This window comes from Paenalcaligenes sp. DL 309, assembly GCF_057475285.1.
Map to the genome: position 1 here is coordinate 1 of NZ_JBYBKW010000008.1, position 57671 is coordinate 57671.

Here is a 57671-nt window from a genome sequence, read left to right on the forward strand (position 1 = left end):
CATCGTGGGTATCGATATGGGAATTGCCCGTTTTGCCACCCTGAGCGATGGCTCGTATGTCGCTCCGCTCAATCGCTTTAGACGCCAAGAGAAAGCCTTGGCAAAGGCGCAGCGAGCGCTGAGCCGAAAACAGAAATTCAGTAACAACTGGAAAAAGGCGAAGGCCTCCGTCCAGAAAATCCATGCCCGTATCGGCAATGCCCGACGCGACTACCTGCACAAAGCCACGGCCACCATCAGCCAAAACCACGCGATCGTGTGTATCGAGGATTTGTCGGTTCGGAATATGTCCAAGTCAGCTTCAGGCACCACCGTAACACCGGGAAAAAACGTAAAGGCCAAATCCGGCCTGAATAAAGCCATCCTTGATCAAGGATGGTTCGAGTTTCGGCGTCAGCTAGACTACAAACTGGCGTGGTTGGGCGGGGAACTCCTTGCCGTTCCCCCCAGAAACACCAGCCGGACTTGCCCCTGCTGTGGCCATGTCGCCAAAGAAAATCGGCGCAGCCAAGCGCGGTTCCAGTGTGTGGGCTGTGGCTTCGAGGAAAACGCCGATTTAGTCGGCGCAATCAATGTGTTAAGGGCGGGACACGCCCAGTTAGCTTGTGCAGACACTTCGCCCGCAGTTAGGGGCGTCGGGCCAAGAACCCACCGAAGCGAGTCAGGCGATGGTCGCTTGAACGCCGTAGGAATCCTTGTCCTTTAGGGCGAGGAGGATGTCAATGTTTGTTTTTACTGTTATTTTTCATTTTTGTTCATTTGTTTGAGTACTAGTTTTATTATCTAGCGGGAATAATAATTGGGATATCAGCGCATCGGTAATGGGTTCCCCAGTAACTAAGCGTGCTAGAATTTCTGCCCCTAATGATTGCAAAGATAAAATCACATCCGGATTCACCTGTTTGATTTTGTTTAAGTGTATAGGCGCATTCACTAAAGCTACGGTACGCGTTTGTGCACCACCGGCCTCACGTGCAGCTAACACAATAAAGGCATTTTCTGCATCATCACTTCGTAAAGCTAAGACATAATTGGCATGTGTCGCATTGGCTTGAGCGAGTACATCAGAATCGGTGGCATCTCCTATGATTGTATCCGTATCGGCGGGGTAATCATGGGAGGCATCAGGTGGCACTATTACCACTACATCACGACCAGCTTTACGTAACACGGCGTATACACTGTGTGCTAAGGGGGTTACGCCTACGATAATAATATGATTTTTTTTCATGATTTTTTTATGTTTACTTTGCATAATATGTTGAATACGGCCTTGTAAAATAGGCCCTACTACAGCGCTCATAGACGTCGCAAAAAGGGTAATACCTAAAATAATAATAGACGTGGTGAAAAGCTGGCTGTTGGCCGAGCGCGGTACAATGTCGCCAAAGCCTACGGTAGACATAGCTACTATAGAAAAATAAAACGCCTCGGTAATATTCGTGATGGGAGGTGAAAAATCTTTCCCAAAATACAGTGCGCCAAACATAGAGTATGTGAGTAGCAAAGACACCCCAAGGGCGGCAAATAAGGAGCCAGAAATAACACTGGCTTGATTAAAGCGTCTGCCATACAGTACTAACAAGAAAATTAGGAGAAGTAGATAGCTATTGATGCTTTTTTCACTGGCTAAGCCGGCTCCATAAAGCAAATCATAAGCTAGGTTGCTGAGTAATAGAAATAAACTCATAAACCAAGCCGTACGCGCCCGTAGTGCTAAACCGATGGCGGTGACCACTAATCCAGCACCTATCATGAGAGCAAAAAGCACCTCAAGAAAAATGGAATCTAATAAATCATGTATGTCTTTGACGTCCAGCCAGCTAGTAGAAGGCGTTTTCAATAAGCTATAGACTGCGGGTAAGGCTGCTTTAAGTAAAATAATGCCATGTATAGCAACCAATACAGCTAAGAGCCAGTGCAAAGGAAGTTTGCTGTACCAATGCTGGATTTTGTTGATGCTTTGTCTGGTGTGCATCTTTGGCTTATCTTGGTTTTTTGAGTTGGGCATAGGTTTTTTTTTGTTATGCTTACTGTATAAGCATGAGTTTTTGCTGAATTAAAAGGAATAATATTGTGAAAATATCTGCTCCGCGTGTTTGGGCTATATCGGTGTCTGCAGTGCTTTTAAGCGCTTGTGTGGCACCGCCTCCACAGCCTGAAAACATGGATGTTGGCATCCCAGACCAGCTACCTGCAGTATCAACTACTATGTCTACGACTGCAAAAAGTGCTCCTTTGCTTGATGCATCTGAGACATGGCAGCAGTTTTTTACGGATCCAGCTTTACAAACATTAATTCAAAGCGCCTTGGTTTTCAATAGCGATCTTAAAGCCGCTACAGCCAGAGTGGCTGAGGCGCGTGCAGTATATGGCATACGTGAATCGGAGCGCTTACCGCAATTAGGAGCGCAGGCCGAAGGTGAGCGGGGCCGCGTGCCGGGTGATTTATCTGTGACTCAAGAGGCTACTACTAGGGGGCAATACCAAGCCGGCTTAGGAGTGAGTGCTTTTGAACTGGATTTTTGGGGGCGAGTGAGTAGTTTAAGTGCTGCTGCACTTGCGCAGTACTTAGCTACTGAGCAAGCTCGCCAATCTTTTGAGATCAGCTTAATTGCGATGACGGCCAATGCTTACTTAGAGGGTATTGCTTTAGCAGAACGTATTGAGCTAGCCCGTAAAACCGTAGCTACGCGCACGGAGTCGCAACGTATTATGCAAGCGCGGGTAGATGTAGGCAGTGCGTCAGATTTAGATTTACGTTCAGTACAAAGTTTATTGTTGGCAGCGCGTAGTGAGTTAGCAAGCTTAGAACGTGAAAAGGCACAAAATACTGCATTGATTCAACAGTTAACTGGTCAAAGCGAGCCTGTAGAGGCTAACGAAAGCACGCGTCTTGCTGAGCAGCGTTTAGATCGAGTTATACCGGCACAGCTGCCTTCTAGCGTGTTGTTGCAGCGTCCAGACATACGGGCGGCTGAGCAAGCGTTGGTGGCAGCACGCGCTAATGTAGATGCTGCCCGCGCCGCTTTTTTCCCGAGAATTACACTCACCGGTTTTGCCGGCACCGCTAGTGCGGATTTAGATGGACTTTTTAGAGGCGGTAGTGGAGCTTGGAGCTTTATGCCGCAAATTTCTTTGCCTATATTTGATGGGGGCGCACGCGAGTCCAACCTAGCTTTAGCCGAAGCGCGTAAGCATATCGCGGTGGCAGATTATGAGTCGGCTATACGCGGTGCCTTCAAAGAAGTGGCTGATGCTTTGGCGGCGCATCATTGGTTGGCCGAACAAGAAAAGCAGCAGGCTGATTTAGTGGCATCAGAAAAAGACCGAGCGCGCTTAGCTAATTTACGTTATGAGCAAGGCTCCTCCGAATACTTAGATGTATTAGACGCCCAGCGATCTTTATTTAGTGCTGAACAAATGCTGCTTCAGCTCCAACAAGCTCGCCTCAGTAATATGGTGGGTTTGTACCGTGCTTTAGGGGGCGGTGCTAGCGCAGCTGAAGGCATGAATGTGACTAATGATAATGAAGTTAATAAAGGAATGACATTGTGAGTGGATCAACCAAAAGAAATACCCTCATTGCCGTTGTGGTAGTGGTAATTGCCGTCATTGGCTATGTGGTATGGCAGCAAATGCAGCCTGAACTCAACGAAGACTTTGCATATAGCAATGGCCGTATTGAAGCCACTGAAGTGGATGTGTCTGCAAAAATAGCAGGGCGCATTAAAGATATTTTGGTTAATGAAGGGGATTTTGTTGAGGCCGGCCAAGTGGTAGCCCACATGGATGTGGAGTCTTTGCAGGCAAATTTAGCGCAAAGTGAGGCTGAATTGGCACGTGCACGTAGCGCCAAAGACTCTGCCATTGCCTTGGTAGCGCAGCGTGAAGCAGACCAAGCCATGGCTGAAGCCACTTTAGGTCAACGTAAAACAGAGCTAGATTTAGCTCGCAAAACTCAAGAGCGCTCACAGGCTTTATTAAAGCAGCGCGCTATGTCAGCGCAGCAAGCGGATAACGATATGGCGCAATACCGCAATGCCAGAGCGATGGTAGCGGTAGCCGAAGCGCAGCAAGCGGCGGTACAGGCTGGTATACAAGCCGCTAAATCGCAAGTGGCTCAAGCCGAAGCTAGCATCCTAGCGGCAGAAGCGGCGGTAGCGAATATTCAAAGTGAGCTTAACGACAGTGATTTACGGGCACCGCGTGCTGGCAGAGTGCAATACCGTGTAGCTCAGCCCGGAGAGGTGGTGGGCAATGGCGGTAAGGTATTGAGCCTGGTTGATGTGGGCGATGTGTACATGACGATTTTCCTGCCTGAAACGGTAGTGGGGCGCGTGGCTATTGGTGAAGAGGCTCGCGTTATTATTGATGCCGTCCCGCAATACGTGATTCCTGCCGAGGTGTCTTATGTGTCTAGCGTGGCGCAGTTCACTCCCAAAATGGTAGAGACCCAAGATGAAAGGCAAAAACTTACCTTTAGAGTGAAGGTACGTATTGACCCTGAACTTTTAGAGAAGCACATGGAACAAGTGAAAACCGGCGTGCCGGGTGTTGCGTATATTAAACTGTCAGCCGATAGTGAATGGCCCGAAAACTTACAAGTTAAATTGCCATGAATGCAAAGCTAGATCAGACAATGGTGGTGCAGTTTGAAGGCGTAACGCATCGCTACGGAGAGATTTTAGCGGCAGATAATGTCACACTTGCCATACCGGCGGGTAAGACCGTTGGTTTTATTGGACCAGATGGCGTGGGTAAATCCACGTGGTTAGGCTTAGTGTCGGGCGCGCGGGCACTCCAGGAAGGCCAACTCACCGTCTTAGATGGAGATATGAGTAGCGCTAAACACCGTAATGCCGCCTGTGTGCAAATTGCCTATATGCCGCAAGGTTTAGGTAAAAATCTATATCCCACTTTATCGGTATTTGAAAACATTGATTTTTTTGGTCGTTTATTTGGCCAAGGTAAAGCCGAGCGTCAAGCCCGCATTAACGATCTGTTAGCCAGTACCGGCATGACCGATTTTGCGGACAGGCCGGCACAAAAGCTCTCAGGCGGCATGAAGCAAAAGCTGGGGCTTTGTTGTGCGCTCATTCATGATCCCGACTTATTAATCCTTGATGAGCCCACTACGGGCGTTGATCCGTTGGCCCGTAGGCAGTTTTGGGAGTTGATTGAGCGTATTCGTGAGCGCAGACCACATATGTCCGTGCTAGTGGCTACGGCGTATATGGATGAGGCCCAAGGCTTCGATTGGCTGGTGGCGGTAGATGAGGGCAAGGTATTAGCCACGGGTACGCCCGATGAGCTCTTAGAGCGCACTGGTAAAAACAATTTAGAAAGTGCCTTCTTATCGTTGTTGCCTGAATCTAAGCGTCAAGGGCATGAAGAGTTAATTATTCCACCCTTACCCGAAAGTGATGAAGTGGTGATTGAATCACACGGTCTTACCAAAAAGTTCGGTGATTTTGTGGCCGTTAGTGATGTGAATCTCAGAGTGAAGCGGGGGGAGATTTTTGGTTTTTTAGGCTCCAACGGTTGTGGTAAGTCCACTACAATGAAAATGTTGACGGGATTGCTACCCCCATCAGAAGGCACAGCCACTTTACTAGGCCAGCCTATAGATGCCAATGATTTAGCCACGCGTCGCCGTGTAGGTTATATGTCACAAAATTTTTCGCTGTATGCTGAATTGACGGTACGTCAAAACCTCATGCTGCATGCAGAGTTATTTTATTTGCCTTTGGCGAAGCGTGAGCCACGAGTAGTGGAACTTGCCAAACGCTTTGAGTTAGAAAGTGTACTGGATACGTTGCCTGACAGCTTACCTTTAGGCATACGTCAGCGCTTACAACTGGCGGTAGCTGTACTCCATAAGCCAGATGTATTGATTTTAGATGAACCCACCTCTGGCGTAGACCCAGTAGCACGCGATACCTTTTGGCAGTTAATGGTAGATCTATCGCGTAATGATGGCGTCACGCTTTTTATCTCCACCCATTTCATGAACGAAGCTGAGCGTTGTGATCGTATGTCTATGATGCACGCTGGCATCGTTTTAGACACCGGCACACCAGCAGAATTAGTAGAAAAGCGCGGTGCTGATAGCTTAGAAGATGCCTTTATTGGCTATTTAGAAGAAGCCATTGGCGATGAGGGTGCGCCTACCGATACGGAATTCATCCCACCTGCTGCACAAAATCAAGCCAAAGGTGTGAAACACCGTTGGTTTAGTTGGCAGCGCCTATGGAGCTATAGCAGCCGTGAGGCTGTAGAGTTGCGCCGTGACCCCATACGTTTATTTATGGCCATGGTTGGTAGTGTGGTGCTCATGCTAGTGATGGGCTATGGCATTAATATGGATGTAGAAAATCTCACCTATGCTGTTTTGGATTATGACCAAACCACCGCTAGCCAACGCTATGCTTTAGAAATCGAAGGTTCGCGTTATTTTGAACAGCAAGCGCCTTTAACTAGCAGTGCTGATATAGACGAGCGTATGCGAGCGGGTACGCTATCTTTAGCCATAGAAATCCCGCCGGGGTTTGGCCGTGATTTAGACAAAGGCAAGCAGCCTGAAATAGGTATGTGGATTGATGGTGCTATGCCACAGCGGGCGGAAACCATTAAGAGCTACACCCAAGCTCTGCACAATGCCACTATGTCAAACTGGGTGCTAGAAAAGACTGGAGCCAGGCCACAGATGCCCAGCGTAGGAGAAGTGCGTTTCCGCTATAATCCAGAGCTGCGTAGTTTGGTATCTATGGTGCCAGCGGTCATTCCCATGATGTTGGTGTTTATTCCTTCTATGCTGATGGCGTTAGGGGTGGTGCGGGAAAAAGAACTTGGCTCCATTATGAATCTTTACACCACACCGGTGACTAAGTTGGAGTTTTTGTTAGGTAAACAATTACCTTATATAGGGCTGGCATTGGTGGGCTTTGTGCTGCAGTTTATTTTGGCACTCACCTTATTTAAAGTGCCATTTACTGGTAGTTTATTGACCTTGGTGGCGGCCACTGTTTTATATGTAACAGCCACTACTGGTATTGGACTTTTAGCTTCCACCTTAACTAGCAGTCAAGTAGCTGCCTTAGCGGGTACGGCTATTGCTACCTTAATTCCTGCCATTCAGTTTTCTGGCATGGTAGATCCCGTGTCTTCTCTGCAAGGCTTTGGGGCTTTTATGGGAGAGATTTATCCCACCTCGCATTATTTAACTATTAGTAGAGGGACTTTTTCCAAAGCTTTAGGTTTTAGTGATCTGCGTTATTCGTTTTACCCCCTAATTATTGCCATTCCAGTGCTTACTACCTTGTCGGTATTGTTGCTGAAAAAGCAGGAGAAATAGGCATGGGCATGCAACGACTAAAACAGCATTTGGCCACTATTTATCATTTAGGCATTAAAGAGTTTTATAGCTTAGGGCGTGATATAGCCTTAGTGATACTCATCATTTTTATGTTTAGTGGGGCTATTTACTCAAACTCTAAGGCTAAGCCTGACTCTTTAAATAAAGCCGCCATTGCTGTAGTGGATGAAGATCAATCCACTTTATCGGCTCGCTTAATTGATGCTTTGCACGAACCGTATTTTTTGCCGCCACGTATTATTAGCCGTGCGGACATAGATACGGGCATGGATATGGGCACTGATACTTTTGTGTTAAATATTCCGCCTAATTTTGAGCGCGATGTACAAGCGGGCAAAAACCCTGCCTTACAGTTAAATGTGGATGCGACTCGTCAAAGTCAAGCCTTGGTGGGCTCGGCGTATATACAAAATATTTTGGGCTCAGAGGTTTTATTATTTATAGATAGACCCAGTGGAGGAAAAGTCACATCGCCCGTAGAACTCGTGCAAAGGGTGTTGTTTAATCCCAATCTTTACGCCTCTTGGTTTGGTGGCATCACGGGGATGATTAATAATATTACGTTATTGTCCATTATTTTAACGGGAGCGGCCTTAATACGTGAGCGTGAGCACGGCACGATTGAACACTTACTGGTCATGCCAGTTACTCCTTTAGAAATTATGCTGTCAAAAGTCTGGTCAATGGGTATAGTAGTATTGTGCGCTGCACTATTTGCCTTATACGTTATGATTAAAGGGGTTATAGGTGTTAATGTGGTGGGATCTGCGTGGTTATTTGCGCTGGGCACCATTGTGTATTTATTTGCCACCACATCTATTGGGATTTATCTAGGCACCTTAGCAAAAACCATGCCGCAATTTGGTTTAATGGCGATTATTTTGTTATTGCCTTTACAAATATTATCTGGAGCGGTGACCCCACGTGAAAGCATGCCAGATGTGGTGCAGTGGATTATGTCGGGTACACCAACTCTGCATTTTGTTTCCTACGCGCAAGCGGTTCTATTGCGCGGGGCAAATATGACTATGGTTTGGCCACAGTTTTTAATGATGTCAATAATTGGTGTGGTGTTTTTTGTATTAGCACACCGTAGACTGCGTCAAACTATGGGCTCTATGGGTTAAGCAATCTGCAACTACAGGAGCGAAAAATTGATGTTTAATGATATTGGCCAGCAGGCCATGGAATACATACGCGATGCACAGCAGCGTGGCATACTTTATTTAGATGTGATGCGTCAAAGTGGCGATCAATACGTAGAACACGCCAATGAAGGCAAGCCGCCTGTATTAGTGTTTGATCATGAAATGATTGTGGATGGGCGTGAATTGCCTAATCCCGTTAATTACGGGCTGTTGCGTATTGTGCCGCCCGCGCATATGCCTACTGATCCTAATGCGCGTCCCTTTGTGATTATTGACCCGCGTGCCGGGCATGGGCCAGGCGTAGCTGGCTCTAAGGTGCACTCTGAAATTGGCGTAGCTTTAGCCGCTGGGCATCCTTGTTACTTTGTTACCTTTGGTCCTGAGCCCGAGCCTGATCAAAGTATTTATTGTATTTTAATGGCGGAAAAGCACTTCTTAGAAGTGATCATAGAGCGCCATGATTACACCAAGGTAGGCAGGCCTTTTCTTATAGGTAACTGTCAGGGTGGTTGGGCGTTGATGATGTTAGCCAGCGTAGCACCTAAACTAGTAGGGCCTATTATGCTAGCGGGAGCCCCTTTATCGTATTGGTCAGGCGAGTCAGGTCAAAACCCCATGCGCTATACAGGAGGTATGCTGGGTGGCTCTTGGACTAGCTCATTGGCTGCAGACTTAGGTCACGGTATTTTTGATGGCGTGCATCTCGTTGAGAACTTTGAGAAGCTGGATCCCGCTAATACCTGGTGGAAAAAACCCTACCGACTTTATTCTCAGATTGATACCGAGGTAGAGCGTTACTTAGGCTTTGAGAAATGGTGGGCGGGTCATTTTTCAATGACGCGCAAAGAGATTGATTGGATCACACAAAACCTTTTCATTGGTAATAAACTCGCACGCGCTGAACTGCCTGATCCCACATCCAATGGCAACATCAATATGCGAAATATTCGCAGCCCCATTATTGTATTTGCCTCCAAGGCCGACAACATAACACCGCCTTCGCAAGCTTTAAACTGGATACCTGATATGTACGCCAGTGATGAAGACCTACAGGCTCATGAGCAAGTGATTGTTTATAGTTTGCATGAGAGCACGGGGCATTTAGGGATTTTTGTGTCTTCGGGTATTGCTAGCCGTGAGCACGAGGCATTAACAGGAGCCTTAGATTTAGTAGAGCTACTACCACCGGGTTTATACGAGGCACGCATTGAGGATTTGCATCCCAATACTCCGCACCAAGAGTGGATTAAAGGCCGTCACGTAGTGACTTTTGAACCACGTAAACTAAAAGACTTAGAAGCCTTAGACGATGGTCGTGAGGAAGAGGCGGATTTTGAAGTGGTAGATCGCATTTCAAAAATTAATCAGCATGCCTATGATCTGACTTTATCGCCTATTATTCGCAGTCTTAGCAACTCGTGGACTGGTAAAGCCTCGCGCGATTTTCACCCTAGACGTTTAGCGCACTATATCTGGTCTAGCATGAATCCTATGGCTTTGGCTATGCAGCCTTTAGCAGAACAGGTGAAAGAAGAGCGTCAGCCAGTATCGGAAGATAATATTTTTTTGGCTGCTGAGCAAGCCATGAATGAAGTGATCGTCACTGGGCTCGATACGTGGCGAGATATGCGAGATCGTAGTGTAGAAACTCTATTTCACAGCATTTACGGTAATACGTGGTTACGTGCCATGGTGGGTTTAGATAAGCCTAAATGTGATAATAGGCGTGGTTTGTTACACAGCGATAGCGCCTTGCATGAGGAATTACACCAACTACGCTTAGAGCTCACCAAGGCTCAGGTTGATCAAGGGGGCACCGCTGAAGCCTTTGCTCGTATTTTAATCTATATGGCGGGTGAAGAAACGTTTGTAGACGAACGCGCCTTTAACCTCATCAAAAACTTAGCAAGAAGTCATAGTGATGAAGGCTATACCATTCCGGATTTGGCTACGGTGAAACGTCTGTTACGTCAGCAATGGCGTATTGTGACTATGCACCCCGAAGAGGCCATTAACGCATTGCCTAAACTGGTGCCGAATCAAGAGCAGCGTGCCGGTATTTGGCGCACGGTAGAAGCCATTGCGGGTTTAAAAGATATTTTGCACACTGATGAGCAAACGCATAAACGTTATGCAGAGATTGCTTGCGCCTTACAACTTTGCAGTCAGTGGAATCCACCAGCAGAGATAGCTGCTAAAATTCAAACTGAGCGTGAGCAACAAATACAGAAAAAAATAGCTCTAGAAGCAGACAGAGAAGCTGCCTTAGCAGAAGCCCAGCAAGCCTTACTCATTCAAACAGAGAAGGTTCAAACAGCTGAAGCTAAAGCGGCAGCCGCTGAAAGTAAAGCAGCTCAAGCCGAAGCCAAAGTGGTAGAGCAAACTAAGAAAGCTACAGAGGCCGAAGCCAAAGCGGCAGAGCAAACCAAGAAAGCTACAGAAGCTGAAACGAAGGCGGCTGAGCATGCTAAGAAAGTCACTGCTGCTGAAGCGGCGCTACAAGAGCTAAAAGTCAAAACAGCAGCCGCAGCTGAAACCCAAGCCAAATCTGTAGCCGAGGCTAGCACCAGTGTGCCTGTAGCCAACACTGTCGCTAAAAAAGCCACCAAAGCTACCAAGAAGTCAGTGAAAAAGGCGGCAAAAAAGGCCGCTAAAAAAGCGGCCAAGAAAGCCTCTAAAGCGAAGAAGTCATAGCGCCCATATCGGCCTCAGTCACCCAGTCTTTTAAAGGCAAAGGTGGCTGTTGCTGGTAAACCCGTTTTAATATGGGTTTGAGTAATTTCATACTCACCCTTTCTGGCCAACGATACGGTACCACTGTATCCCACTGGCCATAAGGGGTTTTTTCTGCCACCACAAATCTAAAGTGATGCAGCCCTATCCCAGCACCCAGACGTATATCTGTCATAATGAGCAGATCATCTTTTTCATCAAACCTGACCCAATCACCGGTAAACCAGCGCAAACGGTCTATTTGCTCAGACTTGGGTACCGCTTGCAATAAATAGTGATTATGCTCTAAGCAAAGGTATTCATTAGGCTGACTGCTGGAGTCCAGGAGGCTCACAATCATTTCACATTGTTGATTCTCATCGCGTGTCATCACCCGCCACAGCAAACTATTAAAGGGCATGGTGGTGCTATAAACCTCCGTAGTGGGTGCGCCATGCGCGCCCAACTGCACCAAGGCTTTATGCTCCGCCCACTGCTTAGCCCCAAAAGTAGCGGCTAAATAAATGGTACTAAGGATTAAGCCCCAGTTCAGCAGTTTTTGCGTGCGCGGACCCACACCAGCAAATAACGCTGCAAATGCCCCCACACTCAAGGGGATAGTGTAAATAGGGTCAATAATAAAAATACTAGCCCAAGAGGCCGGTATAGGAGTAAATGGCCACCACAGCTGCGTACCAAAGGCAGTAAAGGCATCTAAAATAGGATGCGTGACCAAGGCCAGCCAAATCGCTAAAAATAACCATCCTATGCCATAGCGCTTATCAGGTTTGATGGCGCGCCAAACAGCCGTCACAAATAAAGAGAAAGCAGACAGCACAATTACCGAGTGGCTAAAACCTCGGTGATAGGTCATGGAGCTAATTGGATCGGCGTATTGAATAAATACATCTAAGTCGGGCAAGGTAGCTAATACGGCGCCCGCTATGACAGCTTTACGGCCATGATAACGGCCTAGCATAGCGCCTGTAATACTAGCGCCTAGTACAGCTTGAGTTAAGGAGTCCATAAAATATTACATACAATGATTGATGATTTTTAGATATTAAGCATAGGCTTTTTTAGGACTGTTTGCGCGAGCGCAACCTAAGAAGCGTCCAAAACAGGTATTATTAATAATTACCTACGTTTGAATTGATATAAAGAGACCATGGCTAAATATTTAGTAGCAGCACTCTACCACTTTGTAGAGTTAGAAGATTATGAAAGCTTACAGCAACCGCTAATTGATTTCTGTGAGCAGCGCGACATTATAGGTACCTTGCTTTTAGCCCGTGAGGGCATTAATGGCACTGTTGCCGGCCCAGAGCAAGGGGTGCGTGAGTTATTGGATTACTTACGTGCTGACCCACGTATGGCAAGCCTAGAGCACAAAGAGGCCTGGGCAGATGTAAGGCCTTTTTATCGATTAAAAATTAAACTTAAAAAAGAAATCGTTACCTTGGGTGTACCAGATCTTAAAACCGCTGAAATGGTAGGTAAATACGTGCCGCCAGCTGAGTGGAATGATCTTATTAATGCGCCTGATGTGGTACTGATAGATACGCGTAATGATTACGAGGTAGGTATAGGCACCTTTAAAAATGCCATTAATCCTAAAACCGATAGCTTCTCTCAATTTCCGGAGTGGGTGGCTGAGCAGCGCAAGCCGGGTGGTGTATTAGCGGGTAATCCACGCGTGGCAATGTTTTGCACGGGTGGGATTCGTTGTGAGAAATCCACGGCTTTTATGCGTTCTCAAGGCTTTGAGGAGGTTTATCATTTGCAGGGCGGTATTCTCAAATACCTAGAAGAAATCCCGGAAAATCAAAGCACTTGGGTAGGCGAGTGTTTTGTATTTGATGAGCGCGTTTCTGTAGGTCATGGGTTAGCGCGGGGTGATTATAGCTTTTGTAGGGCGTGTCGTATGCCTGTGAGTGAAGCGGAAAGAGCCTTGCCACAGTTTGAAGAAGGCGTCAGCTGTCCGTATTGCCATGGATCCTTAGATGATGAAAAATTAGCTCGTTTACGTGAACGTCAAAAGCAAATGTTACTTGCCAAAGAGCGCCAAGAACGCCATGTGGGTGCACCCATGGAAGTGCTTAAAGAGCAAAAACGTCAGCGCCAAGCCGAGCTGGCCGAGCGCTCGCGTCAAGCGCAGTTACAAGCTGAAAACTAAAACAGTGCTTAGTGTAGAATGTGTGGTATGACTACTGCACATTCTTTACCCCTACTTTATTCGTTCAGACGCTGCCCCTACGCCATGCGGGCGCGATTGGCCTTAGCTTCTTCAGGCTTAAGCGTAGCGCTCAGAGAAGTGGTATTGCGCGATAAGCCTGCTCATATGTTGGAAATCTCCCCTAAAGGCACGGTACCTGTGTTGCTTTTACCCAGTGGTGAGCTGATAGACGAAAGCCTAGATATTATGTTTTGGGCCTTAGCCCAAGCAGATCCAGAGCAGTTGTTACCTACTGAGGAAGCTCAGCTACAAATTGCTAAAAGTCTTATTGCTCTAAATGATGGTGCTTTTAAACACGGCTTAGATCGTTATAAATACCCACCACGTTATACCGAAGAGCACGCTGAGCTCAGCCCTGAAGCCTTTGCTGCACAGCACCGCGATGCCGCTGCCAATGCCCTATTAGTAGAGCTAAATCAACGTTTAAGCCAGCATGAATACTTATTAGGTAGCCGCCTTAGTGTGGCAGACATTGCTATTGCGCCTTTTGTACGTCAGTACGCGCATACGGATATTAATTGGTTTAAAGCCCAAGACTGGCCACATTTATTAAGTTGGCTACAGCGCTTTTTAGACTCTGCGCGCTTTAAGCAAATTATGCTGAAATATAAACAATGGCAAGAAGGGGAAGAGGTGGTGATTTTCCCAGAGGCTAATGATCATTAACTATTAGTTATATTAATAGAGTTAGTAGCAAGTTGGTTTGCTTAGGAAAGAGTATTAAGGTTATATCTATCTCAGGAGGAGAGAAAGATGAATCTTATAAATACTTTAAAGCCTTGGCTACCAGAGGCTACAAGCCTTCGACATAAAATACATCAACATCCAGAGCTAGGATTTGAGGAGACGCATACCCAAGCTTTGGTATTAGCAGAATTAAAAAAATACGGTGTGGATGAAATTTCCACTGATTTTGCTAAAACTGCTGTGGTAGGCGTTATTTACGGAAAGTTAGGTGAAGGTAAAACCATAGGCCTGCGCGCTGATATGGATGCCTTACCTATACATGAAGAAAATACGTTTGCTTATCGTTCCACCCATGAAGGGGTAATGCATGCCTGTGGTCATGATGGCCACACTACCATGCTGTTACTAGCAGCGCGTTATTTGGCACAATCACGTCAGTTTTCTGGAAAAGTCGTGTTGATATTTCAACCGGCTGAAGAAGGACGTGGCGGAGCTGAAACAATGGTTGCAGAAGGATTTTTGCAGAAATTCCCTTTAGATGCTTGTTACGCATTGCATAATATGCCCGGCATACCCGCTGGGCATTTTGCTTTTAAAACGGGGCCTATTATGGCCAGCTCAGATCGTTTATTTATTACGATTGAAGGCAAAAGTGGTCATGCAGGTTTACCTCATACCACGCAAGATCCTCTTTTGGTTGCCACCCATATTTACCAAGGGATTCAAGGTATAGTGAGTCGCACTTACAGTCCTTTTGAGCCTTTAGTTGTTTCGGTTACGCAATTGCATTGTGGTGAAACCACAAACGCTATTGCTGCACAAGCCCATATGAGTGGCACCTTTCGCACATTACATCAAAATACACGCAATAGCCTAATTGAAAAACTAAGGCAATTAGTGGATCACAGCGCTCAAGCTCATGGAATGAGTGCTGAGATTAGGCTTGGACCTATCTCTCATCCTCCCACTATAAATACAGTAGCGGAGACAGAAAAAGCAATCAAAGCGGCTAAAAAAACAGTAGGGCAAGCAAAGGTTAACCCAGACTGTGAAGCGAAAATGACCAGTGAGGATTTTTCTTATTTTCTTCGGGAAGTACCAGGTTGCTATGGCTTTATTGGTAATGGTGTAGCTGATGAAGCAGGCTGTGAAATAGGTCTGCATAATAATACTTACGATTTTAATGACGAGGTTTTGCCTATAGGCGCTGCTTATTTCATTAATTTAGTACTAGAGCAGTAATAAAAAACAATATCAAGGTGTAACCCTTTCTTACCAAAGGAGTACGTGAATCATGACAGCCTCTGTTTCACAAAGTACGCGACCTCGCGCGTCTATGATTGATAGAATTGAAAAGTTTGGGGACAAAATGCCTCATCCTTTTTATTTGTTTATTTTTCTTTGTATAGGAGTCATGTTTTTTTCCTGGTTGTTATCTCTAAGCGGGGGCGAAGTAGCGAATCCGTCTACTGGTGAGATGATCCAAGTGAAAAATTTATTAAGCGGTGAAGGCTTAGTTTATATATTACAGTCTACCGTGGATAACTTCATTTCATTTAAGCCTTTAGGTTTGGTGTTATGTATGATGTTAGCGGTAGGCTTGTTGCAAGAAGTAGGGTTGGCAGATAGTGCGATTAAGCACTCGTTACTGAATGCACCGCCTCAGTTTGTGACGGCAAGTATTTTTATAACGGGTATCATTGGTAACTTGGCTTCTGATGCCGCTTTTATTTTAGTACCGCCTTTAGCTGGGATTATCTTTAGTGCCACGAATCGTAATCCTATTGTTGGTATAGCAGCAGGTTTTGTAGCGGTAGCCGCTGGCTTTACCGCAAATGTATTCATTGCGGGTACGGACGTATTACTTTCGGGTATTTCTACAGAAGCTTCAGCCATTGTAGAGTACGTAGAAGTTAGCCCTGCAGCCAACTGGTATTTTATGCTGATTTCGGTTCCCATTTTGGTCATTATGGGTACCTTACTTACAGATAAATATATAGAGCCTCGTTTTACAAGTAAAATGCAAGCCATTGAGGTTGAAGAAGAACAATCATTTACATTAACCCCCCAGCAAATAAAAGCACTTAAGTGGTCTGGGATTGCATCTTTAGTTTTCATTGCTCTGCTATTGGCTCTGTTATGGCCTAATGATTCACCATTGCGTAATGCAGAAGGTGGTTTAGTGCCTTCTCCTTTTCTTAAAGGAATTATTCCCGTCATTATGGCATTTTTCATTATGAATGCCGTTATTTATGGTTGGAAGGCTGGCACTATAAAACAAGCTAAAGATATACCTGATTTAATGGCAAGCTCTCTTAAAGGAGTGGGGGGTTATATTGTTTTGGTGTTCGTTATTGCCCAGTTTATTGCTTGGTTTCAATGGTCAAACTTAGCGATTTATATCGCTGTGAATGGAGCCGATTGGATTTCAACCATAGAAATGCCCAAACTGCTTATGATGGCTGCATTTATGGTGTTAACGGCTTTAATGAATATGATTGTATTTAGTGGTTCTGCTCAGTGGGCAATTATGGCTCCTGTTTTTATCCCTTTGTTTATGCTGTTAGGCGTGACGCCTGAGGTGACACAAATGGGGTATCGTATTGCGGATTCTACGACCAATATTATTTCTCCTACAAATCCATATATCCCCATGGTTTTAGCCTTAATAGCTAAATACAATTCCCATGTGAAATTTGGCACATTTTTAGCAATGATGGTGCCTTACTCATTGGTGCTATTTGTAGGGTGGGGTGGTATATTCTTGTTTTATATACTTATGGGCTTGCCAGTGGGCCCTATGTAAAAAAGTCTGAGTCAGCCACTAGTTTTTTCAGTATAAGAGTAAACTCATCGCTTAATGGGCGATGAGTTTCTTTACGAGTAATCAACCCAATTGAGCGATACTGTAGAGGTTGAGTGATAGGAATAAAGCGAATTTGATTATTTTGATTCAAATCGCCAATGGTAGAAGAGAGAATGGTGGAGCCTAAACCACTGGCAATCATGCCAAGTAAAGTGGAGGTATGTGAAGCGCTAAACTCAGGCTCATAAGTGAGGCCTATGCGTTGGAAAGCCTCATCTGCCAGGGTGCGTAAACTGTTTCCTGGGCTAACGCCAATGCTGCCGTATTGATGAGCTTGCTCCCAGCTAATGGTTTCGTGATTTGCTAGAGGGTGGTCAGACTTACAAGCAAAACAAAGATAATCTCTAAACAGCAAATCAAAGTCTAATTCGTTGTGGTGCGGATTTGTGCTGATACCAATATCAGCTCGCCCTTCTAGTACAGAAGAAGTAATATCGTTGACCCTTTCTTCTATTAGCCTAAAGGTAAAATCTGGATAGCGTTTTCTGAGTACGTTTAGAGTTTGTGGCGCGAGTGTGGCGCATAAGGTATAGAGTGAAGATACCACTAATGATCGGTTATAGCCGTGTTGGCGTGCGTGGTTTTCTTCTACTAGATTGTCTAGACGGTTCACAATATAACGCGCTTCTTGATACAGCTTGTGGCCAGCATCGGTGAAGACTATTTTACGTCCTTTGAGCTCATACAGCTCGCACGATAATTGTGAGGCGAGCTTTTTTAGCATTTGGCTAAGTGCAGATTGAGTAATGTGCACTCTCTCTGCTGCATAAGTAAAGTTTTTCTCCTCAACTAATGCAATAAAACCTTTGAGTTGTCTATAACTAATCTGCATGAGATTGGGATGGTGGTTTTTTTTTGAAGTTAGGCGATCTGCGCCATAAACCACTGCTTAAACTCAGTTAACTCAGCAGCAGCGGCCTGAGGTAGCTCTTCGCAGAGCTGATCTATACAAGCTTCAATAGCTTTAGGCTTATAAGGTAAGCCGTGCAGCTTGGCGGCTAGCCGTTCCATGGGATGAGGGTCCAGCATATCACCGAAAATGGTGGCTTGTTGAATCACGCCTTTTTCTACTTCCAGATATACATCTACGCCACCCCACGCAAAGCGCTCATCCATATTATGAGTAAAGGCCGGCGACTGGCCAAAATTCCAGTCCCAACTGCTTTGCAGGGCAAATTTTTCTTCAAAGCCCGGTAAGTCTAAATAGGCTTGTGGTGAGATGACTTCAGGCTCTACCGTTTGTTGATAATACTCACAATAGGCTTGCATGATGGCTTCACAGATCTGCGCGTGATTAATATCCGGTTTAATTTCATCTAAGTTAATAACCCGTGATTTCACCGAAGTGATGCCTTTGGCTTGGAGCTTTTTAGGGTCTGGATTTAAATAGTCAGCCAAACGACTAAGATCCGCACTTAGCAGTAGCGTGCCATGATGAAAACCCCTGTCTAACGTTTCTCGGTAGGCTGAGCCAGAAAATTTACGAACCCCTTTTTCATCTTCTAATATCAGATCATTACGGCCTTTTTCCCTGCCGTTAATACCGAGTTTATGTAGACCGGCTAAGACAATGGCGGTGGACACGTCTTTATTGTATTCGGGCTTGCCTGCCATAAAAGTGAAGTTGGTATTGCCTAAATCATGGAATACCGCACCGCCACCGGTTTGGCGACGGGCTAATTTCACTTTATCAGCGGCCATACGCTCTGTTTTGCATTCGCGCCACGGATTTTGCGCACGGCCAATCACGACAGTATCGGCATTACGCCACAAAAATAGCACTCGCTGCTCTGCAGACATAGAGCGAAAAATCGTGTCTTCTACCGCTAGGTTAAACCAAGGGTCAGTGGACTCAGAGAGCAAGATACGGGTTTTCATGGTTTTACTCGTTCATGCCAGGGATAACGGCGTTAAAGCCAGCGTCTACGTGCGTGATTTCACCAGTAATACCGGCAGCCAAATCAGACAACATAAAGGCGGAGGCGTTACCCACGTCTTCAATGGTGACATTACGGCGTAAGGGCGCATTTTTTTCTACAAAATTTAAGATTTGACCAAAGTCTTTAATGCCACTGGCAGCTAAGGTTTTAATCGGACCGGCAGAAATGCCATTGGCACGTATGCCTTTAGGTCCTAAAGAAGCAGCCAGATAGCGCACAGAAGCTTCTAATGCGGCTTTAGCTACGCCCATGGTGTTGTAATTGGGCACGGCTTTTTCTGCACCTAAATAGGTGAGGGTGAGCACTGAGCTATTACGACCTTCCAGCATAGGTAACGCGGCTTTTACCAAAGCTGGAAAGCTATAGGCGGAAATATCATGCGCAATGGCAAAAGCCTCTCGTGATAAACCATCAAGAAAATCGCCCCCAATGGCTTCACGAGGTGCAAAACCAATGGCGTGTACCAAACCATCTAAACCATCCCAGTGTTTTTGTAGCTCAGTCATCACATCGGTGATTTGTTGATCTTCGGCCACATCTAAAGGTAGAACAATATCTGTGCCCAGCTCGGCGGCATAGCCTTCTACCCGCTCTTTAAAGCGTTCACCCACATAAGTGAGAGCAATTTCAGCACCTTGCTGTTTACAGGCGCGGGCAATCCCGTAGGCAATAGAGCGATTTGAAATAACGCCAGTAATTAAAATGCGTTTACCACGAAGAAAAGCCATGCGTAGAGTTCCTTTTGAATCAGTAAAATAGGTTTAACCCCTGCTTGGACCTGGAAGACGTAATTGTGTTCCGGGAGCAAGATGGGTGGATTTTAGTTTATTTAATTGTTGGAGGGTAGGCACCGTTGTGTTGTAGCGGCGCGCAATGCGATAGAGTGTATCGCCTTTTTGTACTGTGTGGGTGCGAGTGGCGTTGGTATTGGCTTGAGTTCGCGCTCTAGCTTGAACAGCTGCTGACGGAGCGGGAACCGCACTGGCTGCGGCTAAGGCCGCTGTATTGGTTAAAGAAGCCAGTTGCACGCCTAAAGGGTCTGCAATAAGATCAGTGGTTTTAGGTGCAGCCACTAATAAAGATTGGGAGCTTGAGGCCGTATGTTGTTTGCTGCCTAAACCATTAATAGCACGTAATTGGCTAAGCTCCATATCGTAGCGTTTTGCAATTTCTGCATAGGACTCACCCGCACGAGGCGCATAGGTGTCCCAATTGCTTAGACGTCCTTGATAACGTTGTATATTATTTTTAAAGATATCGGCTTTATCTTTAGGCAATAACAAGGTGGCGCTGTGAGCGGGAATGGTGTCGCGATTATAAGAGGGATTTAGAAACTTAAAATCATCTATAGACATTTCAGCTAGCTCAGCCGCTACTTCTATATCTATGTGATCATTGCGTGTGATAGTAGTAAAATAGGGCTCATTATGGGCCTTAGGTAAGGTGATACCATATTTTTTTGGGTCAGTAATGATGTTTTTAATGGCCTGCAGTTTAGGCACATAGTTACTGGTTTCATTTGGCATAGATAAAGATAAATAATCCGTACCTAAGCCTGCACGTTCATTTTTCTCCATCGCTCGGCGTACAGAACCTTGACCCCAGTTATACGAAGCCAACGCTAAATACCAATCGCCTTGGAAATCGTATAAATACTCTAAATAATCCAGTGCTGCCTCAGTGGAGGCAATGGGGTCACGACGCTGGTCTTGCCACCAGTTTTGCTCTAGGTTGAAGTCCTTGGCGGTGCCGGGTATAAACTGCCATAGACCCGAGGCGTGCGCTTTAGAATAAGCGGTAGGGTTATAAGCACTTTCCACAAAAGGCAGCAAAGCCAGTTCAGTGGGCATGCCTCTGCGTTCTAATTCATCCACTATATGATAGAGATATTTACTGGCCCGTTCACTCATCACAGATACTGAGCGGGCATTGCGAGCGTAGTAGTCTGTCCATTGGTCTACTAGATCGGTGCGTAAATTAGGAATTGCATAACCACGGCGGATGCGGTCCCACATATCAGTGGCGGGGTTAGTGAGATCAATGGTTCTGGAGGTGTCAGAGGCCACTTGGGGCCCGGTAGCGATCTGTTTATGCTGAGTAGCACAGCCGGCTAAAAGGGTAATAAGGCCGATCGCAACAATGCGTGAGAGTTTAATAGGCATAGGCATGGGTAGTAGTAGATTAGGCGTGGTTTTTCCATTCGCGTAATTGAGCGAATACGTCAGTATTGTCTAAGGCTTGTCGCTGGCTGTAGGCCGCAGCGTTCGATTGTACCGCTGGCACATGCGTGCGCAAGAAGGGATTGATTTGTATTTCTAGACCTACGGTGGAAGGCAGTGTGGGCTGTTCATTTTCGCGTAGCGTAACTACCTTTGCATGATAGTTTTGTAGGTCTACATTATTGGGCTCTACCTGTAGTGCCCAGTTTAAATTAGATAAGGTGTATTCATGGGCACAACAAACTAAAGTGGTGGGAGGTAGAGCGGTTATTTTGTTTAAAGACTCTACCATTTGAGCGGCTGTACCTTCAAAAAGCCGGCCACAACCGCCTGAAAATAAAGCGTCGCCACAAAACAGCACAGGTTCATCTTGATTATAGCCAAAGTAAGCAATGTGTCCGGCCGTATGGCCGGGGATATCTAGTACCTTAAGAGTGAGGTGTAGATTGGGTAATTCGACTTCATCGCCTTCTTTGAGTGCGTGTTCACGTTTAGGTATAGACTCTAAGGCTGGTCCATACACCACCGCTTTAGGGAAATGTTGTTTTAATTCCTCAATACCGCCTACGTGGTCATGGTGATGGTGGGTGATTAAAATAGCATCTAAATCTACGCCTAGCTCGTTGAGGGTGGCTATGACGGGATTGGCATCACCCGGGTCTACCACTACCCCATGCTGTTGATTATGTAATAGCCAAATGTAATTATCATTAAAGGCGGAAATGGCATGTAGTTGGTTTTTCATAACAAACAATAAAATCTAAGGAGAGATGAGTGTGATGGATCACGAGCAAATAGCAGCATTAAAACAATGGTTTAGCACCGATCCTGGCTGCTACGCACTGAATTGGGAGCAGCAACACATTAATCAGTGGCTCAGCAATGTCTTTGGTTATCATGCCATACAAATAGGCATGCCGCATTGGGACTTACTTTCTAATAACCGAATCTTACATAAATGGTATACCCACCGCTACGATCCTGCACAAACCGTGGCGGCCGGCGCTCAGTTGCTCTTATGCGAGGCAGAGCATCTACCTTTTGCTAATGAAAGCATCGACCTATTAGTTTTACCGCATGTGCTAGAAACTTCAAGTGATCCGCATCAAGTGTTGCGTGAAGTGCAGCGCATTTTGGTCCCAGAAGGCCAAGTGGTAATTAGTGGATTTAACCCGTGGAGCTTGTGGGGTGGGCGTGATCGCTTGCCTGGGTTGGAATATATGTTGCCCATAGAGCCTCAGTATCAAATTCCGCCTTGGCGCACCGCTGATTGGTTGGAGGTGTTGTCTTTTGAAGTTACCGAAGAGATTACTGGTTGCTTCAGCCCGCTGTGTTTAGAAGATCGCTGGCTGCAGCGCTGGCGGTTTATGGATAAACTAGGTGCCCGCTGGTGGTCTATGCTGGGTGCTGTTTATGCCATCAAAGCTACCAAACGCGTTACTAATATGACCTTAGTAGGCATGGATTGGTCCAAAAAACCCCCAGCCAAAACGGCGGCTCATCAAACTGCTACTGCTAACAAACAGAAAAAATGAACAAAATATCAATATGGACTGACGGTGCCTGCAAAGGCAATCCGGGTGCCGGTGGTTGGGGCGCTTTACTGAAGTATGGAGCCCATAAAAAAGAAATCTATGGTGGTGAAGCCAGCACCACGAATAATAGAATGGAACTATTGGCGGTTATAGAAGCCTTAGCCTTATTGAAAAGGCCTTGTGAAGTACACATTTATACGGATTCTCAATATGTACAAAAGGGCATGACTGAATGGATAACCGGCTGGAAGCAGCGCGGTTGGCGTACGGCAGCGAAAAAGCCAGTAAAAAATGCGGATTTGTGGCAACGCTTAGATGCGTTGTGTGAACAGCATCAGGTGCAGTGGCATTGGGTACGCGGCCATACGGGGGATCCGGGTAATGAGCGCGCAGATGAGCTCGCTAATTTAGGTGTGGAGCAAATATGAAAAATTGGCTAATAGGCTTAATAACAGTGCTTATCATAGCGCCAGCAGCGGCTCAAAATCTGGGAGTAGGCGTGGAAGTCGCAGCAGTACGATCCCAACGTCTGACACAACAAGTGACAGCAGTAGGTACTTTGATGGCGCAGCAGTCTGCTATGTTACGCGCAGAAAGTAGTGGTCGTATCGCGAAGATTCTTTTTGAAGAAGGCACCGCTACCACTGAAGGCAGCCTGTTAGTGCAACTGGATACGGATTTATTAGAAGCTGAATTACAGCAAGCTCAAGCCCAATTGGCTTTGGCCCAAAGTCGAGCAAATAGAGCGCAAAAACTCAGTAAAGAAGGTTTTATCAGCGCACAAGCTCAGGACGAGTCTAACAGTGAACGCGCTGTGGCGGCAGCCGAAGTCAATATCATCAAAACCAGAATTGATAAAAGTCAAATTAAGGCCCCCTTTGATGGAGTTTTAGGTTTGCGCTATGTGAATGTAGGCGATTATGTCAGTAACGGTGACGACATAGTCAGTGTGGCTTCCATTGATAAATTACAAATAGATATACGCGTTCCAGAGCGTTATTTAGCACAAATCGCCGTGGGCTTACCGGTACATTTACGCTTAGATGCACAAGCTGGCCAAGAGTTTATGGGGCAAGTCATTGCCATTAGTCCAATGATTGATGAGCAAGGGCGTTCGGTGGTGTTGCGCGCGCATGTGTCGAATCCTGAGAGGCAATTACGCCCAGGGCAGTTTGCACGCGTGAGTTTAGACTTAGATGAAATAAATGGTCTGATGGTACCTGAGACGGCGATTGCGCCTTCTGGGCAAGCCCAGTATGTATATAGAGTTATGGAAGGGGTGGCTGAACGGGTGGAGGTGATCGTTGGTATACGCCGTGATGGTTGGGTGCAAGTTACGGGTTTAGCTCCTGATGACATCGTCATTACTTCTGGCTTACAAAAAATCCAAGACGGCAGCAAAATTAACATCCAAAACTAAGGCGGCCTATTATGTGGATTGCAGACTTTTGTATACGTAGGCCTGTGTTTGCTACTGTATTGTCTTTATTTATTGTGCTCATAGGGCTGATTTCTTATGAGCGTCTGAGTGTGCGCGAGTACCCCGCTATTGATGAGCCCGTGGTGTCTGTAATTACCGGTTATAAGGGCGCTTCGCCAGAGGTAATTGAATCTCAAATCACCAAACCCTTAGAAGACCAATTATCTGGCATCGAAGGGGTAGACGTGATGACCTCGCGCAGTCGCTCTGAGCGTAGCTTGATAAATATCAAATTTAACTTAAGTCGAGATCCAGATGCCGCCGCAGCCGATGTGCGCGATAAAGTGTCAAGAGCTCAGCGTTTTTTACCTGATGAGGCTGATGAGCCCATCATCAACAAAGTGGAAGCGGACTCCACACCTATTATTTATATAGGAGTGCAAATGGGCGATTACAGCCCTATACAGGCCTCAGATTACATTAATAGGTACATAAAAACGCGCTTTTCGGTATTACCTGGAGCTGCTGAAATACGCGTTTTTGGGGAGCGGTTACCCGCTATGCGCGTTAATGTAGATCGCGCGCGTTTAGCCGGACTTAATCTGACGGTGCAAGACATAGAAAAAGCCTTACGTGAGCAAAACGTACTGATCCCCGCAGGGCGCATTGAATCCACGCTGCGCGAGTTTTCCGTGGTGTCTTCCACAGACTTACAAACCGAAGAGGAGTTTAAAGACGTGATTGTGGCGCACCACAATGGCTTTCCCGTGCGCTTAGGGGATGTGGCCGATATCGGCATTGCTGCGGCCGAAGAGCGGGTGTTAGCCCGTTTTAATGGTGAAAATAGCTTAACCATAGGGGTAACTAAACAATCCACAGCGAACCCCTTGGATTTGTCAGCCACAGTGCGTGAAGAAGTAGCAATTATTAATCAAAATCTACCCGCCAATATGCAGCTGACTATTACTTACGACAGCTCGGTGTTTATTCAGCAATCCATTAATTCAGTGTATAAAACGATTATTGAAGCCACGCTGTTAGTGATGTTGGTGATTTTGTTTTTCTTACGAAATATACGTGCTAGTTTGATTCCTATTGTGACTATACCGGTGTCTTTAATCGGTGGCTTAGGCATTATGTATGCCTTTGGTTTTTCTATTAACACCTTGACCTTACTGGCCATGGTGCTGGCAATTGGTCTAGTGGTGGATGATGCCATTGTGGTGTTGGAAAACGTTTATAGGCACATAGAAAATGGCATGGATAGGGTGAGTGCCTCCTTTTTAGGAGTAAAAGAGATTGGCGGCGCGGTGATTGCCATGACGCTCACCTTAGTAACGGTGTTTGCGCCGTTGGCTTTTGCGACGGGGCGCACCGGGAGGCTATTTATTGAATTTGCCTTGACCTTAGCGGGGGCGGTGTTGGTTTCCGGTTTTGTGGCGCTAACTTTAACGCCGATGATGTGTTCAGTATTACTACGTCCCATTCATAAGCCAGGTAAATGGTATCTACGTATAGAGGGCTGGTTTGAAGCCTTAACGCGGGCTTATAGGAAAGGATTATTGCGAGCATTACGTTATAGAACCCTAGTGTTGTTATTGGGTGTAGCGGTAGCACTGGGTAGTGGGTTTTTATTTACTATTATTAAAAGTGAATTAGCCCCGATTGAAGACCGAGGGGTGATTTTTGGCATTGTGACTTCACCGGAAGGCTCTACCTTAGAATATACGCTTAATAATGTACAAAAAATTGAGCAGTTTTATGCGGATCAGCCGGAAACTTCAGGTTATCAGGCGGTGATTGGCTTCCCTACGGTATCGGATTCGTTTGCAATTTTGCGTTTAAAGCCGTGGGAAGAGCGCGAACGCAGTCAGCAAGAAATTGCTCGCAGTTTACAGCCTTTGTTTGGTGGCTTATCTGGAGTGCGCGCTTTCCCTACCAATCCACCTTCATTTGGGCTGCGTGCTACTTCAAAGCCGGTGGAGTTTGTCATTATGAGTCAAGCGCCTTATCCAGAATTAGCGCAAATTGTGGATGGCTTTTTAGCTGAGTTGGCGGAGTATCCGGGCTTGCAAAATATAGATACCGATTTACGCTTGAATACGCCTGAGCTGCGAGTAATTATTGACCGAGACAAACTGGCCGATGCGGGTGTAGCGGTAGATACCGTGGGTCGCACCCTAGAGTCCTTATTAGGAGGGCGTCAGGTTACGCGTTTTGAAGAGGATGGTGAGCAATACGATGTGATTGTACAAGTAGCTAAAGAAGACCGCACTAATCCCGATGACATACTAGACATTTATGTACGTAATGCGGCGGGCAGCATGGTGCCTTTAGGTGGTTTTTTAACCATTGAAGAAAGCGTATCACCCCAGTCTTTAAATCACTTTAATCGTCTACGAGCAGTGATTGTGCAGGCGGCGGTTGCACCGGGTTACGCCTTGGGCGAAGTGTTAGAACATATGCAGCAAGTGGCAGCCACTACCTTGCCTGATACCGTACAAACCGATTTAGACGGTCAGTCACGTGAGTTCCGGGATTCCTCTGGCAGCATGTATTTCATCTTTGCGATGGCATTGATGTTTATTTACTTGGTCTTGGCAGCGCAGTTTGAAAGCTGGCGTAACCCGTTAGTTATTATGTTGTCTGTGCCGTTGTCTATGACGGGAGCCTTGTTGGCCTTGTGGCTTAGTGGCGGTACATTATCTATTTATAGTCAAATTGGCCTGATTACCTTAGTGGGTTTAATCACCAAACATGGTATTTTAATTGTGGAATTTGCCACGCAACTACGGGCTGAAGGCAATGGTTTGTACCGTGCCGTAGTGCGCGCCAGTGAAATGCGCTTACGCCCTATACTCATGACTACCGGCGCCATGGTGCTGGGCGTGTTACCGTTAGCTTATGCCTCAGGGGCAGGAGCTGAAAGCCGGCAGCAAATTGGTTGGGTATTAGTGGGGGGGTTAACCTTTGGTACAGTGCTCACTTTATTTGTAGTGCCCGCGGCTTACACATTGATTGCGGCTAAGGCCAAAGCACGCCGTTAATATTCAGGATTATTTATTATGCGTCAAATTGTTTTAGATACGGAAACCACGGGTTTAGATCCGGATGACGGTCACCGTTTAGTAGAAATTGCTGGTGTAGAAATTGCCAATAGACAGGTACTAACAGCCCCCGAAAATCAATTGCATTTATATGTAAATCCTGGGCGTGATTCTGATCCTGAAGCTTTAGATGTGCATGGCTTAACGACTGAGTTTTTGTCCCAGTACCCGTCTATTGAGGAGGTTATTGATGAGATCATCGCCTTTGTGTCGGGCAATGAAATTATTATTCACAACGCCCCCTTTGATACCAAGTTTTTAGATGCGGAGTTTGTGCGTTTTGGCTATAAGCCTTTTACTGCGTATTGTGGCAAAATTACGGACTCTTTAGTGTATGCCCGTGAATTACACCCAGGGAAACGTAATAATCTAGATGCCTTATGTGATCGCTACGAGATATCGAATGAGCATCGTATCTTGCACGGCGCTTTATTAGACTCCGAGTTATTGGCGGATGTGTGGCTGGCCATGACCCGTGGCCAAGACAGCCTCATTATGAGTTTTGCTAGCGCCGAACAAGACGCGGAGGGCGCAGACAGCCTCACACGCTTTGACCCTAAAACCTTGCCCGTCATTCAGGCCTCAGAGCAAGAGTTACTCGCGCATCAGGCGTATTTAGATAAATTAGCTGAAAGCAATAAAACCCCACCGTTATGGTCTGAGTTAACTTCTACAGAAGGCGTTTAATCTTTTGTAGGAATTACGGCAATGCCTTCGATCTCAATACGAAACTCGGGCAAGGCTAGCTGGGTAACGCCTAGCATGGTGTTGGCTGCGGGAAGGTGACCTTCGTAAAACTCCGTGATCATTTTGCTGAGCCCCATCATGTCTTCCGTGGTGTGGTTGACTAAATACGTACGTAAGCGCACTAGATTTTCTGGGCCTGCACCCACTTCAGCTAGTACTTGTTTAATATTTAAAAGCACTTGCTTTGCTTGGCCTGTAATCGAGTCACCTCCCACTAATTGATAGTCTTTGTCCCAAGCAACTTGCCCTGCTAAATGTATAGTTTGGCCTTTGTGTTGTTGTACTGCATGAGAAAAACCATAATCGGTGGAGTTATAGAGTTGAGCGGAATTGATGGTGGTTTTTAATGTGGAAATACTCATCGTATTCTTCTCCTTAGGTTAATTGTCTAATTATTAAATGAATCAATCAAAGCTCGGTGCGTAGACTCCAGAGTTCAGGAAAGAGCACCACATCGAGCATCTTACGTAAGTAATCCACGCCTGAAGTACCACCCGTACCACGTTTAAAACCAATAATGCGCTCTACCGTCGTCACATGACGGAAACGCCATTGCCTAAAAGCATCTTCAATATCAATCAGTTTTTCACCTAATTGATAAACATCCCAGTACTTTTCTGGGTTTTGGTATGCCGTTAACCAAGCGTCTTCTATGGCCTTATTAGCCACGTAGGGTTCAGTCCAGTCGCGTTCTAGGTAGGATTGCGGGATGGCAATGCCTTGTCTATGCATAAGATGAATGGCTTCATCATATAAGGAAGGGGCTTCGTAGCTTTGCTGTACCATTTTTAAAAGATCAGCACGGTGGGCATGAGGTTTGAGCATAGCAGCATTTTTATTGCCCAAGACAAATTCAATTTGTCTGTATTGATAGCTTTGAAAACCGCTGGATTTAGCCAAGTAAGGGCGTAGCGCGCTGTATTCGGGGGGCGTCATGGTAGACAGTACGGTCCACGCATGCACCAGTTGCTCCATAATGCGGCCTACTCTGGCCAGCATTTTAAATGCTTCTGGCAAGCTATCTTGACGAATGTTTTCTACCGCTGCTGTCAATTCATGCAGCATCAACTTCATCCACAACTCACTGGTTTGATGCTGAATAATAAACAGCATCTCATTGTGTTCGGGCGACAGCGGGTGTTGAGCATTTAAGATTTCATCTAAATGTAAATAACTGCCGTAGGTCATGTCTTTAGAGAAATCCAGCTGCGCGCCTTCGGCATGCACAATATCTTCTGGCTTGGGAGTGAAGGTCATTATAGTAATTTATTTAATAATTAATTGATTAATTTAATATTAAAGTGCGCGCAAAATGGCACGCACTGGACTGGCATCGGCCTCAGCTAGCTTTAGAGGTAAGGCTATAAGCTCGTAATCACCATCTTTAACAGCGTGTAGATCGAGATTTTCTAAAACACGCATATCATAAGACAAAATGCGCTGATGACTGCAAAGTGTTTTACTGCTGGCTGGATCTATGCTGGGCGTATCTATGCCTATAAGCCGTACGCCATGGGCATGGAGTAAATCAATAGTTTCAGGGGAAAAGGCGGTAAATTCAGACTGCCAAGCAGTAGGCGGAGCATTATCGGAGGTACGTACTAAAATACGTGCAGGCACCTTAAAAAGAGCGTGCTCTATGTGTTGCGGCTGAATGAGAGCGCCACAGTTAATAGCGTGTATCACTCTACAAGGCCCTAAAAAAGGGTCTAAATCCATTTCTCCTGCGCTAAGCCCATCTGCGGCATAATGCAGTGGTGCATCGGCATGAGCGCCTATATGAGGCGACATCTGTAAAGAGCTCACATTGACAGGGCATTGTTGCGTGAGCTGCCAAGTCCACACTTGGCTGTAGGGTGTATCTCCTGGAAATACAGGGCTTTGGCTAGAAATAGCAGGGGAAATATCCCATATTTTTTTTGTCATTGTGTGTTTTTATAAATAACCAGTAATCGGTGCTTAGGTAACGGCATTTTTTTCTAAACGTACATCGTACTTTTTGTTATCTAAAATATCGACAAGGGTTTCTACCGCATTCCACACATCTGTAAAAGAGGTGTATAGCGGTGTAAAACCAAAACGCATAATATGCGGCTCCCTATAATCTCCAATTACACCGCGTTTTATCAAAGCTTGGATTACCGCATAGCCGTGAGGGTGGGCAATGCTCACTTGGCTGCCCCGAACTGCATGTGCACGTGGAGTCTCTAGGGTTAAGGCGTGATCACCGCAGCGCTGCTCTATGAGCTTAATAAATAAATCTGTTAAAGCTAAGGATTTAGCCCGTATTGCCTCCATAGAGGTTTGTTTGAAAATCGCTAAACCAGAAGAAATTAAGGACAGAGAAATAATGGGTTGTGTGCCACATAAGGCAGCACGTATATCACCAGCTGCTTGAAAAGAAGTTTGCATTTCAAAGGGGGATTGATGCGCCCACCAACCGGATAAAGGTTGGGTAAAACTAGCTTGATGTTTTTTAGACACCCAAATAAAGGCGGGAGCACCCGGGCCACCATTTAAGTATTTATATGTGCAACCTACCGCAAAATCTGCATTGGCTTGATTTAAATCCACGGGCACAGCACCCGCTGAGTGGCATAAATCCCAAATAATTAAAGCGTTGTGTTTGTGAGAATGAGCAGTGAGAGCCTGCATATCAAGCATATGGCCAGTGCGGTAATTCACATGAGTTAAAAGCACCACAGCTACTTCATCATTAATGGCGCTATAAAGCTCGGCGGGTGAGTCCACTAAACGTAACTCGTAGCCATCATTTAAAAAATGTTTAATACCTTCAATAATATAAATGTCGGTAGGGAAATTACTGCGTTCTGTCAGAATAACCCGGCGCTGTGCTGTTTTGGTTTGGTTTTTTTGCTTGTGCAAAGCAGCCGCCACGGCTTTAAAGATATTAACAGAAGTTGAGTCGGTAACGGCCACTTCGCCCTCATTTGCTCCTATTAAGGGAGCTAGCTCATTACCAATACTCAAAGGTAAATTAAACCAACCCGCGCTATTCCAGCTTTGAATTAAATCGTTACCCCACTCTTGAGTGATGACGTGTTGAGCTTTAGTTAAGGCATTTTTAGGCTGTGCACCTAAGGAGTTACCATCTAAATAAATGGTGTTTTTAGGTAAAGAAAACAAATCGCGTAGGGGGGCTAACTCATCCGCTGCGTCAAGTTGAGTGCAATGTGTTGCCGTAATTATTGTCATTATAAAGATTCCTTTGCTTAATCCTTTTGGTTGTTTTGGCTTACTTGGCTTAGGTAGTGGCCAATGCGCCATATGTGATGCGCATTACGCTCCAACCAACGGTAGTTATCGGTTTCTAATAACACTTCACGATTGGAAGAGGGATGACCGTGTTGTTGCAGTAATACAGCACGAGTTTTTGCGGAAAGGTTTTTTAGTTTTTCTGCTATCAATCCTAACTGTTCTACCCAGTCTTCCGGTGCATTAGAGGTTAAACCTGCTTCTATAAGCTGCAATTGTTCTAGACCTAAGGTTACGGCCTCAGCAAAGCCACGTTGGTTAATATGGTGATTACCTTCAATAAAATATTGTTGTCTAACCGCTAAACGCATTAAGTGATCTACGGCGTGGAGTTGCGCCACTTTTATAGTGTTGAGTTCATCATTATTACTGTCAATTTGCACACGTGAAATAAAATCAAATACGGTTTCTAAGGCGGCAATTTGAGGCGCTAAATGTGCTATCTTCGGGTAGCCGGTATTACTGAGAAGATGACCATGTAAAATAAAAAACTCCTCTGAGATTTCATTTATGGTGCGTTGTGCAGCTTCTAGCGCTAGGCTGGGCACGCCCAGTACACTATCATCTAAATGTGGCGTGAGGTCGTTGGGTTTTTCTGGTAATAAGCGCTCAATAAGGTGAGCAAATTGATCAATAAATGGGGCAAATAGCACGGCGCCCAATAAAATAAATAAACTATGAAAAGCTGCCAAACTCACTGCGCCAGGTGTGATTTGAAAATAATTAGCAACTCGCATTAATAAATACAAATACACAGGCAACAGTAAAATAGCAATGATGCCGGTGACTAGATTAAAAAGCACATGAGCTAAAGCGGTACGTTTAGCGGAATTACTGGCGCCTATGCTTACCAATGCCGTGGTAAGCGTAGTACCTATGGCAGCCCCTACAATAACGGAACCCGCTTGATCTAAGCTAATAGCACCCGCATGTACAGCGGTGAGGGTCGTAGCAATAGCGGCTGTAGAGGACTGTAATAATGCCGTCATTGCTAAGCCAATTAGCATAATAACTAAATGGGCACCTAAGCCGCCCACTGGCAGTGCCGCTAAATCTACGTGGGCGGTTAAGCCCGTCATGGCATCTTGCAAGGTGCGTAAACCTAAAAACAAAATACCAAAACCCGCTAGGGCCATGCCTAGCTCACCTACTTTCCCTTTAGAAAGAAGCTTACAGAGGGCGCCTATGCCAATTAGGGGTAAAGTATAAAAACTAAGATTAATTTTAAGGGCTATACCTGAAACCACCCAGCTCGCAGCGGAGTTACCCAAGCTGGCTCCCATCACCACACCAATAGCATGACTAAAAGAAATTAATCCCGCACTTACAAAACCAATTAGGGTGACGGTAGTGGCTGTAGAAGACTGCATCATGGCAGTTAATACTGCTCCTGAGGAAAAAGCCTTAAGAGGGGTGCCAGTAAAACGCACTAAGCTTTTACGTAAGGTATCCCCGGCAAAAGCCACTAAGCTTTTAGAAAGCAGCATCATCCCAATCAGAAATAAACCCACTCCCCCAATGAAAGGGAAGATCACGTTCAGCATAAAACCACCTAGATAATAAAGGAAGCTATCCTATAATAGATTGCATACAGATCAACAGCATAATAATCTATTACTTATCATTCCATTCCATTTCATTTCATTCAATTTATCATTTATATAATAAAATCGTTTAAAGGCCTAACATGAATCGCCGTGCTTTAATTAAAGCCCTAGCTAGTGTGGGAGTATTTATTGGTAGTGGTTTATCACCAATATTATTTGCACAAGACAAGCCCCAGCTACTTGCTCCTCCAAAAGTTACTTCACCACTCTTTCACGTTTTTGGTGTTTTGCCAGAGCCGGTAGAAATTAAACGCATCTTTGTTGCAGACACGGCAGCCAGTGTGTTGGTTAATAGCGTGGCGCCTAAGCAGTTATTAGGCTGGCCGTTTGAGCTGTCTGCAGCTTCATTACGATGGTTGAGTGATTTTAGTCGTCAGTTGCCGATAGTAGGACATGTGGGTGAGGGTACAAGTAGTATTTCTATTGAGCAGTTATTGGCGCTAAGGCCCAATATTATTGTGGCTATGGGCAATGCCAATGAGAACAATTTAGCTCAAGCAAAGCAGTTGCATGAGCAAACAGGGATTACCTATGTGTTAGTGAGTGGTGATATTCAAGATATCCCTGAGCAGACTCGTGTTTTAGGCGCAGTATTAGGACATCAGCGTCATGGCCAGCAGCTTGCCACCGCAGCACAAGAGGTATTAAGAGAATTTACTGCTACAGGAGCTTCTTTGAAAGAAGAAATAGCCACTGTAGATATAGCTCCCACAGTGCCTTTTGATTGGTTAAATGAGCCGGCTAGTGTAAATCGTTTGTTGGGTGTGGCTTTGCTGTCTGCACGCTTACAAAACGAAGAGCAGCCTGTATTAATAGATAAGTTACGTCATTTGTTTATTTTGTATTTTGGTTTTGATCCCGGTGAGAAGCAGCTGCAAGAGTTGCTTGATAATCCGGCTGCTTATGCGAACCATGCACCGTAAAAATGGGGTTATGTCGCGTAATCGTTTGCTAACGTTAGGTTTAATAATAGCCTTTGCAGTCGCTTTTTTATTGGGGTTGTTAGTAGGGCAGTTTCCGTTGAGTTTTTCTGAGGTGCTGTATAGTCTTTATACAGCAGGCCAGCAGAGCACAGCGGCTGATTTAGTGGTGTGGGATTTACGCTTACCGCGCTTAGCTGCTGCTATTTTAGTGGGGGCTTCTTTAGCGGCAGCGGGAGCGACTTACCAAGCTATGTTTAGAAATCCATTGGTCTCACCAGATATTTTAGGTGTATCCGCTGGGGCAGGTCTGGGGGCAGTGGTGGCTATTTATCTTAGCTTGCCCTTGGTGGGTGTACAGTTATTGGCGTTTTTAGGCGGTTTAGGGTCTGTGGCCTTAGTTTATGGCGTGTCTTTAGCCAATAAGCGTCATGACCCGGTTTTGGTTTTGGTGTTGGCTGGGGTAGCAGTCAGTACATTTTTAGGGGCAGGGATTTCTTTGATTAAAATACTGGCAGATCCCTACACCCAGTTGCCTACCATTACTTTTTGGCTTTTAGGCGGGCTTAATACGGTGAGCTTCACTGAATTAAGGTGGGCTCTGCCTTTTGTGTTGTTGGGTTTAATTCCTGTTTACTTATTGCGTTGGCGTATTAATTTATTAAGTCTTAGCGATACAGAAGCACAGTCTTTAGGATTAAACACCGCCGGTTTGCGGGTGGGGCTTATTTTTTGTGCCACTTTAATGACGGCGGCTGCGGTGTCATTTACAGGTATTATTGGCTGGGTAGGTTTAGTGATTCCGCACATGGCTCGATTGCTAGTTGGGTCTGAGTTTTCTAGGCTTTTACCTACCTCCCTCTTAATGGGAGCTATTTTTTTGTTATTAACGGATAACCTAGCTCGTAATGCCACCCAAATGGAATTACCTTTAGGCGTGTTGACCGCTATTATTGGTACCCCTTTCTTTTTGTATTTGCTCATACGGGGCAGTGACCGTGCCCAGTAAGAGGACGCCTATTATTCAAGCGCATAACTTAAGCATTGGGTATATGCCTAAAAAAATAGGAGAAGACATTAGCTTTAGCCTGTATGCTGGGCAAGTCTTATGTTTACTAGGGCCCAATGGCAGCGGTAAATCTACGTTATTTAAAAGTACGTTGGGCTTACTGCCATTACTAGGCGGTGACATTACCATAAACAGCACCTCACTTAAGTTCTGCAGCCGTAAACAAATAGCACAAACTATTGCCTATGTGCCTCAGGCCAGTGCGGGTATGTTTGCTTTTAGGGTGTTAGATGTGGTGCTGATGGGGCGTAGTGCACATTTGGGCTTATTTTCCAGTCCCAGCGCTGAGGATTATGATATTGCGCAGCAAAGTTTAGTCCAGTTAGGCATTATGCACCTGTCTGAGCGCAATTACACTCAAATTAGTGGCGGTGAGCAGCAATTGGTACTTTTAGCGCGAGCCCTAACACAGCAGCCACAGGCTTTAATACTTGATGAGCCCACCGCCAGTCTGGATTTTGGTCATCAAATCCAAGTGCTAGACCAAATAAGAGGTTTAAAAAATCAAGGCCTAGCGATTTTTCTTTGTACTCATCAGCCTGAGCATGCATATAGAGTGGCTGATGAGGTGTTACTCCTTAAAAAAGGGCAGGTGATGGCTGCCGGAGAGGCTGCCACCACCTTGACTGTACATACCCTATCACAGCTCTATGAGTTGCCTTTGTCTGTGGTGCGCCAGCATTTACAAAATTTTATTGCTTAAAAGCTATGTGTAATGCCTATAGCCACCCGGCGGCTCTTCGGGTTGTCTGCACTCAACATCTCATCAGGGCTATAGTTTTTTCCGTAGGCGCCAAAAGCGTAAAGCTGGGTGCGAGCAGATAGAGTATGCAGATAACCCATAGAGTACACCTGCGCTTTTTTGGCTTTCTGATCGGTGTCTTGCCAATGCCAATTCGGCTTAGCCAAACTCCATTGTGCACCCAGCTCACCATTCGTAGTAACAGGTATAGACGCCCCCACATACCAGCTATCAATGCGTCCACCTTCTATGAACTCAATGGCATTAAAGCCATTGTTTCCCACAAAGCCATTTTTTTGCCTAGCCCATGCAGTAGAAAAGGTAAATGCATCAAAGTCATATTTCAACCCAAACTGCCATGCTTTGGCTTGTTTGCGCTTGTCATAACTGAGCGCCGCGTAGAGTTTGTTGGCTTCATAACGCAAAGCAATATTAGTGGCACTATCATCCGGCTCGTTATGGCTACTTTGAGTTGTTGCTTTGTTTTTGGATTTATAGCCCGTACCTAATTGAAAGCCAGCCCATTCGGGCGAGCTGTATTGTATAGCGTTGTTTTGTTGATAATCATCGCTATTACGCAATAAAGCACCCATGCCGAAATCTTTCCAGCCAGCTAATTCCAGTTCTGCATTAAACGCTTGGGAGATAGGATTTTGGCGGCCTACATACAAACCACCTAATGCATTGTGCTCTAAGCCAAGTTTAGCGGCATAGTTAAAAAAACTATCGTCTTCTTCAGAGTTGCCCGTTAGCGTATCAAAGCCGCTTTCAAGCTGAAAGATAACGCTTAAGCCATTACCAAGTTCTTCAGTGCCAATTAAGCCCCAGTACGAGTTGTCTTGGCCACCGTTTATGAGACCATTTGTGGTGCCTTCGGTTGAGATTCGGCTATGAGCTAGTCCCGTATCTATGTTGCCATAGAGCTGTACTTGCGTTTGCGCCTGAGCAGTAAAACTGCTAAGAATTAGAAGGTTGAATGTAATTAATAAAGTGTTTTTTTTGACAAACATACATAGAAAAATCAGTTGAAATGTTTGTCAATAATAGTCGTAAATGCTTCTTCGGCACTCATACCTTTGGCCATCAGGACGCTAATATCATCGGCATGCTTTTGTATACCTGTAGGGAGCTGTTCACGATTTTGACGAAAATAATTATATTTATCGATTTCTATTTGTTCAGCGGCTAGGCTTGCGGCTGTTTTACGTACCGCTCCTGCGCTACTGCTTTTACGAGCCCTAGTGGTTTTAGGTGGCGGCGCAGTCATGGATTGTTGTACTTCTTCTAGACTAAATTCAGCCGAAAGCGCGTCGCTTATGTTACCGTTTTCATTTAGGCTATGTAGTAGATGCTTACCGTCAAAGCCCATTTTACGCCCGCTTTGAGTAATAATTTGGTAGATGGGCATTTTACCGTGGCCGGGAAATTCAAACTGTACGCTTATACCGTAGGTTTGTATTTTCTCTGCTACCTCTTTTAAGTAGTCAATTGACAATGAAGATAAGTCACCGTTCCAACGTTTAGATCGTCTTGTAGTCAAAATATATCACCTGAAAATGTCATGAAACTCGATTATAACTTTCTTCTTATGCCTGTAGGGTTGATTCTGTTGGCTACAGAACACAATCAGCTTTGTTGGCTAAGTATAGGCGATGATAAAGCCGCGCTATTACAAACCTTACAACAGCAACCCTACTATATGAATGCACAGCTACAGCATAATGAAAACTTAACCTTAGAGATGGCCAAGTCTTTGCCTTTAGCGCCTAGAGGCACGGCATGGCAGCAACAGGTTTGGCAACAGCTACAGCAAATTCCTAAAGGTACTACGATTAGCTATACCGAATTAGCACAGCGCTGTGACAAGCCTCAATCCGTGCGAGCAGTGGCTAGTGCCTGTGCTAAAAATCCCATTGCGTTATTTATACCTTGTCATCGGGTGGTGGCGAAATCTGGAGCCTTGAGTGGTTATAGGTGGGGGGTAGCAAGAAAAGAATGGCTGCTTAATTGGGAGAAAAATGCATGCTAGAAACCGCAATTGTGGCAGCAAGAGATCGCACCCGCTTGATGGAGGTGGCTGGAATATTTATTGGTTTTGGGGTGGATGGCATTGTAGAACAGTTAGGCTTACGTAAAATATTACCTAAGTCTCAACAGCAACGCTCAGAAGATGCTGACCAGCTCTCCATGCCGGAGCGTTTACGTAAAGCTATAGAAGCCTTAGGTCCTACGTATGTGAAGCTAGGTCAAATATTGGCCACTCGTCATGATTTGTTAACACCTGAATGGACTACGGAATTAGAAAAGTTGCATAGCCATGTATCGGCTGTGCCGTGGGAGGTGGTATCTCCCCAAATTATTGCTGATCTGGGCGCGGACCCTCACGAGGTATTTGTGGATTTTAATACGCAGCCCATTGCCGCCGCTTCCATGGCGCAAGTGTATCAGGCGCGATTGCATGATGGCACCGATGTGGTGTTAAAGGTGCGACGGCCCGATTTGCGTGGCACCATTGAAGCGGATTTACGCTTATTGAGTCATGCGGCACATCTATTGGCTGAAAGTGGTCCTGAGTGGGCACGTTTTAAACCCGATGAAATAGTGAGTTATTTAAGCAACGCGCTCAGAGAAGAATTAGACTTTGTACGCGAAGGCCATAATAACGATCAAATTGCATTATCTTTTGCCAATAATCCAGATGTGGTCATTCCCAAAGTGTATTGGCAATGGACATCTGAGCGTTTGTTGGTGCAAGAGTTTATCCGGGGTGTAAATCCTACACATGCCTTGGAATTAGAACAGCATGGTTTAAATCCGCAGCTTCTAGCACAGCGTGGTGCTTTAGCCGTACTCAAAATGATACTGCAAGATCGCTTATTTCATGCTGATCCACACCCCGGTAATTTACTCGCTATGACGCAGAATCGCATTGGTTTTATTGATTTTGGCATGATAGGGTATTTGTCTGAACGCCGTAAGCGCCAACTATTAGTTTTATTTAGAGCATTGGCTGAAGGCCATGGCGAAGGTGTGGCTTCCATGCTGCTGACCTGGTCCGATCGTTACGATGCTGATCCTGTACATATTGATATGGCAGTAGAGCGTTTTTTAGCGCAACACAGCACTGGGCCTTTACGAATAGGGCAAGCGCTCAGTGATTTCATGGCTTTAGCACGCCAGCAAACAATCACCTTACCGGCAGATTTAACGCTGCTATTTAAAACCTTTATTACGGCGGATGGGGTATTGCGTAGAGTGGATCCGCAGCTAGATATTATTGCGCTCGCTAAGCCCATGATTCAAGAAGAGATTAAAAAGCATTACACTCCTAAAGCCATAAAAAAAAGAAGCACGTATTTAGTCAGTGAGTTTTATGATTTAGCCACAGATACACCGGGTGCGATACGTTTATTGTTACATCGCTTACGTCATGGGCGCATTGGTGTAGATATGGAGGTGAGGCACTTAGATCGCTTAGCTAAAACCTTAGAGCGCTCGGCGATTCGGCTTTGTATTGCCGTAGTAACAGCGGCTTTTGTGCTCGGTTTAGCTCCGCGTTTATTTGATTTAGGCCCTGTAATTTGGGGTATACCGTTATTTGCTTGGTTAGGGATGGGGGCGACGGCTATGGGCTGTGGTTTGTTGTTTTATTGGTTTCTTAAGCCCAAATAGAGACGTTAAATCAAGCCACGATCACGAGCAATACGTTGGCGTTCTTCTTGGTCTATAAAGTTTTGCACTTTAATCTTATCTCTGGCGGCAAGCCTAAAAAAAGTTCCACCATAACGGGTGAATTTTTTTCCAGATGCCATGGTTTGACTTTGCTCTCGCACGATTTTTAGATCTATGGTGATTTGTCCCACACCAGGAAGTTCTAAGATGCCATTTTTAAAAATATATCCTTTGTGGATATCGTGCGGCTCTAACAAGTTCTGATCGTCTAAAATAGATAATCCACTCGCACTAATATCAAATATCTTTAAGAGTAAGTTTTCTTCTTTAAGCTTAACGGCTAAGGTGGCCGCATTACTGGTAGATGGTTGTATTCTAAAGCTGTCACGGCGTTGTATACGCCGTAAGTACTGGGGAATGGGGCCAATTAAGGCGGGGCGATCTTCATAAGTGCTAGCACTTATAGGGCCTAGGCTAAACTCAATATTGACCTGATTTATTTGAGTGGAAAAATAGGCTTTACCCGCTTCTATGAGTTGCCGGTTGGTGGTTTCTTGGGCTGCACTATCGATAATTAATTGCTCATTATCAAAATCAATACTTACCAAGGTGGTAATTACAGAATGATTAGGGTCACCGGCATGCATACGAACCAAGGATCCTTGCTTAATAATATCTAATAAGATTTGATCAATTTCTGCTATAGCGTCTATACGAAAAGGATCGTAACCGCCTTGATTGGATGCGTCTACCATAAAAAAAACACTGTAAAGTAATGAGCCCATAAAGGGTCTATTATGCCAAAATCTGGCAAACTAAGTGGAACAAAGCTTCTATAGCATTAATTAATAGCTAATACCATACATAACGGAGTCACAATGAGTTTATTCAATTCAGTTTTATCTGCGGCCACTTCTTTTGGTCTAGGTAAAGATCAAAAGGAGCAAGCCTCGTTATTGCCGGCTTTAATTCAAGTTGTTAATCAGTATCCGGGTGGTATCACTGGCCTTATGCAGGCATTTCAGCAAGGAGGTTTAGGCGCCATTGTGAGTTCTTGGATGAGTCAGGGTCAAAACCTGCCGGTAGAACCTAGTCAGTTACAACAAGTTTTAGGATCCTCAATAGTGAGTAATTTAGTACAAAAAAGTGGTTTAGATCAATCATCGGTATTGAAGCACTTAACTATCTTATTGCCGGTAGTAGTAGATAACGTTTTTAGTAGTCCCGCAGAGGCCGATCGGACTACAGCCTCAGCACAAGCTCCTACCCAATTAGACGTCACTACTTTAATGACGTCTGTATTAGGTATGTTGAAGAAATAATTAGGCTTTGCTAGCTTCTAACGCTTGTTCTATATCGGCTAAAATATCATCAATATGTTCAATGCCTATAGACAAGCGCACCATATCTAAACTCACACCCGCTTGGGCTAATTCGTCTTCATTAAGTTGACGATGCGTAGTGGTGGCGGGATGGCAGGCTAAGGATTTAGTATCGCCAATATTAACTAAACGCAAAATCATTTGCAGGGCATCAATAAACTTAGCACCCGCATCGCGGCCCCCTTTAATACCAAAACTTAAAATAGAAGCTGGCTTCCCAGCAAAATATTTCTGAGCTAAAGCATGTTCAGGACTACTGGCTAAGCCAGCATAATTTACCCAATTAATTTGGGGATGTTTTTCTAAATATTCAGCTACACGTTGCGCGTTTTCTGTATGGCGCTCCATGCGTAAGCTTAAGGTTTCAATGCCTTGTAAGATTTGAAAAGCATTAAAGGGTGATAAGGCCGCACCAGTGTTGCGTAAAGGCACCACTCTGCAACGTCCAATAAAAGCAGCAGCACCTAAAGCTTCTGTGTAAACCACACCGTGATAAGACGGATCGGGTTTATTTAACATAGGAAAGCGCTCTTTATGTTTGGCCCAGTCAAATTTACCTGAGTCCACTACGGCGCCCGCTAAAGTGGTGCCATGCCCCCCCATGTATTTGGTGAGCGAGTGCACTACAATATCTGCACCGTATTCAAACGGTCTGCATAAAGCCGGAGAGGCCACGGTATTATCCACAATAACGGGTACGCCATGGCGGTGCGCCGCCTCACAAACGGCCTCTAAGTCAATGATGTTGCCAGAAGGGTTGCCTATGGTTTCACAAAATATCGCTTTGGTTTTATCATCAATCAAGGCTTCTAAGGCGGCAATGTCATCATGAGGAGCAAACTTTACCGTAATGCCTTGACGCGGTAAGGTGTGAGCAAATAGGTTATATGTGCCACCGTAAAGTTTACTTACCGACACAATGTTGTCGCCCGCTTCAGCAATGGTTTGTATAGCATACGTAATGGCTGCCATGCCTGAAGCTAAGGCTAGAGCACCCACGCCGCCTTCTAAGGCTGCTACACGTTCTTCGAGCACCGCATTGGTAGGGTTGGTTATACGGGTATAAATATTTCCGGGTACTTTTAAATCAAATAAATCCGCGCCATGCTGGGTACTATCAAAGGCATAAGAAGTGGTTTGGTAAATGGGTACTGCCACTGATTTAGTGGTGGGATCTGGTTTATAACCGGCGTGTACCGCTAGGGTGTCAAATTTCATAATAAATGGCCAATGGTTAATTGAATGGGTATTTAATGAGACTAAACAGTATGATGTCATCATACCGGCTTATGTTTCATTACTTAAGTATAAGTATAAGCATAAGCATCTAGATTCCTAAGTAATCGATCAGACAACAATCAGACAATAAACAGATAAACAAATGAAAAAATGGTTTAAACGGGGCATATTTACTGTAGTTACATTATTTATAGTAGCGGTAGTAGGGGCGGCGGTTTTTTTACTTACCTTCGATCCCAATGCTTATAAAGAGCGAGTCGAGCAAATTGTCTACGAGCGCTACCAGCGCACCTTAAAGATAAACGGTGATATAGAACTGTCTTTATTTCCTCGTATAGGGTTATCTGTAGCAGATGTATCCTTAAGCGATCGTAATAGCACACAGCCGTTTGCTGCGGTAGATAGTGCCCGTGTGGCGGTGGCCGTGTGGCCTTTGCTTTGGAATCACTTAGTGGTAGATCATGTGGCGGTAAGTGGCTTTAAAGTGTGGCTCACACGTAATGAGGGCGGGGAGTTTAATTTTACTGATTTATTACAACGTTCCAGCCCCCAGCTTACTCCGTCCTCACCTTCAATAGCAGCGACTTTAGCACCTATAGCCCCAGCTCATGCGGAGAGCCACGCTCCCTTAGGGCACGACACTGATGAAACTATATTTCAAATTGATATTGCGGGCTTAGAGCTTAAAGAAGGAGAGATCCATTTTTTTGATAGTGCTAGCCAAACGCAAATGCGTTTAGTGAACTTAGATATTAATACGGGTCGTATGACTTTTGATCATCCTTTTGATGTAATTTTTAAAGGTCAGCTTCAAGGCGATAAACCGCGGGCAGATGCCACCTTGACGGGGCAAACTGTACTGCAGTTAGAGCCACACCTGAGGCGTTATGTGGCGCAGCGTATTAATGTGTCATTAATAGGTGAGGTAGGTCATTACAAAGCAAACAGTGCCACCTTACGTGGCAGTTTAGAATTACTCACCTTAACCGAAGATTTACGTGCTCGTGATCTAGAGCTCATCAGCCAAGGACGTTGGCAGGATGAAGCCTTAACTCTAAATAAAACCAATATCAATTTCACCGCAGCCCAGCTTAATGTAAAACGTAATCTGGAAATAATACACACGAATAAATTTAAAGTGCGAGCCCATGGATTGTTACCCACAAAGGATGCCGAGGCGGAGCATAAAGTGGAGTTGGCTTTAGATGTACCCCAGCTAAGTGTGGAACCAGAGCGCGTACAGAGCGGCCCTGTTGCGCTGTCATTTAAACAAACTCAAGGTACAAATTTATTTGGAGTAAACGCACGCGTTAAGGCCTTGAGTGGCACGGTAGCACAATTACACTTAGCAGAAGTACAAGCAGATATAGCCAGCAAAAATAGGTATAACGCCTGGAAGCTTGAAGGCACTACGGAGGCACAGGCCCAAGTACAAGGGCAAGACGTGAATGTGCAGTGGCATGATTTAGAAGCGAATCTGCGAGTGGATGATGAGGCTTTAAACCCGAATCCCGCTCACGCTAAAATTACCAGTACTGGTCAGTGGCAAGGGGTAGAAAAACAGTTGCATCTCGAAGGTTTATGGCAAAGTGCCAATACCCATGCATCCTTTGAGTCACTGTTGCAGCAGGATGAACGTTGGCAGCTTGAGGTAAACGTAGATGCCAGTGAGATTGATTTCAATCCTTGGTTGAGGTCCACTGCGCTCAGACAACAACGCCACAACGAACGAGGCACAAATACCACTGCAAAAACGCAGACTGCCACCGCACGTATGCTGCCTGATTACTTGAACTGGCAAGCATTGCCCACGCAGCTTCAATTACAAGCCCATGAGCTCCATTTAGGTAATTACAGTTTTCAAGAGTTGCTACTCAACGCAGAGCAGCAGTCAGGGCTAATAGCTATCACCGAGTTGCAGTCTAGGTTGTTTAATGGTGAGCTTAACGCTACTGGTTCATTGCAGGCTAGAGAGGCGAAGGCGGATGCTCAAGTTAGTTTTAATCAAATTGATTTAGCGCTTTTATCGGAAGCCACAGCTTTAGGGGTGCCGCTTGCGGGACTGGCTAATTTAACAATGGATTTACAAACTGAAGGGCGTACCCCTGCTGCTTGGTGGGCGGGCTTGAGTGGTAATCTCGCCCTAGAGGCTACAGATGGCCGTGTTATCGGGTGGAGTTTTTGGCAGCAACTACAGGCAGTGAATGAAGCCTTACGTAATATGTTTAGTGGTCACGTGGCTGCACTACCACAACAGTTTAATGCTGAGCAAGCCACGGCTTTTACACAGTTAGATGCCAATGTAGAGATAGAACGGGGGCAAGCTCGGTTAAAGCAGTTTGATTTAACTGCTGCAGGAGTAGAGATAAACACTGAGTCTCATGCTTATGTGGATTTGGTTAATAAGCAAATACATTTAGACTTACAAGCAGATCTTCAAGAGCAAACATTAAGCGCTACAGAGAAACCTTTAGAAGGCTATGCCGCGGCGCCTTTGTTTATGAGGCTCAGCGGCCCTTGGAGCGCTCCCGTGTTTGGTTGGCAATGGCAGCGATTAGCACATACTGAAATTAAAGAAGCGATAGATAATGGTTTTTTAGAGCTGCTAGGAAAGCCAGATCTAAGCACCCTTATCGAAGCTGCTGAGTCAGCACCTTAGTTTTTTTTAGCCGTTAGCAGCTCGTATTTAGCAAAGAGCTGCTCCTGGCTTTCTTGGTGATCTGGGTGTACTTCAATGCATTCTACTGGGCAAAACACAATACATTGAGGCTCATCGTGGTGTCCCACACACTCCGTGCATAGATTTGGATCTATTTCATAGATCTCTTCACCCATATAAATGGCGGTGTTAGGGCACTGCGGTTCACACACATCACAGTTAATGCATTCTTCTGTAATAAATAAGGCCATAATAAAACGCCTACATCCTAAAGTTGATTAAAGGAATAATAGGTCTAGTGTAGTCTTAATTAGACCTTAAGGCGTGAATAACCTTATTCGTTTTTGAGTTGCTCAGCGGCTTTTTGAGCACGATGTTCAGCGGCTTTGGTGGTTAGCCAGCGGTCCACAGAAGGAAATACAAATTTACTTACATCCCCGCCTAAGAGGGCAATTTCACGCACAAAGGTGCCGGAAATAAACTGATACTGATCTGATGGTGTCATGAATAAGGTTTCCACTTCAGGCAGTAAATGTCTATTCATGCCAGCCATCTGAAATTCGTATTCAAAATCAGAAACGGCACGCAGACCACGCACAATCACACGGGCATCTTGTTCGCGTACAAAGTCTTTTAAAAGACCACCAAAACTTTTAACTTCCACGTTTGGGTAATGGCTTAACACTTCTTGAGCAATTTCTACACGCTCTTCTATAGTAAAAAAAGGGCGTTTGTTTGGACTATACGCTACTGCTACCACCACGCGATCGAAAAGATGGGCAGCACGACGTACAAGATCTTCATGACCCCGAGTTAAAGGGTCGAAAGTTCCAGGATAGACGGCAGTAATCATAATTAAGTTTGCTGATAGTTAAGAGTTATTAAGAAAAAGAGAAAAAGAGAGAAAGGTAAAATGAGGAGTAGTTTAAGTATTATTGTTTGTTTTTGTGTTTGCAGCAAATTCAAGTAGTTGAAAGTGCACATGACCTGCCTTTTGTTGGCGTAAACTGCTAAAGTTTGAAGGAAAGTTAATGGGACTTTCACTTTCTACGTAAATCAGCGCATCTGGGCGTAGAATAGCAGGCAGGTGCGGCCATATTTGATCTAATAGCCCTTGGTTAAATGGAGGGTCTATAAAGATAAGATCAAAAGGGTGTTCAGTGCGTTGCACCACGTGCAGAGCATCGCCGGCATGTATACGTACTTCATGAGCGCCTATTTTATTACGTAGAGCACGTAGAGCTCGAATGGCTTCAGGGTTTTTTTCTACCATTTGCACAAACTCTACACCGTGTGAAGCCGCTTCAAAGCCTAAGGCTCCCGTGCCTGCAAATAGATCTAATACGCGTTTATGGCTAAAGTCATTAGCCCAGAAATAGCGTAACCAATTAAACAGTGTCTCACGCACGCGGTCTGGTGTGGGGCGTAAACCAGCCGTTTCTACGACTGGTATAGGGGTGCGGCGATACTGCCCGCCCACAATACGAATTGCATTTTTTTTCATGTTTATCATATTAGGTTAGTGTAAAGCCATGTTTAGTTTTTTTAAAAGACGCCGAGGGAAAAAAGAAGAAAAACAACAGCAAGAAAAGCAGCTTGAGCAGCAACAGCAAGCTGAAGCTGTAACAGCTGAAGCGCTTGTTCTTGAAGAAGAGCCCGCTGTTACTGAATCACCTCTAACTGAAATTGTACCGCCTAGCATAGACCGTAGTCATCTAGTACAGAAGGTTGAGTTTACGCTTAGTGACACCGACATATTCGTAGAGTTAAAACGTCCCGAACCAGAACCAGAGTCAGAGCCAGAATCGCTGACCGAAACGCCCGTTATAGCAGAAGGCAGCACCACCCAAGAGAAACCCACTAAAGGTTCTTGGATGTCGCGCTTGCGTAAAGGCTTGTCACGCACGGGTCAAAGCTTAAGCACGTTGTTTGTGGGCGTAAAAGTCGACGAGGACTTATACGAAGAGCTGGAAACAGCGCTAATTATGGCAGATGCAGGCGTAGAGGCCACCGAGTCATTGTTAACCGCCCTACGCGCTAAAGTACGTAAAGAGAAAATAACTGAGGCGGAAGCGGTAAAAAAAGCCCTCAAAGAAGCTTTAACTGAACATTTAAAACCCTTAGAAAAAGTGTTTCCTTTGCAGCCTGCGGTGGCAAAGCCTTTAGTAGTTATGATTTCGGGGGTAAACGGCGCCGGTAAAACCACATCCATAGGGAAGTTAGCGCATACGTTTCAACAGCAAGGTGCCAGCGTACTATTAGCTGCTGGTGATACCTTCCGAGCCGCAGCACGTGAGCAGTTGGTGGAGTGGGGTAATCGCAACAATGTGGAAGTAATCGCTCAAGAAGGGGGTAATCCGGGGGCCGTAGCCTTTAATGCGGTAGCTGCCGGTAAATCTCGTGGCACCGATGTGGTGATGGTAGATACCGCGGGGCGCTTGCCAACGCAGCTTAATCTGATGGAAGAGCTAAAAAGAGTTAAGCGCGCTATTAATAAAGCCGATGAGGGCGCCCCCCACGAGTGTTTGTTAGTCGTAGATGGTAATACAGGGCAAAACGCGCTAGCGCAAATCAAAGCTTTTGATGCTGCCATAGAGCTCACGGGTTTAGTGGTGACTAAATTGGATGGTACCGCCAAGGGCGGTATATTAGCGGCGGTGGCTGCAGGCAGTAATGGAGTGCGTCCTATTCCTGTGTACTGGATAGGTGTGGGTGAAGGCGTGCACGATTTACAACCTTTTGTGGCCAGTGAGTTTGCTAATGCCTTATTGGGAGATTGAAAATAGCAGGGGTAGATTTTGATTTTGTAATAGGCTAAGTGCTTTTTTACTTTTTGCTTGTTTTTTAAGAATTTTTTCTTCTAACCATTGCAGCGCAAACTGTTTTTGTTTCTTACTAACCGCATGCTCTTTGTACCAAGAGCATGCTACATAAGCATCGCATAAATCGCCTAGTTGGTTTTGCGATTTGGTTAGGGCGATATAAAGAGGATGCTGACAATCAACTCCCAGCGCTTCAAGGTTGTAGCGTAAGCGCTTGATACGATTTCGCAGCTCATGTTGGGCGGCCGGTTTAAGTTGATCAAATCGTAGGCTTTGTTTTTGTATGCGTTGTAACCATTTTTCTATACGCTGCTGCAATTGTTGTTGGGCGACTGACTCATGGTTTTCAGGTATACCTATAGCTTGATTTATTACTAACTTTGCGAGACTTTGTAGTAAAAGGCTTTGGAAATCAACGCTAGCAGCTATTTCTTCAGGTGTGGCTGAGAGTTTTTTCTTAGCGCTTTTAGGTGGAGGGAGTTGTTGGGCTGCGGGTAAGCCGGCTTGTTCTAGCTTTGGTTGTAATTCCAGCCAAAGCATATCGCTATCGCGCCAAGCACCAAAGGCTCTGTAGTAGGTACGTAAACGTTTAGCCAGTAACTGTTCTTCTGTGGTTAACCAAGGCTTAAAAAGCTGTCTGCAGGAGCGTAAACGTCGTATACCTACACGCATCAGCATTAAATAACGGGCCCGTGTTTCTTCAGAGGTATTAAAGCCATCTATGCCTGCCACAAAAGCCGCATTTCGAATCACTTGCTCTAAAAAAGCGCTAGCACTGGTGGTATAGGCTTCAGTTAGACTGGTATTATTAGTGCACAGCAAGCTTAATGAGCTAGGCTCTTTTAGGTTACCTTCATAAAGAGCATCTCCTCGTTCAGCTTTGGAGCGAAGTTCTAGTAATAAATTAAATTGTTGGAGCCACGCTAAGGCAGTAATGAATACCTCAGCCATATCGCCTTTTTTTAGTTCAAATTCAACTTCACTAATTGAGAGGCTGTGTTCTTTGGCTTTGATCACACCAATATCGAGGGCCACCTCAATGTCTGCTTGCGCCGTACTGATTAACGCAATGGTACGGTTTACATCTGTTTGATAGCGCATTTGCAAAGGAGCGCTAAGTTGCGAAAATAAAGTGGCGGCGGCCGTGTCTTTATAGACACTTAGATCTAAGGTGGCCTCATTGCGTAGATGATTATATTCTACATTGCTAAAGGCATCGCCCCCGCGCATTTTTAAGGTTTGTACCCATTGCCCATTTTCTAGGCGTAAACGTAATGCTGCCCCTTGATGCGCTAAGCTGCGTTGTGCTGTATCAAAATAGCGCGCTGCTAAGTGTATTTTTTGTGTAGCGGGCAGCTGTTGTATAGCAGCCATAACGCCAGTTTGTTGTGCCTTAGGGATATAAAGTTTAAGTTCTCGTTCAAGCATATCTTTTCAATAAAAGTTAAATTGTACCTAAGCCCCGTACCCGGGCTAAAATAGACCCAATACATTTACGCAGGATAGTCATGAGTCAGCATACACAAGATCCAGATAACACCCATTACGATATTTCATCTGTTACCGACATTATCGCCGAGCTGCGCGCCGGTCGTATGGTTATTTTGGTAGACGAAGAGGACCGTGAAAATGAAGGAGACCTCGTTTTAGCGGCTGAATTTGTTACGCCAGAAGCCATTAACTTTATGGTAACGCATGGTCGAGGTTTGGTCTGTTTAACCCTTACTGAAGAGCGCTGTCAGCAGCTAGATCTGCCTTTGATGGCCGTGCGTAACGGCACCAAGTTTGGCACCAACTTCACTGTTTCTATTGAAGCGGCTGAAGGCGTGGAAACCGGTATTTCTGCAGCAGATAGAGCTCGCACAGTGCGCGCTGCAGTAGCCCGCGATGCCAGGCCTTCTGATTTAGTGCAGCCCGGGCACATTTTCCCGCTTAAAGCGGCTAATGGTGGTGTGCTAATACGCGCAGGCCATACTGAGGCCGGTTGTGATTTAACGCACATGGCAGGTTTAACTCCCGCTGCCGTTATTTGTGAAATACTGAATGATGATGGCACCATGGCGCGTTTACCGCAGCTAATTGAATTTGCCAAAACACATAACTTAAAAATAGGGACTATTGCGGATTTAATTCAATATCGCAGTGCGCATGAATCCATGGTAGAGCGCTTGTTTGATCAGTCTATGGTCACTCCATGGGGTACCTTTCGTGCCATAGGCTATAAAGATTTGGCCTCAGGTGCACCTCATCTTGCTTTGGTGCACGGAGAGATACGCTCAGATATAGAAACCTTAGTGCGCGTGCATGAGCCTACCACCGTGATGGACTTACTCTGCTCAGAAAGCACAGACCATAGCTGGAGCATCCCCGATGCATTAAAAACCATTGCTAAAGCGCCATCTGGGGTGGTGGTTATGTTAAATTGTCAGGGTTCTGAGGAAAAAATCTTTGAGCAATTTAATTTGCGTAGCGATAATCCTGCACCGCAAGTAGATGAAGGCGGTTCAGAGCAGCGTTACGATTTGCGAACCTATGGTATAGGTGCACAAATATTACGTGACTTAGACGTTGGTCAAGCACGTTTATTAGCGCGTCCGCGTAAAATGCCAAGTATGGCCGGTTTTGCCCTTACCGTAACGGGTTATTTAACTGAACCCACGGTTTAATTTTGTTTGGAGTCCACCCATGAAACCCTATTTTGTCGAACCAGATCTTAATGGCGAAGGCCTACATATAGGTATTGTACGAGCTCGTTTTAACGAGGAAATCGGTCTAGCACAGCAGGAAGCCTGCTTAGCTGAGCTCATTAAACTTGGCGTTGACCCCCAAGACATCACGGTAATTACCGTGCCCGGAGCATTAGAGGTTGGTGTCACTATTATTCAAATGGCTGAAACCACCGAGTTTGATGCGCTCATTGCGTTAGGCGCAGTAGTACGTGGTGAAACCTATCATTTTGAAGTGGTCAGCAATGAAAGTGCCTCCGCGATTGCACGTGTCTCCATAGGCACAGGTTTGCCCATAGCTAACGGTATTCTTACGGTAGAAAATGAAGCTCAAGCACAAGAGCGAGTAGAAGAAAAAGGGCGTGATTGTGCCCAGGCTGCCGTAGAAATGGCTAATTTACTCGCATTATTAGAGCCTAGTGACGAAGATTTTGATGATGAAGACGAAGACGATGAAGAGGACGGCGACTTTGACGATGAAAACTGATTCCACCGAAATTGATCAAAGTGAATTGCTTGAAGGCACGCCCCGTCATCGGGCTAGAGGTTTTGCCTTACAAGGCATTTATGCGTGGTTAATTCGTGGCGCTGATGGTCTGCAAGAATCCGCTTCCATAGACGCTCACATACGTGCAGAACCTTACTTTGATACCTGTGATACCGAATGGTATCGCGTTATATTGTTTGGCGTAATGCGTGATGCGAGTAGCTTACAAGAGCAGTTTAAACCGTTTGTAGAGCGAGGTTTAGCTGAGTTATCACCCATAGAGCATGCCGTGTTGCTATTAGGTACGTATGAGCTTATGAATCATACAGAAGTACCTTATAGAGCCACCATAAACGAAGCGGTAGAGCTTGCTAAATCCTTTGGTGGCACCGATGGGTTTAAGTTTGTTAACGGCGTTTTAGACCGTGTGGCGGCCCAAGTGCGTCCAGCTGAGTTTAAAAAATATCAGGCCAGACGCGCTCAAAAACGTTCCTAATCGGAGACCCTCATGTCAGATCTGAATGAGTTTGGAGTGATTCAAACCTTTTTTAAGTCAGCCACGCCTGAGGGTTATATCGGCGTAGGTGATGACTGTGCCGTTTTCCCTGTTAGGCCCGGCTTTCAACTAGCCGTTAGTACAGATACTCTTATAGAGGGTCAGCATTTTTTTGCTAATGCTGATCCTGCTACGGTGGGGTATAAAGCTTTAGCCGTGGGCTTATCTGATTTGGCCGCTATGGGTGCTACGCCTAGGGGCTGTGTGTTAGCACTAGCTTTACCCAAAGTGGACGAAACCTGGCTTAAAGCATTTAGCACAGAGTTTAACGCCTTAGCCACTCAGGCGCATTGCCCCTTGTTAGGGGGAGACACCACCCGCAATCCAACCGGTATTATGATCACCGTTACGGTATTTGGTGAAGTGCCTATAGCCCATGCCTTACGCCGTGATTTAGCCCTGCCTAATGACGATATCTGGTTAACGGGTACGCTAGGTGCGCCCCATTTAGCTTTGAGTTATTTGTCTGGCAAGATCGTGGTAGACGAGGCCAGATTACAACAAGCTCGTCCTTTACTAGAGCGCCCTGAGCCACCCTATGGATTTGCGCCTGCTTTATTAGAACATGCGCACGCTGGCATCGATGTTTCTGATGGTTTACTGCAAGATCTCTCTCATATATTAAAAGCCAGTCAATGTGGTGCTAGCTTGCATTGGTCAACGCTCCCTATACACCCCGCCCTTACTGATTTAGATAGTGCAGTGGTGCAAGAGGCCGTGCTTACTGGGGGTGACGTATTTCAGCTCTGTTTTACAGCCCACAAAAATGAACGAGCCTATTTACTGGCTTTGGCGGCTCAAAAAGGTATGCAGCTTAGTAGAATAGGTTCTATTACTTCCGAGCCAGAGCTCGTTGTGCTAGCCGAAGACCAAACCCCCATGACATTACCTTCTCAAGGTGGCTTTGATCATTTTACCTCTGACGTTTTATGAATGATTCCAAAGCAGCAATTCGTCCTACTCTGGCATGGGTTTATGCCAAACCTTGGCGTGTTATCGCTTTTGGTATGGGTTCTGGGCTACTGTCTCCCGGGCCGGGTACTTGGGGGACGGTGTGGGCTTGGGGTGTATGGTTAGCCGCTCTCCAGTTTATTCCGTGGCTCAGTATGCCCTTGGTTTTAGGCTTGATGTTTATGGTGGGCGTTTGGACTTGTCAGCGTACTGGCGATGATCTCAACGTGCATGATCATGGGGGTATGGTCTGGGATGAAGCCGTGGCTTTTTGGCTTATATTGTGGCTGTTGCCCTTACAAACGTGGTGGATGCAGCTGTTGGCTTTTGCTTTGTTTAGATTGTTTGATATTGCTAAACCTTATCCCATACGTTTCTTTGATCATAAAGTCGGTGGTGGTTTTGGGGTGATGCTCGATGATATTCTGGCTGCTATATATAGTTTAATTGTGCTGTACGTGATAGTTTCATTTTTATAATTTTTGCTTTTACTGCCTACCTTATGCAAACAAATACACAACTCAACGCTACTGAACAAGCAGCACAAAAATTAGGAAATGTCTTATTAACCCATAAGATGCTTTTAGCGTGCGCTGAATCTTGTACCGGTGGGCTTATAGGTGCTGCTGTTACGGCAATTAGTGGCTCTAGCCAGTGGTTTGAGCGTGGGTACATTACGTATAGTAATGCTGCTAAAGAGCAAGACCTACACGTACATACAGAAACGCTAGAGCAGTTTGGTGCTGTGAGCGAAGAGACCGCTATGGCCATGGCCACGGGGGTGCTAAGCCAATGCCCAGGAGCGCATATTGCTATTTCTACCACCGGCATAGCTGGCCCCACAGGTGATACCCCAGGTAAACCCATTGGGATGGTGTGTTTTGGTTTTGCACGCAGAGAAGGTGATGGCATTGTGGCTCATGCGCATACAGAAATATTTAGTGGCAGCCGCCAAGAAGTACGAGAGGCGGCTACCTTATTTGCCTTAGAGCATGCCGTGGAGCTTATTACCGCTAACGCGCCGCATTAATTGCATCGCGAGTTTGTTGTGCTGTTTGAGCAGCTGCCTCTTGCCAGTCGGATGCTTGGCTTGCATACAAAATAGCACGTGAAGAGTTAATCATCATGCCTGCACCGGTGCTGTTTAATCCTGCTTTCACCGTAGCGGGTATATCTCCTCCTTGAGCGCCTATTCCTGGTACTAGTAAAGGCATATCACCCACTACATTACGCACTTTAGCGATTTCTTCCGGATAGGTAGCGCCGACTACAAGCGCGCATTGGCCGGTTTGTTGATTCCACTTTTCTGCTACTAAACGAGCTACGTGTAAATATAAAGGAATGCCCTCGGCGGTATGCATAAACTGCAAATCTGAGCCACCGGGATTTGAAGTACGACATAAAATAATCACCCCTTTATCTGTCCATTCAAAATAGGGCTCCACCGAATCCATGCCCATATAGGGATTGACGGTAACCGCATCTGCGCCATAACGATCAAAGGCTTCCACCGCATAATGGCGCGCCGTAGAGCCAATGTCACCGCGCTTGGCATCTAAGATTATAGGCAACTGTGGGTAATGGTGTTTTATATAAACACAAAGACGTTCAAGTTGTGATTCAGCACCTACGGAGGCAAAGTAGGCAATTTGGGGTTTAAAAGCGCTAACAAAAGGAGCGCAAGCATCGACTATGCCCACACAAAAATCATAAATAGCATCTGAGCGTTGGCCTAAAGCCGTTGGGAAACGGCTAAGGTCTGGATCTAAGCCCAGAGTTAAAAGTGAGTTTTGGGCAGTCCAAGCCTGTTGCAGCTGTTTAGTAAACGTCATGAAATGATGGCCAGTAATAAAGAGAAGATACAAATAAAAATAAGACCATAGCACAAAAAAGCCCCTGCTAAAAAGCAGGGGCTCATGCGCGTCAACTTAGGTTAAGCATTAGGGGAGCTTAGAATCCACCCATGCCACCCATACCACCCATGCCGCCCATACCACCCATGTCAGGCATACCGCCTTCTTCTTTCACGTCTGGATGTTCGGCCACAGCCACTTCAGTAGTTAGCAATAAGCTGGCTACAGAGGCAGCGTTTTGTAGAGCGGTGCGTGTGACTTTAGTGGGGTCTAATACACCCTGAGCAACTAGATCACCGTACTCATCGGTAGCAGCGTTGTACCCGTAGTTACCTTCGCCCTGGGCGACTTGGTTAACCACGACGCTCGCTTCTTCGCCAGCATTACTTACAATAGTACGTAGCGGAGCTTCTATAGCGCGTAGTACTAGTTTGATACCGGCTTCTTGGTCTAAGTTGTCTGCGGTGAGAGCAGCGACTGCTGGGCGTACACGGATTAGTGCCACACCACCCCCAGGCACAATACCTTCTTCCACTGCGGCACGTGTTGCGTGTAGAGCATCTTCTACGCGTGCTTTTTTCTCTTTCATTTCTACTTCAGTGGCAGCACCTACGCGAATAACAGCTACACCACCAGCAAGCTTAGCTACACGCTCTTGGAGTTTTTCACGATCGTAATCAGAGGTAGCTTCTTCCATTTGTGCACGAATTTGTTTTACACGTGCTTCGATGGAAACGTTATCACCTGCGCCATCAATGATAATGGTGTTTTCTTTGCCAACTTCAATGCGAGCCGCTTGACCTAGGTGAGACACCTCAGCACTTTCTAGAGACATACCGGTCTCTTCAGAAATCACGGTACCATTTGTGAGTATAGCGATGTCTTCGAGCATCGCTTTACGACGATCACCAAAGCCAGGAGCTTTAACAGCAGTGGCTTTAATAATGCCACGGATGTTGTTAACCACTAAGGTAGCAAGTGCTTCGCCTTCTACGTCTTCAGCAATGATGAGTAGAGGACGGCTGTCTTTAGCGACTTGTTCTAGAATGGGTAGTAAGTCACGGATATTGCTGATTTTTTTGTCGAAAATCAGCACGTATGGGTTTTCTAGAACGGCAACTTGCTTCTCAGTGTTGGTGATGAAGTAAGGCGATAAATAGCCGCGGTCAAATTGCATACCTTCGACTACGTCTAATTCGTTTTCTAGAGATTTACCGTCTTCAACGGTAATTACGCCTTCTTTACCCACTTTATCCATGGCTTTGGCAATAATTTCACCGACTGCCACGTCACTATTAGCAGAAATAGAACCCACTTGAGCAATTTCTTTAGTGGTGGTGCAAGGTTTAGATAGCTTGCGTAGTTCATCTACGGCTACGGCTACAGCTTTATCAATACCACGCTTGAGATCCATGGGGTTGATGCCAGCTGCTACGTATTTCAAGCCTTCTTCTACAATAGCTTGGGCTAAAACGGTAGCGGTGGTGGTACCATCACCGGCTAAATCAGATGTTCTGGAAGCCACTTCTTTAACTAGCTGAGCACCGATATTTTCAAACTTGTCTTTAAGTTCAATCTCTTTGGCTACAGATACCCCGTCTTTGGTTACGGTAGGTGCGCCAAAGGCACGGTCTAGCACCACGTTGCGGCCTTTAGGGCCCATGGTGGTTTTAACGGCATTTGCCAAGGTATTTACACCACGTACGATTTGCGTGCGGGCGTCATCACCAAAATAAACTTGTTTTGCTGCCATGATAGGTAATTCCTTAATTCAGTAGCGTTAATTAGGTATAAAGATATATATGTATCTAAAAAAAAGTGACTTAGGCGAAAACGGCAAGAACTTCTTCTTCGCGTATAACTAGGACTTCTTCACCGTCTACTTTTACGCTCTGACCTGCATATTTGCCAAATAAAACTTTGTCGCCTTCTTTGAGCTCTAGAGGGATAACGGTGCCGTCATCAGCGCGTCTGCCTGGCCCTACAGCAATCACTGTGCCTTGGTCTGGTTTTTCGGTGGCACTCTCAGGGATTACAATACCTGATGCTGTTTTGGTTTCGCTTTCAACGCGTTGCACGATTACGCGATCGCCTAAAGGACGCAATTTCATAAGATGAACTCCTGTTCAATAACAAGTTAGTTAAATATTAGTTTAGTTAAAATCATATAAACCTCGTAAATTCACGAGGTTTATAGTGCATAAGCACGTTTTTTGTTTAGGTAATACTACATATAGGGACGATTTTTAGAATATCAAGGGCAGTAATTCACATTTGTTGATGAGGACGATATCAAAGTGACCGCCTAGGCTTTAAAATATAAAGTGGTGAATAGATGGCTTTAATTTCATTAACTTACAGGGAGTTAGCTTGTCACAAATACCGGTTTCATTTTCTACCCTCATTGCACAGGCTCAAACCAAAAAGCCTAGGGCTGTATGCGCGGTAGCGCACCCTTGCGATGAGGTGTCCTTAGGCTGCTCATTAGATGCTGCTAAAAAAGGGTTATTCATTCCATTGTTAATAGGGCCTAAGGCGCGCATAGAGGCGGTGGCTGCAGCGCATGGTTTTGATCTTACAGGGGTGGAAATTATAAACACACCTCATAGCCATGCCTCCGCAGAGCAGGCTGTATTAAAGGTGTTGCGTGGTGAGGCGCAATCGTTAATGAAAGGTAGCCTACACACCGATGAACTCATGCATGCGGTGATGACCGTAGAAGGGAATGGGCTGCGCACCGAGCGTAGATTAAGTCATATTTTTTTGATGGATGTACCCCGTTACGAGGGGCTGTTATTTATCACCGATGCCGGTATTAATATTAAACCGGATTTAGCCGCCAAAGCAGATATAGTACAAAATGTGGCGGACTTACACGTAGGTTTAGGGTTGGGGGTGCCGCGGGTGGCGGTATTGTCTGCTGTTGAAACGGTCACAGAAAAAATTCCCAGTACCTTAGATGCCGCAGCCCTATGTAAAATGGCCGATAGAGGGCAAATTACGAATGTCATTATTGATGGGCCATTGGCCATGGATAATGCCATTAATGTAGAGGCGGCTCGTATTAAAGGCATTAAATCTGAGGTGGCGGGCAGAGCGCAAGTCTTAGTGGCCCCCGATTTAGAATCCGGTAATATGCTATCTAAAAATCTAACCTTTTTATCAGGTGCACAAGCTGCTGGTATTGTCTTGGGGGCACGGGTTCCCATTATCTTAACGAGTCGCGCTGATACCCATGATGCCCGGTTAGCCTCATGTGCTGTAGCGGCCGTCTATGCGGATGTTTTAGTGAAAAAAAATGCTGCTAGTGCGCTGGCAGCAGGAGAGAGTTAATGAGTGATACTTTAATTGTTGTAAATGCAGGTAGTTCTAGTCTGAAGTTCAACGTGTATCAAATAGCCGATACTTCAAAATTTGATATTGATAGTCTAGCCTTCTTATATGGGGGGCAGGTATCAGGCATAGGCACAGACATCGCTAATTTCAAAGTAAAAGGCGGGGCAGGTCAGACCCTTGAAGATCGTCCGTGTCCCGAAGCCAAAGATTTACACATGGCTCAAAAAGTCTTATCTAATTGGTTTAATGGCCGTATGGAAAAACCCCCTATTGTGGTAGGGCACCGTATTGTGCATGGGGGGGCCGATATGGATGGGAGTGCTGTGATAGATCAAGCGCTCTTTGATTATCTAGAAGGCTTAGCCTCCTTAGCCCCCTT

Annotated in this window: 53 protein-coding genes and 1 pseudogene (1 of these 54 running past the window's edge); 31 read left to right on the top strand and 23 right to left on the bottom strand. The window is 45.5% G+C overall.

What is annotated here, in order from left to right; translation table 11 throughout:
- Positions 1–680: pseudogene (locus AC2UZJ_RS10360) on the top strand (RNA-guided endonuclease InsQ/TnpB family protein); the annotation flags it as partial.
- Between the two features lie 65 nt (positions 681–745).
- Here AC2UZJ_RS10360 and kch read toward each other — a convergent pair.
- The gene (gene kch, locus AC2UZJ_RS10365) at positions 746–1978 is read right to left on the bottom strand and encodes a voltage-gated potassium channel protein (RefSeq protein ID WP_486950080.1); all 1233 of its coding nucleotides are present in this window, start codon (positions 1976–1978) and stop codon (positions 746–748) included.
- Positions 1979–2076: 98 nt separating this feature from the next.
- Between kch and AC2UZJ_RS10370 the strand changes: the two genes are divergently transcribed.
- Genes AC2UZJ_RS10370 through AC2UZJ_RS10390 form a run of 5 tightly spaced genes read left to right on the top strand, consistent with a single transcriptional unit; the run spans position 2077 to position 11220 of the window.
- A complete protein-coding gene (locus AC2UZJ_RS10370; protein WP_486950081.1) occupies positions 2077–3558 on the top strand; it encodes an efflux transporter outer membrane subunit in 1482 nt (493 codons plus the stop codon).
- On the top strand, positions 3555–4622 hold the full coding sequence (locus AC2UZJ_RS10375; RefSeq protein WP_486950082.1) for an HlyD family secretion protein: 1068 nt from the start codon (positions 3555–3557) through the stop codon (positions 4620–4622). Before AC2UZJ_RS10370 ends, AC2UZJ_RS10375 begins: the two co-directional genes overlap by 4 nt.
- Complete coding sequence (gene rbbA, locus AC2UZJ_RS10380; RefSeq protein WP_486950083.1) at positions 4619–7357, top strand: ribosome-associated ATPase/putative transporter RbbA; 2739 nt, start codon at positions 4619–4621, stop codon at positions 7355–7357. The genes AC2UZJ_RS10375 and rbbA overlap by 4 nt, the downstream gene beginning before the upstream one ends.
- A gap of 8 nt (positions 7358–7365) precedes the next feature.
- Entirely contained in the window at positions 7366–8505 is a 1140-nt protein-coding gene (locus AC2UZJ_RS10385; RefSeq protein WP_486950084.1) for an ABC transporter permease, read from the top strand.
- A gap of 30 nt (positions 8506–8535) precedes the next feature.
- Positions 8536–11220, top strand: a complete 2685-nt coding sequence (locus AC2UZJ_RS10390; RefSeq protein WP_486950085.1) for a DUF3141 domain-containing protein — start codon at positions 8536–8538, stop codon at positions 11218–11220.
- Here the strand turns inward: AC2UZJ_RS10390 and AC2UZJ_RS10395 are convergent.
- The gene (locus AC2UZJ_RS10395) at positions 11201–12265 is read right to left on the bottom strand and encodes a metal-dependent hydrolase (RefSeq protein WP_486950086.1); all 1065 of its coding nucleotides are present in this window, start codon (positions 12263–12265) and stop codon (positions 11201–11203) included. The genes AC2UZJ_RS10390 and AC2UZJ_RS10395 overlap by 20 nt on opposite strands.
- 141 nt (positions 12266–12406) lie before the next feature.
- Here AC2UZJ_RS10395 and trhO point away from each other — a divergent pair, with 141 nt between their 5' ends.
- From trhO to AC2UZJ_RS10415, 4 genes are all read left to right on the top strand, one after another.
- On the top strand, positions 12407–13414 hold the full coding sequence (gene trhO / locus AC2UZJ_RS10400; RefSeq protein WP_486950087.1) for an oxygen-dependent tRNA uridine(34) hydroxylase TrhO: 1008 nt from the start codon (positions 12407–12409) through the stop codon (positions 13412–13414).
- Between the two features lie 27 nt (positions 13415–13441).
- Positions 13442–14140, top strand: coding sequence for a glutathione S-transferase (locus AC2UZJ_RS10405; protein WP_486950088.1), 699 nt, complete (start codon positions 13442–13444; stop codon positions 14138–14140).
- An 87-nt stretch (positions 14141–14227) separates the two neighbouring features.
- Positions 14228–15403 (top strand): M20 aminoacylase family protein, encoded by a 1176-nt coding sequence (locus tag AC2UZJ_RS10410; RefSeq protein ID WP_486950089.1) that lies wholly within the window; start codon positions 14228–14230, stop codon positions 15401–15403.
- Positions 15404–15497: 94 nt separating this feature from the next.
- Complete coding sequence (locus tag AC2UZJ_RS10415; protein ID WP_486950153.1) at positions 15498–16967, top strand: AbgT family transporter; 1470 nt, start codon at positions 15498–15500, stop codon at positions 16965–16967.
- On the opposite strand, the gene AC2UZJ_RS10420 is transcribed toward AC2UZJ_RS10415, so the two are convergent.
- Genes AC2UZJ_RS10420 through gloB form a run of 5 tightly spaced genes read right to left on the bottom strand, consistent with a single transcriptional unit; the run spans position 16960 to position 21931 of the window.
- Complete coding sequence (locus tag AC2UZJ_RS10420) at positions 16960–17859, bottom strand: LysR family transcriptional regulator (protein WP_486950090.1); 900 nt, start codon at positions 17857–17859, stop codon at positions 16960–16962. The two genes, AC2UZJ_RS10415 and AC2UZJ_RS10420, sit on opposite strands and share 8 nt — an antisense overlap.
- Before the next feature lie 29 nt (positions 17860–17888).
- A complete protein-coding gene (gene lplA / locus AC2UZJ_RS10425) occupies positions 17889–18905 on the bottom strand; it encodes a lipoate--protein ligase (protein WP_486950091.1) in 1017 nt (338 codons plus the stop codon).
- Positions 18906–18909: 4 nt separating this feature from the next.
- Positions 18910–19695 (bottom strand): enoyl-ACP reductase FabI, encoded by a 786-nt coding sequence (gene fabI / locus AC2UZJ_RS10430; RefSeq protein WP_486950092.1) that lies wholly within the window; start codon positions 19693–19695, stop codon positions 18910–18912.
- A 33-nt stretch (positions 19696–19728) separates the two neighbouring features.
- A complete protein-coding gene (locus AC2UZJ_RS10435; RefSeq protein ID WP_486950154.1) occupies positions 19729–21123 on the bottom strand; it encodes a transglycosylase SLT domain-containing protein in 1395 nt (464 codons plus the stop codon).
- A gap of 25 nt (positions 21124–21148) precedes the next feature.
- Positions 21149–21931, bottom strand: a complete 783-nt coding sequence (gene gloB / locus AC2UZJ_RS10440; RefSeq protein WP_486950093.1) for a hydroxyacylglutathione hydrolase — start codon at positions 21929–21931, stop codon at positions 21149–21151.
- Positions 21932–21956: 25 nt separating this feature from the next.
- On the opposite strand from gloB, the gene AC2UZJ_RS10445 reads away from it, so the two are divergent.
- Genes AC2UZJ_RS10445 through dnaQ form a run of 5 tightly spaced genes read left to right on the top strand, consistent with a single transcriptional unit; the run spans position 21957 to position 27935 of the window.
- Complete coding sequence (locus tag AC2UZJ_RS10445; protein ID WP_486950094.1) at positions 21957–22721, top strand: class I SAM-dependent methyltransferase; 765 nt, start codon at positions 21957–21959, stop codon at positions 22719–22721.
- Entirely contained in the window at positions 22718–23149 is a 432-nt protein-coding gene (rnhA, locus tag AC2UZJ_RS10450; RefSeq protein WP_486950095.1) for a ribonuclease HI, read from the top strand. Before AC2UZJ_RS10445 ends, rnhA begins: the two co-directional genes overlap by 4 nt.
- Positions 23146–24141 (top strand): efflux RND transporter periplasmic adaptor subunit, encoded by a 996-nt coding sequence (locus AC2UZJ_RS10455; protein WP_486950096.1) that lies wholly within the window; start codon positions 23146–23148, stop codon positions 24139–24141. Before rnhA ends, AC2UZJ_RS10455 begins: the two co-directional genes overlap by 4 nt.
- 11 nt (positions 24142–24152) lie before the next feature.
- A complete protein-coding gene (locus AC2UZJ_RS10460; RefSeq protein WP_486950097.1) occupies positions 24153–27188 on the top strand; it encodes an efflux RND transporter permease subunit in 3036 nt (1011 codons plus the stop codon).
- A gap of 18 nt (positions 27189–27206) precedes the next feature.
- Positions 27207–27935 (top strand): DNA polymerase III subunit epsilon, encoded by a 729-nt coding sequence (gene dnaQ / locus AC2UZJ_RS10465; RefSeq protein WP_486950098.1) that lies wholly within the window; start codon positions 27207–27209, stop codon positions 27933–27935.
- Here dnaQ and AC2UZJ_RS10470 read toward each other — a convergent pair.
- From AC2UZJ_RS10470 to AC2UZJ_RS10490, 5 genes are read right to left on the bottom strand one after another with little or no spacing between them, the layout of a single operon-like run.
- Positions 27932–28357: a RidA family protein gene (locus AC2UZJ_RS10470; protein WP_486950099.1), complete on the bottom strand. Its 426-nt coding sequence runs from the start codon at positions 28355–28357 to the stop codon at positions 27932–27934. The genes dnaQ and AC2UZJ_RS10470 overlap by 4 nt on opposite strands.
- A gap of 46 nt (positions 28358–28403) precedes the next feature.
- A complete protein-coding gene (kynA, locus tag AC2UZJ_RS10475) occupies positions 28404–29252 on the bottom strand; it encodes a tryptophan 2,3-dioxygenase (RefSeq protein WP_486950100.1) in 849 nt (282 codons plus the stop codon).
- A 39-nt stretch (positions 29253–29291) separates the two neighbouring features.
- Positions 29292–29921 (bottom strand): arylformamidase, encoded by a 630-nt coding sequence (gene kynB, locus AC2UZJ_RS10480; RefSeq protein WP_486950101.1) that lies wholly within the window; start codon positions 29919–29921, stop codon positions 29292–29294.
- 33 nt (positions 29922–29954) lie between these two features.
- Positions 29955–31211, bottom strand: a complete 1257-nt coding sequence (gene kynU, locus AC2UZJ_RS10485; protein ID WP_486950102.1) for a kynureninase — start codon at positions 31209–31211, stop codon at positions 29955–29957.
- Positions 31212–31228: 17 nt separating this feature from the next.
- The gene (locus AC2UZJ_RS10490; RefSeq protein WP_486950103.1) at positions 31229–32815 is read right to left on the bottom strand and encodes a Na/Pi cotransporter family protein; all 1587 of its coding nucleotides are present in this window, start codon (positions 32813–32815) and stop codon (positions 31229–31231) included.
- A gap of 143 nt (positions 32816–32958) precedes the next feature.
- On the opposite strand from AC2UZJ_RS10490, the gene AC2UZJ_RS10495 reads away from it, so the two are divergent.
- The 3 genes from AC2UZJ_RS10495 to AC2UZJ_RS10505 are packed head-to-tail and all read left to right on the top strand — an operon-like array spanning position 32959 to position 35570.
- Positions 32959–33801, top strand: a complete 843-nt coding sequence (locus AC2UZJ_RS10495) for a TroA family protein (RefSeq protein ID WP_486950104.1) — start codon at positions 32959–32961, stop codon at positions 33799–33801.
- Complete coding sequence (locus AC2UZJ_RS10500; protein WP_486950155.1) at positions 33791–34807, top strand: FecCD family ABC transporter permease; 1017 nt, start codon at positions 33791–33793, stop codon at positions 34805–34807. The genes AC2UZJ_RS10495 and AC2UZJ_RS10500 overlap by 11 nt, the downstream gene beginning before the upstream one ends.
- 43 nt (positions 34808–34850) lie before the next feature.
- Positions 34851–35570 carry an ABC transporter ATP-binding protein gene (locus tag AC2UZJ_RS10505; protein WP_486950105.1) on the top strand — a complete coding sequence of 240 codons (720 nt, stop codon included), beginning with the start codon at positions 34851–34853 and terminating at the stop codon, positions 35568–35570.
- On the opposite strand, the gene AC2UZJ_RS10510 is transcribed toward AC2UZJ_RS10505, so the two are convergent.
- Both AC2UZJ_RS10510 and AC2UZJ_RS10515 read right to left on the bottom strand, forming a co-directional pair.
- Positions 35567–36619, bottom strand: a complete 1053-nt coding sequence (locus AC2UZJ_RS10510) for a porin (protein ID WP_486950106.1) — start codon at positions 36617–36619, stop codon at positions 35567–35569. The two genes, AC2UZJ_RS10505 and AC2UZJ_RS10510, sit on opposite strands and share 4 nt — an antisense overlap.
- Before the next feature lie 11 nt (positions 36620–36630).
- Entirely contained in the window at positions 36631–37149 is a 519-nt protein-coding gene (locus AC2UZJ_RS10515; RefSeq protein ID WP_486950107.1) for a hypothetical protein, read from the bottom strand.
- 21 nt (positions 37150–37170) lie between these two features.
- Between AC2UZJ_RS10515 and AC2UZJ_RS10520 the strand changes: the two genes are divergently transcribed.
- Both AC2UZJ_RS10520 and AC2UZJ_RS10525 read left to right on the top strand, forming a co-directional pair.
- The gene (locus AC2UZJ_RS10520; protein WP_486950108.1) at positions 37171–37638 is read left to right on the top strand and encodes a methylated-DNA--[protein]-cysteine S-methyltransferase; all 468 of its coding nucleotides are present in this window, start codon (positions 37171–37173) and stop codon (positions 37636–37638) included.
- A complete protein-coding gene (locus tag AC2UZJ_RS10525) occupies positions 37632–39281 on the top strand; it encodes an ABC1 kinase family protein (RefSeq protein WP_486950109.1) in 1650 nt (549 codons plus the stop codon). The genes AC2UZJ_RS10520 and AC2UZJ_RS10525 overlap by 7 nt, the downstream gene beginning before the upstream one ends.
- Positions 39282–39286: 5 nt before the next feature.
- On the opposite strand, the gene AC2UZJ_RS10530 is transcribed toward AC2UZJ_RS10525, so the two are convergent.
- Positions 39287–40036, bottom strand: coding sequence for a flagellar brake protein (locus AC2UZJ_RS10530; RefSeq protein ID WP_486950110.1), 750 nt, complete (start codon positions 40034–40036; stop codon positions 39287–39289).
- A gap of 123 nt (positions 40037–40159) precedes the next feature.
- On the opposite strand from AC2UZJ_RS10530, the gene AC2UZJ_RS10535 reads away from it, so the two are divergent.
- The gene (locus AC2UZJ_RS10535) at positions 40160–40603 is read left to right on the top strand and encodes a YidB family protein (protein WP_486950111.1); all 444 of its coding nucleotides are present in this window, start codon (positions 40160–40162) and stop codon (positions 40601–40603) included.
- Here AC2UZJ_RS10535 and AC2UZJ_RS10540 read toward each other — a convergent pair whose 3' ends face one another.
- Positions 40604–41881: a bifunctional O-acetylhomoserine aminocarboxypropyltransferase/cysteine synthase gene (locus tag AC2UZJ_RS10540; protein WP_486950112.1), complete on the bottom strand. Its 1278-nt coding sequence runs from the start codon at positions 41879–41881 to the stop codon at positions 40604–40606. It lies immediately after the preceding gene.
- Between the two features lie 163 nt (positions 41882–42044).
- Here AC2UZJ_RS10540 and AC2UZJ_RS10545 point away from each other — a divergent pair, with 163 nt between their 5' ends.
- Positions 42045–44561, top strand: a complete 2517-nt coding sequence (locus AC2UZJ_RS10545; RefSeq protein ID WP_486950113.1) for an AsmA family protein — start codon at positions 42045–42047, stop codon at positions 44559–44561.
- On the opposite strand, the gene AC2UZJ_RS10550 is transcribed toward AC2UZJ_RS10545, so the two are convergent.
- The 3 genes from AC2UZJ_RS10550 to rsmD all read right to left on the bottom strand — a co-directional run bounded on the left by AC2UZJ_RS10550 (position 44558) and on the right by rsmD (position 46065).
- On the bottom strand, positions 44558–44812 hold the full coding sequence (locus tag AC2UZJ_RS10550; protein ID WP_486950114.1) for a YfhL family 4Fe-4S dicluster ferredoxin: 255 nt from the start codon (positions 44810–44812) through the stop codon (positions 44558–44560). The genes AC2UZJ_RS10545 and AC2UZJ_RS10550 overlap by 4 nt on opposite strands.
- A gap of 83 nt (positions 44813–44895) precedes the next feature.
- Positions 44896–45414, bottom strand: a complete 519-nt coding sequence (gene coaD, locus AC2UZJ_RS10555) for a pantetheine-phosphate adenylyltransferase (RefSeq protein ID WP_486950115.1) — start codon at positions 45412–45414, stop codon at positions 44896–44898.
- 72 nt (positions 45415–45486) lie between these two features.
- Entirely contained in the window at positions 45487–46065 is a 579-nt protein-coding gene (gene rsmD / locus AC2UZJ_RS10560; RefSeq protein ID WP_486950116.1) for a 16S rRNA (guanine(966)-N(2))-methyltransferase RsmD, read from the bottom strand.
- A 28-nt stretch (positions 46066–46093) separates the two neighbouring features.
- On the opposite strand from rsmD, the gene ftsY reads away from it, so the two are divergent.
- Positions 46094–47341, top strand: coding sequence for a signal recognition particle-docking protein FtsY (gene ftsY, locus AC2UZJ_RS10565; protein WP_486950117.1), 1248 nt, complete (start codon positions 46094–46096; stop codon positions 47339–47341).
- On the opposite strand, the gene AC2UZJ_RS10570 is transcribed toward ftsY, so the two are convergent.
- On the bottom strand, positions 47327–48811 hold the full coding sequence (locus AC2UZJ_RS10570) for a CYTH and CHAD domain-containing protein (RefSeq protein WP_486950118.1): 1485 nt from the start codon (positions 48809–48811) through the stop codon (positions 47327–47329). The two genes, ftsY and AC2UZJ_RS10570, sit on opposite strands and share 15 nt — an antisense overlap.
- Positions 48812–48891: 80 nt before the next feature.
- On the opposite strand from AC2UZJ_RS10570, the gene ribBA reads away from it, so the two are divergent.
- From ribBA to AC2UZJ_RS10600, 6 genes are read left to right on the top strand one after another with little or no spacing between them, the layout of a single operon-like run.
- On the top strand, positions 48892–50049 hold the full coding sequence (ribBA, locus tag AC2UZJ_RS10575) for a bifunctional 3,4-dihydroxy-2-butanone-4-phosphate synthase/GTP cyclohydrolase II (RefSeq protein ID WP_486950119.1): 1158 nt from the start codon (positions 48892–48894) through the stop codon (positions 50047–50049).
- A gap of 19 nt (positions 50050–50068) precedes the next feature.
- Positions 50069–50596, top strand: coding sequence for a 6,7-dimethyl-8-ribityllumazine synthase (ribH, locus tag AC2UZJ_RS10580; protein WP_486950120.1), 528 nt, complete (start codon positions 50069–50071; stop codon positions 50594–50596).
- Complete coding sequence (gene nusB, locus AC2UZJ_RS10585) at positions 50586–51092, top strand: transcription antitermination factor NusB (RefSeq protein WP_486950121.1); 507 nt, start codon at positions 50586–50588, stop codon at positions 51090–51092. Before ribH ends, nusB begins: the two co-directional genes overlap by 11 nt.
- Positions 51093–51104: 12 nt before the next feature.
- Positions 51105–52085 carry a thiamine-phosphate kinase gene (gene thiL / locus AC2UZJ_RS10590; RefSeq protein ID WP_486950122.1) on the top strand — a complete coding sequence of 327 codons (981 nt, stop codon included), beginning with the start codon at positions 51105–51107 and terminating at the stop codon, positions 52083–52085.
- Entirely contained in the window at positions 52082–52582 is a 501-nt protein-coding gene (locus tag AC2UZJ_RS10595; protein ID WP_486950123.1) for a phosphatidylglycerophosphatase A family protein, read from the top strand. Before thiL ends, AC2UZJ_RS10595 begins: the two co-directional genes overlap by 4 nt.
- Positions 52583–52605: 23 nt before the next feature.
- Positions 52606–53133: a CinA family protein gene (locus AC2UZJ_RS10600; protein WP_486950124.1), complete on the top strand. Its 528-nt coding sequence runs from the start codon at positions 52606–52608 to the stop codon at positions 53131–53133.
- Here the strand turns inward: AC2UZJ_RS10600 and pyrF are convergent.
- The 3 genes from pyrF to groES form a co-directional block, all read right to left on the bottom strand.
- Positions 53117–53935 carry an orotidine-5'-phosphate decarboxylase gene (gene pyrF / locus AC2UZJ_RS10605; protein WP_486950125.1) on the bottom strand — a complete coding sequence of 273 codons (819 nt, stop codon included), beginning with the start codon at positions 53933–53935 and terminating at the stop codon, positions 53117–53119. The genes AC2UZJ_RS10600 and pyrF overlap by 17 nt on opposite strands.
- Positions 53936–54053: 118 nt before the next feature.
- On the bottom strand, positions 54054–55709 hold the full coding sequence (groL, locus tag AC2UZJ_RS10610; protein WP_486950126.1) for a chaperonin GroEL: 1656 nt from the start codon (positions 55707–55709) through the stop codon (positions 54054–54056).
- Between the two features lie 70 nt (positions 55710–55779).
- Positions 55780–56067: a co-chaperone GroES gene (groES, locus tag AC2UZJ_RS10615; RefSeq protein ID WP_486950127.1), complete on the bottom strand. Its 288-nt coding sequence runs from the start codon at positions 56065–56067 to the stop codon at positions 55780–55782.
- Positions 56068–56326: 259 nt separating this feature from the next.
- Between groES and AC2UZJ_RS10620 the strand changes: the two genes are divergently transcribed.
- Positions 56327–57289, top strand: a complete 963-nt coding sequence (locus AC2UZJ_RS10620; protein ID WP_486950128.1) for a phosphate acetyltransferase — start codon at positions 56327–56329, stop codon at positions 57287–57289.
- On the top strand, positions 57289–57671 hold the 5' end (the start) of the coding sequence (locus AC2UZJ_RS10625) for an acetate/propionate family kinase (protein ID WP_486950129.1). Its footprint extends 826 nt past the window's final position; the window shows 383 of its 1209 coding nt (coding positions 1–383); its start codon is at positions 57289–57291; its stop codon lies beyond the right edge, outside the window. Before AC2UZJ_RS10620 ends, AC2UZJ_RS10625 begins: the two co-directional genes overlap by 1 nt.

Coding starts and splice junctions, on each gene's coding strand:
- kch (WP_486950080.1), bottom strand. CDS start 1,978: ATGCACACCAGACAAAGCATCAACAAAATCCAGCATTGGTACAGCAAA.
- rbbA (WP_486950083.1), top strand. CDS start 4,619: ATGAATGCAAAGCTAGATCAGACAATGGTGGTGCAGTTTGAAGGCGTA.
- AC2UZJ_RS10385 (WP_486950084.1), top strand. CDS start 7,366: ATGCAACGACTAAAACAGCATTTGGCCACTATTTATCATTTAGGCATT.
- AC2UZJ_RS10390 (WP_486950085.1), top strand. CDS start 8,536: ATGTTTAATGATATTGGCCAGCAGGCCATGGAATACATACGCGATGCA.
- AC2UZJ_RS10395 (WP_486950086.1), bottom strand. CDS start 12,265: ATGGACTCCTTAACTCAAGCTGTACTAGGCGCTAGTATTACAGGCGCT.
- trhO (WP_486950087.1), top strand. CDS start 12,407: ATGGCTAAATATTTAGTAGCAGCACTCTACCACTTTGTAGAGTTAGAA.
- AC2UZJ_RS10405 (WP_486950088.1), top strand. CDS start 13,442: ATGACTACTGCACATTCTTTACCCCTACTTTATTCGTTCAGACGCTGC.
- AC2UZJ_RS10410 (WP_486950089.1), top strand. CDS start 14,228: ATGAATCTTATAAATACTTTAAAGCCTTGGCTACCAGAGGCTACAAGC.
- AC2UZJ_RS10415 (WP_486950153.1), top strand. CDS start 15,498: ATGATTGATAGAATTGAAAAGTTTGGGGACAAAATGCCTCATCCTTTT.
- AC2UZJ_RS10420 (WP_486950090.1), bottom strand. CDS start 17,859: ATGCAGATTAGTTATAGACAACTCAAAGGTTTTATTGCATTAGTTGAG.
- lplA (WP_486950091.1), bottom strand. CDS start 18,905: ATGAAAACCCGTATCTTGCTCTCTGAGTCCACTGACCCTTGGTTTAAC.
- fabI (WP_486950092.1), bottom strand. CDS start 19,695: ATGGCTTTTCTTCGTGGTAAACGCATTTTAATTACTGGCGTTATTTCA.
- gloB (WP_486950093.1), bottom strand. CDS start 21,931: ATGAAAAACCAACTACATGCCATTTCCGCCTTTAATGATAATTACATT.
- AC2UZJ_RS10445 (WP_486950094.1), top strand. CDS start 21,957: ATGAGTGTGATGGATCACGAGCAAATAGCAGCATTAAAACAATGGTTT.
- rnhA (WP_486950095.1), top strand. CDS start 22,718: ATGAACAAAATATCAATATGGACTGACGGTGCCTGCAAAGGCAATCCG.
- AC2UZJ_RS10455 (WP_486950096.1), top strand. CDS start 23,146: ATGAAAAATTGGCTAATAGGCTTAATAACAGTGCTTATCATAGCGCCA.
- AC2UZJ_RS10460 (WP_486950097.1), top strand. CDS start 24,153: ATGTGGATTGCAGACTTTTGTATACGTAGGCCTGTGTTTGCTACTGTA.
- dnaQ (WP_486950098.1), top strand. CDS start 27,207: ATGCGTCAAATTGTTTTAGATACGGAAACCACGGGTTTAGATCCGGAT.
- AC2UZJ_RS10470 (WP_486950099.1), bottom strand. CDS start 28,357: ATGAGTATTTCCACATTAAAAACCACCATCAATTCCGCTCAACTCTAT.
- kynA (WP_486950100.1), bottom strand. CDS start 29,252: ATGACCTTCACTCCCAAGCCAGAAGATATTGTGCATGCCGAAGGCGCG.
- kynB (WP_486950101.1), bottom strand. CDS start 29,921: ATGACAAAAAAAATATGGGATATTTCCCCTGCTATTTCTAGCCAAAGC.
- kynU (WP_486950102.1), bottom strand. CDS start 31,211: ATGACAATAATTACGGCAACACATTGCACTCAACTTGACGCAGCGGAT.
- AC2UZJ_RS10490 (WP_486950103.1), bottom strand. CDS start 32,815: ATGCTGAACGTGATCTTCCCTTTCATTGGGGGAGTGGGTTTATTTCTG.
- AC2UZJ_RS10495 (WP_486950104.1), top strand. CDS start 32,959: ATGAATCGCCGTGCTTTAATTAAAGCCCTAGCTAGTGTGGGAGTATTT.
- AC2UZJ_RS10500 (WP_486950155.1), top strand. CDS start 33,791: ATGCACCGTAAAAATGGGGTTATGTCGCGTAATCGTTTGCTAACGTTA.
- AC2UZJ_RS10505 (WP_486950105.1), top strand. CDS start 34,851: ATGCCTAAAAAAATAGGAGAAGACATTAGCTTTAGCCTGTATGCTGGG.
- AC2UZJ_RS10510 (WP_486950106.1), bottom strand. CDS start 36,619: ATGTTTGTCAAAAAAAACACTTTATTAATTACATTCAACCTTCTAATT.
- AC2UZJ_RS10520 (WP_486950108.1), top strand. CDS start 37,171: ATGAAACTCGATTATAACTTTCTTCTTATGCCTGTAGGGTTGATTCTG.
- AC2UZJ_RS10525 (WP_486950109.1), top strand. CDS start 37,632: ATGCTAGAAACCGCAATTGTGGCAGCAAGAGATCGCACCCGCTTGATG.
- AC2UZJ_RS10530 (WP_486950110.1), bottom strand. CDS start 40,036: ATGGTAGACGCATCCAATCAAGGCGGTTACGATCCTTTTCGTATAGAC.
- AC2UZJ_RS10535 (WP_486950111.1), top strand. CDS start 40,160: ATGAGTTTATTCAATTCAGTTTTATCTGCGGCCACTTCTTTTGGTCTA.
- AC2UZJ_RS10540 (WP_486950112.1), bottom strand. CDS start 41,881: ATGAAATTTGACACCCTAGCGGTACACGCCGGTTATAAACCAGATCCC.
- AC2UZJ_RS10545 (WP_486950113.1), top strand. CDS start 42,045: ATGAAAAAATGGTTTAAACGGGGCATATTTACTGTAGTTACATTATTT.
- AC2UZJ_RS10550 (WP_486950114.1), bottom strand. CDS start 44,812: ATGGCCTTATTTATTACAGAAGAATGCATTAACTGTGATGTGTGTGAA.
- coaD (WP_486950115.1), bottom strand. CDS start 45,414: ATGATTACTGCCGTCTATCCTGGAACTTTCGACCCTTTAACTCGGGGT.
- rsmD (WP_486950116.1), bottom strand. CDS start 46,065: ATGAAAAAAAATGCAATTCGTATTGTGGGCGGGCAGTATCGCCGCACC.
- ftsY (WP_486950117.1), top strand. CDS start 46,094: ATGTTTAGTTTTTTTAAAAGACGCCGAGGGAAAAAAGAAGAAAAACAA.
- AC2UZJ_RS10570 (WP_486950118.1), bottom strand. CDS start 48,811: ATGCTTGAACGAGAACTTAAACTTTATATCCCTAAGGCACAACAAACT.
- ribBA (WP_486950119.1), top strand. CDS start 48,892: ATGAGTCAGCATACACAAGATCCAGATAACACCCATTACGATATTTCA.
- ribH (WP_486950120.1), top strand. CDS start 50,069: ATGAAACCCTATTTTGTCGAACCAGATCTTAATGGCGAAGGCCTACAT.
- nusB (WP_486950121.1), top strand. CDS start 50,586: ATGAAAACTGATTCCACCGAAATTGATCAAAGTGAATTGCTTGAAGGC.
- thiL (WP_486950122.1), top strand. CDS start 51,105: ATGTCAGATCTGAATGAGTTTGGAGTGATTCAAACCTTTTTTAAGTCA.
- AC2UZJ_RS10595 (WP_486950123.1), top strand. CDS start 52,082: ATGAATGATTCCAAAGCAGCAATTCGTCCTACTCTGGCATGGGTTTAT.
- AC2UZJ_RS10600 (WP_486950124.1), top strand. CDS start 52,606: ATGCAAACAAATACACAACTCAACGCTACTGAACAAGCAGCACAAAAA.
- pyrF (WP_486950125.1), bottom strand. CDS start 53,935: ATGACGTTTACTAAACAGCTGCAACAGGCTTGGACTGCCCAAAACTCA.
- groL (WP_486950126.1), bottom strand. CDS start 55,709: ATGGCAGCAAAACAAGTTTATTTTGGTGATGACGCCCGCACGCAAATC.
- groES (WP_486950127.1), bottom strand. CDS start 56,067: ATGAAATTGCGTCCTTTAGGCGATCGCGTAATCGTGCAACGCGTTGAA.